Source organism: Aeromicrobium wangtongii, assembly GCF_024584515.1.
Classification (GTDB): Bacteria; Actinomycetota; Actinomycetes; order Propionibacteriales; family Nocardioidaceae; genus Aeromicrobium; species Aeromicrobium wangtongii.
The window spans coordinates 2,192,213-2,249,883 of record NZ_CP102173.1; the positions used below are offsets into that span (position 1 = coordinate 2,192,213).

The 57,671-nt window shown below is 64.6% G+C and carries 37 protein-coding genes and 3 pseudogenes (2 of these 40 running past the window's edge); 16 read left to right on the forward strand and 24 right to left on the reverse strand.

The features are described 5' to 3' along the window. The 4 genes and pseudogenes from NQV15_RS10840 to NQV15_RS10850 all read right to left on the reverse strand — a co-directional run. Positions 1-631 carry the start of a nuclease-related domain-containing DEAD/DEAH box helicase gene (locus tag NQV15_RS10840; RefSeq protein WP_232399871.1) on the reverse strand. 1,040 nt of this gene lie to the left of the window's left edge, so 631 of the gene's 1,671 nt are visible here — the first part of the coding sequence; it begins with the start codon at positions 629-631; the stop codon falls past the left edge of the window. Between the two features lie 13 nt (positions 632-644). Further along, positions 645-1,289, reverse strand: a complete 645-nt coding sequence (locus NQV15_RS10845; protein ID WP_404801333.1) for a T3SS (YopN, CesT) and YbjN peptide-binding chaperone 1 — start codon at positions 1,287-1,289, stop codon at positions 645-647. 256 nt (positions 1,290-1,545) lie between these two features. Next, a pseudogene (locus NQV15_RS18225) lies at positions 1,546-1,761 on the reverse strand (TY-Chap domain-containing protein); the annotation flags it as partial. An 84-nt stretch (positions 1,762-1,845) separates the two neighbouring features. Further along, positions 1,846-2,307, reverse strand: a complete 462-nt coding sequence (locus NQV15_RS10850; protein ID WP_232399873.1) for a helix-turn-helix domain-containing protein — start codon at positions 2,305-2,307, stop codon at positions 1,846-1,848. A gap of 74 nt (positions 2,308-2,381) precedes the next feature. On the opposite strand from NQV15_RS10850, the gene NQV15_RS10855 reads away from it, so the two are divergent. From NQV15_RS10855 to NQV15_RS10870, 4 genes are all read left to right on the forward strand, one after another. Continuing rightward, positions 2,382-3,668 (forward strand): vWA domain-containing protein, encoded by a 1,287-nt coding sequence (locus tag NQV15_RS10855; protein ID WP_232399874.1) that lies wholly within the window; start codon positions 2,382-2,384, stop codon positions 3,666-3,668. Beyond that, on the forward strand, positions 3,665-4,492 hold the full coding sequence (locus tag NQV15_RS10860) for an N-formylglutamate amidohydrolase (RefSeq protein ID WP_257125043.1): 828 nt from the start codon (positions 3,665-3,667) through the stop codon (positions 4,490-4,492). Before NQV15_RS10855 ends, NQV15_RS10860 begins: the two co-directional genes overlap by 4 nt. After that, a complete protein-coding gene (locus tag NQV15_RS10865) occupies positions 4,489-5,373 on the forward strand; it encodes an HNH endonuclease (protein WP_232399876.1) in 885 nt (294 codons plus the stop codon). The genes NQV15_RS10860 and NQV15_RS10865 overlap by 4 nt, the downstream gene beginning before the upstream one ends. A 162-nt stretch (positions 5,374-5,535) precedes the next feature. Beyond that, entirely contained in the window at positions 5,536-5,847 is a 312-nt protein-coding gene (locus NQV15_RS10870) for a hypothetical protein (RefSeq protein WP_232399877.1), read from the forward strand. 59 nt (positions 5,848-5,906) lie between these two features. On the opposite strand, the gene NQV15_RS10875 is transcribed toward NQV15_RS10870, so the two are convergent. The 7 genes from NQV15_RS10875 to NQV15_RS10905 all read right to left on the reverse strand — a co-directional run bounded on the left by NQV15_RS10875 (position 5,907) and on the right by NQV15_RS10905 (position 21,135). Continuing rightward, positions 5,907-8,972 carry a helicase-related protein gene (locus NQV15_RS10875; RefSeq protein ID WP_232399878.1) on the reverse strand — a complete coding sequence of 1,022 codons (3,066 nt, stop codon included), beginning with the start codon at positions 8,970-8,972 and terminating at the stop codon, positions 5,907-5,909. Between the two features lie 74 nt (positions 8,973-9,046). Next, complete coding sequence (locus NQV15_RS10880) at positions 9,047-10,816, reverse strand: phospholipase D family protein (RefSeq protein WP_232399879.1); 1,770 nt, start codon at positions 10,814-10,816, stop codon at positions 9,047-9,049. After that, complete coding sequence (locus NQV15_RS10885; protein WP_257125044.1) at positions 10,809-12,095, reverse strand: DUF6361 family protein; 1,287 nt, start codon at positions 12,093-12,095, stop codon at positions 10,809-10,811. Before NQV15_RS10885 ends, NQV15_RS10880 begins: the two co-directional genes overlap by 8 nt. Positions 12,096-12,281: 186 nt before the next feature. Continuing rightward, on the reverse strand, positions 12,282-14,888 hold the full coding sequence (locus tag NQV15_RS10890) for a DEAD/DEAH box helicase (RefSeq protein ID WP_232399881.1): 2,607 nt from the start codon (positions 14,886-14,888) through the stop codon (positions 12,282-12,284). After that, the gene (locus tag NQV15_RS10895; protein WP_232399882.1) at positions 14,885-17,032 is read right to left on the reverse strand and encodes a site-specific DNA-methyltransferase; all 2,148 of its coding nucleotides are present in this window, start codon (positions 17,030-17,032) and stop codon (positions 14,885-14,887) included. Before NQV15_RS10895 ends, NQV15_RS10890 begins: the two co-directional genes overlap by 4 nt. Before the next feature lie 10 nt (positions 17,033-17,042). Beyond that, complete coding sequence (locus tag NQV15_RS10900) at positions 17,043-18,551, reverse strand: AAA family ATPase (protein WP_232399883.1); 1,509 nt, start codon at positions 18,549-18,551, stop codon at positions 17,043-17,045. Then, complete coding sequence (locus NQV15_RS10905) at positions 18,538-21,135, reverse strand: hypothetical protein (protein ID WP_232399884.1); 2,598 nt, start codon at positions 21,133-21,135, stop codon at positions 18,538-18,540. Before NQV15_RS10905 ends, NQV15_RS10900 begins: the two co-directional genes overlap by 14 nt. Positions 21,136-21,553: 418 nt before the next feature. Here NQV15_RS10905 and NQV15_RS10910 point away from each other — a divergent pair, with 418 nt between their 5' ends. The 3 genes and pseudogenes from NQV15_RS10910 to NQV15_RS10920 all read left to right on the forward strand — a co-directional run. After that, positions 21,554-22,552 (forward strand): DUF3482 domain-containing protein, encoded by a 999-nt coding sequence (locus NQV15_RS10910; protein ID WP_232399885.1) that lies wholly within the window; start codon positions 21,554-21,556, stop codon positions 22,550-22,552. Beyond that, the gene (locus tag NQV15_RS10915; RefSeq protein ID WP_232399886.1) at positions 22,536-22,970 is read left to right on the forward strand and encodes a hypothetical protein; all 435 of its coding nucleotides are present in this window, start codon (positions 22,536-22,538) and stop codon (positions 22,968-22,970) included. Before NQV15_RS10910 ends, NQV15_RS10915 begins: the two co-directional genes overlap by 17 nt. A gap of 193 nt (positions 22,971-23,163) precedes the next feature. Continuing rightward, positions 23,164-23,543: pseudogene (locus tag NQV15_RS10920) on the forward strand (IS3 family transposase); the annotation flags it as partial. 191 nt (positions 23,544-23,734) lie between these two features. Here the strand turns inward: NQV15_RS10920 and NQV15_RS10925 are convergent. Continuing rightward, complete coding sequence (locus NQV15_RS10925; protein ID WP_232399887.1) at positions 23,735-23,992, reverse strand: hypothetical protein; 258 nt, start codon at positions 23,990-23,992, stop codon at positions 23,735-23,737. 171 nt (positions 23,993-24,163) lie between these two features. After that, positions 24,164-24,277 (reverse strand): annotated as a pseudogene (locus NQV15_RS18230) (DUF2510 domain-containing protein); the annotation flags it as partial. A 237-nt stretch (positions 24,278-24,514) separates the two neighbouring features. Between NQV15_RS18230 and NQV15_RS10930 the strand changes: the two are divergent. Then, entirely contained in the window at positions 24,515-27,547 is a 3,033-nt protein-coding gene (locus tag NQV15_RS10930) for a hypothetical protein (protein WP_232399888.1), read from the forward strand. Positions 27,548-27,575: 28 nt separating this feature from the next. After that, positions 27,576-32,738, forward strand: a complete 5,163-nt coding sequence (locus NQV15_RS10935) for a DEAD/DEAH box helicase (protein ID WP_232399889.1) — start codon at positions 27,576-27,578, stop codon at positions 32,736-32,738. Positions 32,739-32,817: 79 nt separating this feature from the next. Here NQV15_RS10935 and NQV15_RS10940 read toward each other — a convergent pair whose 3' ends face one another. Further along, positions 32,818-33,996 (reverse strand): hypothetical protein, encoded by a 1,179-nt coding sequence (locus tag NQV15_RS10940; protein ID WP_232399890.1) that lies wholly within the window; start codon positions 33,994-33,996, stop codon positions 32,818-32,820. A gap of 596 nt (positions 33,997-34,592) precedes the next feature. On the opposite strand from NQV15_RS10940, the gene NQV15_RS10945 reads away from it, so the two are divergent. Beyond that, complete coding sequence (locus tag NQV15_RS10945) at positions 34,593-34,976, forward strand: very short patch repair endonuclease (protein WP_232399987.1); 384 nt, start codon at positions 34,593-34,595, stop codon at positions 34,974-34,976. Here the strand turns inward: NQV15_RS10945 and NQV15_RS10950 are convergent. Together NQV15_RS10950 and NQV15_RS10955 are read right to left on the reverse strand one after the other, a co-directional pair. Next, the gene (locus NQV15_RS10950) at positions 34,957-36,279 is read right to left on the reverse strand and encodes a DNA cytosine methyltransferase (protein WP_232399891.1); all 1,323 of its coding nucleotides are present in this window, start codon (positions 36,277-36,279) and stop codon (positions 34,957-34,959) included. The genes NQV15_RS10945 and NQV15_RS10950 overlap by 20 nt on opposite strands. Before the next feature lie 188 nt (positions 36,280-36,467). Next, entirely contained in the window at positions 36,468-38,825 is a 2,358-nt protein-coding gene (locus tag NQV15_RS10955; RefSeq protein WP_232399892.1) for a UvrD-helicase domain-containing protein, read from the reverse strand. Between the two features lie 552 nt (positions 38,826-39,377). Here NQV15_RS10955 and NQV15_RS10960 point away from each other — a divergent pair. After that, complete coding sequence (locus NQV15_RS10960) at positions 39,378-39,941, forward strand: NERD domain-containing protein (protein ID WP_232399893.1); 564 nt, start codon at positions 39,378-39,380, stop codon at positions 39,939-39,941. A gap of 213 nt (positions 39,942-40,154) precedes the next feature. Here the strand turns inward: NQV15_RS10960 and NQV15_RS10965 are convergent, their stop codons facing one another. Beyond that, positions 40,155-41,135, reverse strand: a complete 981-nt coding sequence (locus NQV15_RS10965; RefSeq protein WP_232399894.1) for an LLM class flavin-dependent oxidoreductase — start codon at positions 41,133-41,135, stop codon at positions 40,155-40,157. 293 nt (positions 41,136-41,428) lie between these two features. On the opposite strand from NQV15_RS10965, the gene NQV15_RS10970 reads away from it, so the two are divergent. Then, positions 41,429-44,596 (forward strand): fibronectin type III domain-containing protein, encoded by a 3,168-nt coding sequence (locus NQV15_RS10970; RefSeq protein WP_232399895.1) that lies wholly within the window; start codon positions 41,429-41,431, stop codon positions 44,594-44,596. A 66-nt stretch (positions 44,597-44,662) separates the two neighbouring features. Then, positions 44,663-45,463 (forward strand): flavodoxin family protein, encoded by an 801-nt coding sequence (locus NQV15_RS10975; RefSeq protein WP_232399896.1) that lies wholly within the window; start codon positions 44,663-44,665, stop codon positions 45,461-45,463. Positions 45,464-45,481: 18 nt separating this feature from the next. Here NQV15_RS10975 and NQV15_RS10980 read toward each other — a convergent pair whose 3' ends face one another. From NQV15_RS10980 to nrdR, 5 genes are all read right to left on the reverse strand, one after another. After that, the gene (locus tag NQV15_RS10980) at positions 45,482-46,522 is read right to left on the reverse strand and encodes a hemolysin family protein (protein ID WP_232399897.1); all 1,041 of its coding nucleotides are present in this window, start codon (positions 46,520-46,522) and stop codon (positions 45,482-45,484) included. Further along, positions 46,519-47,874, reverse strand: coding sequence for a hemolysin family protein (locus NQV15_RS10985; RefSeq protein ID WP_232399898.1), 1,356 nt, complete (start codon positions 47,872-47,874; stop codon positions 46,519-46,521). The genes NQV15_RS10980 and NQV15_RS10985 overlap by 4 nt, the downstream gene beginning before the upstream one ends. A 124-nt stretch (positions 47,875-47,998) precedes the next feature. Further along, positions 47,999-48,346 (reverse strand): SdpI family protein, encoded by a 348-nt coding sequence (locus NQV15_RS10990; protein WP_232399899.1) that lies wholly within the window; start codon positions 48,344-48,346, stop codon positions 47,999-48,001. Positions 48,347-48,438: 92 nt separating this feature from the next. Continuing rightward, entirely contained in the window at positions 48,439-51,378 is a 2,940-nt protein-coding gene (locus tag NQV15_RS10995; RefSeq protein WP_232399900.1) for a vitamin B12-dependent ribonucleotide reductase, read from the reverse strand. 105 nt (positions 51,379-51,483) lie between these two features. After that, positions 51,484-51,996, reverse strand: coding sequence for a transcriptional regulator NrdR (gene nrdR / locus NQV15_RS11000; RefSeq protein ID WP_232399901.1), 513 nt, complete (start codon positions 51,994-51,996; stop codon positions 51,484-51,486). 369 nt (positions 51,997-52,365) lie between these two features. Between nrdR and NQV15_RS11005 the strand changes: the two genes are divergently transcribed. Both NQV15_RS11005 and NQV15_RS11010 read left to right on the forward strand, forming a co-directional pair. Beyond that, positions 52,366-52,974 (forward strand): hypothetical protein, encoded by a 609-nt coding sequence (locus NQV15_RS11005; RefSeq protein ID WP_232399902.1) that lies wholly within the window; start codon positions 52,366-52,368, stop codon positions 52,972-52,974. 103 nt (positions 52,975-53,077) lie between these two features. After that, entirely contained in the window at positions 53,078-56,224 is a 3,147-nt protein-coding gene (locus NQV15_RS11010) for a bifunctional diguanylate cyclase/phosphodiesterase (RefSeq protein ID WP_232399903.1), read from the forward strand. A 3-nt stretch (positions 56,225-56,227) separates the two neighbouring features. Here the strand turns inward: NQV15_RS11010 and NQV15_RS11015 are convergent, their stop codons facing one another. Together NQV15_RS11015 and NQV15_RS11020 are read right to left on the reverse strand one after the other, a co-directional pair. After that, positions 56,228-57,079 carry a hypothetical protein gene (locus NQV15_RS11015; RefSeq protein WP_232399904.1) on the reverse strand — a complete coding sequence of 284 codons (852 nt, stop codon included), beginning with the start codon at positions 57,077-57,079 and terminating at the stop codon, positions 56,228-56,230. Between the two features lie 135 nt (positions 57,080-57,214). Continuing rightward, the gene (locus tag NQV15_RS11020; RefSeq protein ID WP_232399905.1) at positions 57,215-57,472 is read right to left on the reverse strand and encodes a GlsB/YeaQ/YmgE family stress response membrane protein; all 258 of its coding nucleotides are present in this window, start codon (positions 57,470-57,472) and stop codon (positions 57,215-57,217) included. Between the two features lie 144 nt (positions 57,473-57,616). Here NQV15_RS11020 and NQV15_RS11025 point away from each other — a divergent pair, with 144 nt between their 5' ends. Next, on the forward strand, positions 57,617-57,671 hold the start of the coding sequence (locus NQV15_RS11025; RefSeq protein WP_232399906.1) for a Dps family protein. Its footprint extends 515 nt past the window's final position; 55 of the gene's 570 nt are visible here — the first part of the coding sequence; it begins with the start codon at positions 57,617-57,619; its stop codon lies beyond the right edge, outside the window.

Consider the following 57,671-nt stretch of genomic DNA (forward strand, 5'->3'; position numbering starts at 1 on the left):
CGTCGTGATCGGCGACCCGGTCCGCGACCTCGTCGGACGGCAGGATCGCCGAGATGCGCTGCGGGAGGAACCTGCCCTGAAGGGCCTCGTGGATCGCCACGATGTCCATCGCTTCGCACGGACGTGCCTCGCGCTCCTGCAGCACCAGCATGTTGCGCATGCGGCTCACCAGGTCACTCATGTCGTCCCGGTCGACGACCATCCAGCGGTGGCAGTCAGGCATGTCGAACTGGGGCTCGAGGCGGACGTTCGGCAGCACGATGCCGTGCGCCCACAGGATCGGCCGCTTGCCGGCCCAGGCCATCGAGTCCTCGACCCACTTCTTGAGGATGTGCTTGGCCGTCATCGCCTGCTCGACGGGATCGCGACGCTTCACGCCGTCGGGTAGCTCTTGGTACCAGGAGCCGTTCTCGACCCAGACCCTGCCGCCCTTGACCTCCAGCACGACCACACCGAGCCCGTGGAACACCACCGCGATGTCGAGCTCGTAATCGCGTTCGTGGTCGGTGAAACGCTGGTTGGCGATCAGCAGGTCGTCCTCACCAAGCTGGTCGCGCAGCGCCGTCCAGACCCGCTGCTCGGCGCCGCTGGCGAACTTGGGTTCTTCTGGCCAGAGCATGGGAGTCGGCATGTCTCGCATCTTGTCAGGCAACGGGGTCGCTCGCTCGGAAGTCGGTGAGAGTCTCGTCGTCCAGCACCTGCCCGAGCGCCGCCGCGACACTTCGCCAGGCGAGGTGCTGCTCGACCAAGGCGATCTGCGCCGGTCCGTGATCGGTCTGCGCCGCCTTCTTATGCGCGCGCTTGCTCGCCCTCAGCGCCTCATGCCGCCAACGACGCAGCACCGGCGGGTTGTCGTCGGTGAGGCTGCGGGCCAGGTCGATCACACCCTGCCGGTCGTGGTGCCGGCCGTAGAGCACGAGCAGCCCGGGTCTCAGGCCGTCCGGGGCGGCCTTCGGCTTCATGGCGGCGAGCTTGTCGCGCACGGCGGGCGCCTCGTCCTCCAGGTAGCTATAGGTCGACTCGATCGCACGGTCGAGGTGCTCGGGGCAGAACGGCTCGGCGTTCACGGTGGTGGACATGATCAGGCTGTCCCCTGCCAGCGAGAAGCAGTAGAAGTGGAACGAACCGTTCAGTGCGTCGAGCAGCTTGCGTCCCCTCCGTGCGTCGACGCCCTCGGCGACCACGGCCCACACCTCGATGATCGGTCGGGTGCTGCTCAGGCGGATGTCGACGTTGTGTCCTCGTCGGCACAACCCGACCGACCCGTCCTCGCGCTTCGGGGGAACGATCCCGAGGCGCCAGGGTGCGGTCGACCCACCAGACCAGCTCGTTGTGCGACGTCGCCGTCACCGCGTCGGGCAGCCCGTCCAGCGTCATCCCGGGAGCGTCGGATGCTTCCAGAACCAGATCGCCCTCGATTACCTCGACGAAGGACGGACGCGATGCGCCTGCGGCCTGCAACACCTGGCTCAGCGCCAAGACGTACTCGTCGATGTCGGCCCTGGGGATGCGACCGAAGTCATCGTGGGGGGCCCCATCGCGGTCGAGCCCGTCATCCCACTGCCACTCCGCAATCAGCTCGTCGTCTCCGCTCGCGATGATCACGACGTAGCCCGTCATCTCGCCCGCGCGATCGAGCAGTCCCAGGCACACGCCGTCACCATCCCTCATCGCTTCCAGGTGATCAGCGAGTCGTACGCGAAAGTCCAGCCAGCCGGCTTGGACTCCTTGCGCCACCACCAGTTCGTCATGACTGGTCATCAGGTCCCCTTCCGTCGTCCGTCGAGAACGACGCTACGGACGGGGACCGACATTTTTATGCAAACCGCATTGATCCAGCGGTGGTCAGCGGTCGCGCTGTTCCATCATGCGATGCATGGCGCGTTTCTGGACCTCTGCCAGGACGTCGAGCCGCTCGGAGGAATCGAACTCCTCGAGCAGGTCGATGATGTCACCGATCAGGTCCTCGCGTGAGCCGGGCGCACCCGACGACCCGTCTCCAGCAGAAGCCGCGAGGCGGGCACCGGTACGAGCGCTGAGCAACTGATCGGAAAAACGCTCTGCTTCCTGCACTTGGGAGCGGTCCTTGGTATCTCCCGGAATGGTCCGCTCGAGGTCCTCGACGCTGATGCCGAGCGCTCCGGCGATGGCGCGCGCTGCGTTGCGCGAGGGCTTGCGCAGCCCGGTCTCCAGCTGGGAGATGTACGGGTAGGAGAGCTCGGACGCCTCAGCCAGCTGGGAGCGCGACATGTGCAGGCGGTCGCGCTGCTCCTTGATCACTCGCGCGAACGGCGGAAGCGTGGTCATCGAATTTGCTCCTTGCATAATCTATGCTGGTTGCATTATGCTGCTTGCACAAGCCTAGCCGAAAGGAGCCGAGTATGGAACTCAACACTCGCCTCGACCGGGACCGCTACACGTGGATGTCCCCGGCACCCAGCGATCGTGCATCGATGCTGGTCGAGATCACCTCGCCCGAGCTCCCCCGGAGCGAACACCCCGTCCCGACCCACCTGGTCGTCGTCCTCGACCGCAGCGGATCGATGGATGGCGCGCCGCTCGATCACGCCAAGGACGCCCTCTGCGACGTGGTCGACCGACTGGCACCGACCGACACCTTCGGGCTGGTGACGTTCGACAACCAGGTCGACGTCATCGTTCCCGCTGGTCCCGTCACAGACCGCGGCCAGCTCAAGGCCAGGATCCGTGCCATCTCAGCCGGCGGATCGACCGACGTCGCAGCAGGGCTCGTCCGTGGTCTCAAGGAGGCCCGTCGGCTGGAGACGACCGAAGGCGCCCGGGTGCTGCTGGTCAGCGACGGTCACACCAACCACGGAGTCGTCGACGCTGCGGTGATCGCCCAGCGCGCCGGGCAGTTCCTCGAGCACCGCATCACCACGTCTGTCCTGGGCATGGGGCTCGGCTACGACGAGATGCTGCTGGAGTCGATCGCCAAGAGCGGGGCCGGCAACAACTACTTCGCGCAGGAGTCCGGCGACGCGGTGGAGGCGATCGCCGCCGAGTGCGGCGAGCTGCTCGCCCAGCGCTTCCTCTCCGTACGCCTCTCCGTCACGCTCGGCAACGGCGTCAAGGATCTGCGCGTGCTCGGCGACCTGAACGCCCGTCCCAACGAGGCCGGCGTCGTGGTCGAGCTCGGCAGCTTCACGGCCGACCAGATGCGCAGCGTCGTCATGCAGTTCACCCCCAAACAGGCCACGAAGCCGGGACGCCGCAAGGTCGCCACGGTCCGTGTGTCGTACGTGCTGGCCGACGACCTGCAGGACTACTCCGTCTCGCACACGGTGTGGGCCAACGTCGCCGGACCCAACGACCGCCCCGCCAAGGTTGATCGCGAGGTCATGGCCGAGGTCGTCTTCCAGGGAGTCCAGCTGCACAAGCGTCGTGCGACGGACGCCGTCCAGTCTGGCGATCTCGAGGCGGCCCGCCGCCGGTACGAGCGGGCCCTGAGGATGATCCGTCGCCACTGGGCCGAGATCCCCCTCGAGCGTCGCGCGGAGTTCGAACAGGATCGCGCCTTCATCGAGAAGTCGCTGCGACGCCTCGACGAGCCGACCGCGGACGACATGCGGTTCATCGGCAAGGCCATGACCGCCAACCTCTCGATGAGCATGCGCACCCGTGACCGGCGTCGCTCCCCCGGCGCGTGACCGTGCGCGAGCGGGCCCACCGCGTCATCCCCGGCGACGCAGAGTCGCACGTCATCATCCACGTCCCCCACTCCTCCCGCGTGATCCCGCGGGAGGTGCGATCGCACATCTTCCTCGACGACGCTGCTCTGGGTCGCGAGCTCGACGCGGTCACGGACGCCTTCACCGACGTGATCGCCGAGCACGCCGCGGCACGCGCGTCCGTCCGCCCATGGCTGTTCATCAACGACTTCTCGCGCCTGGTAGTCGACCCCGTGGGCGCGGGAGTCGTCCACACCCGCACGTCGGACGACTTCCTCCTGCGCGAGGTGTCGGACGACGAGATCTCGGGGCTCGTCGTCCGACACCTCGCGCCGTACGCAGCAGCGTTCACCGAGCTGGTCACCCAGCGTGTGGAGGCTACGGGTGAGGCGACGATCATCGACCTTCACTCCTACCCGCTGCACCCGCCGTCATACGGGCGGCACGGCGACGGACCGCGGGCCGAGGTCCGCTTCGGCACCGACGACTTCTACACGCCCCACTGGCTCGTCGCGAACGCTCAGAAGGCCTTCGGGCACTTCGAGGTTGACCTCCACTCCTTCGCCGGCTGCTACGTACCGCTCAAGCAGTACCGCAGCGAGGATCGGGTCAGCGCTCTCATGATCGAGCTGCGTCGCGACCTCTACATGGACGAGACGTTCGGACTGGTCGCACCGGCGCTCGAGCCGATCATCTTCGCTCTTGCCGGGTTGCTTGACACCGTCGAGCCGGATGATGGTTCGTGGACGACGAACAACCGCTCAGCCGGACCGAACAACGACCTAGCGCAGGAGAAGATGTGAGCCAGATCCCCGAGCCGAACGAGGCCGCCCCCATCGGCGAATTCGTGCGTCGTCATCTCCCGCAGATTCTGGAGTACTGCCGGCAGCACCCGGAGGAGTTGGTGAACCTCCAGGACAAGGCATACTCCCTCGCCACGTTTCGTCAGAGTCGCCCAGTCCTCGCCGTCGCTCCAACCGACCAGCGACTCAGCCGATACTGGGGTGACAAGTCATCTGAGCCCTTTGGCAGCAAGGGCTTCAGGGTCACCTCGGAGTGGGTGAAAGAGCTGCATACAGCACACTTCGTCGTCTACTTGCGGGAGAAGGGCATTACCCCGGTCGGCGTCAGCGAGGACTTCGTTGCGTGGGCCGAGGACACCGTCGCTGAGTTCGGCTCCTCCGGTTCGGCGCCTGGTGGTCCGCGCTACCGCTCTTACGCGCTCGGCGTGGCGCAGAACGCGTTGGTGCGGTATCTGCTCAGCAATGTCGGTTACGAGAGATTTAGTGAGGTGGACTGGCGCACCGTGAGAGATGAGGACTTCCACGGCGCGTGCGCGTACTGCGGACAGGCGGGCACAGTGACGCTCGATCACGCCGTTGCCATCAACCGCATCCACTTGGGCGAGCATCGACTCGGCAATCTGGTTCCCGCTTGCAGCAGATGCAACGAAGCGAAGAGCAATAAGGACTTTCGACACTTTCTCAGTACCAAGTTCGAGGACGATCCGGTTTACGCGTCAACTCGCATCGGACTCATCGAAGCTCACGCGTCGAAGCTCAACTACCGGCCGATCGGCACCAACGACGACGTCACAGCGTTGATCGAAGAAGCACGAGCCAAGCTCAAGGAGGTCGCCGACCACTACTTGGCGCTTATCAACAGCAGAGTCAACGGCCCCTGACGAGCTCGCGGGCCCTTGGAAGCAAGGAACCGCTGTCATCCAAGAAGGCACGCCTCGGACAACCAGGATGCACTTCACTCTTCCCGCGAAAACCTCTTGTCGCCGAGCGTTGTGGGGTCATCCCGCAAATTCCGGCATGCCGCCGCACGTACGATTGCCTGCATGACCGAGGGCCTATTTGATCTGGGTGACGAACCTGAGCCGCGTGACGAAAGCGTGCCGGCGCGGGCACGCGATGAACAGGTCCAGATCATCCGTAATGGGCTCGACGACGCTGGGCTCGTGTCGCAGGACGACCGTCGGGAGTTTGTCGAGTCCGTGATTCTCTCTGAGGTCAGCTCGTTGAGGGCTTTGACAGCCCTTCAGGCCCGTCGAGTAATCGATCGTCTCAAAACACAGCATGGGGCATCCAAGGACACAGATGGAAGCGCCTGGGACAACCGGGAACGCGACACCTGGATCGACAAAATGTGAGTGCGCAATCTCAACCACATCGGATCTTGACGCGACCTTGTTCGTTCGACCGCACTGCGTCAGTTGCCTGCCGCTTCGGCTCGGGGGCTCGTGGTTGCCGACCCCGTGACGTGATGGTCGGGCACGCGGGGTGAAAGGTCCATTGACATCGCTTCGCGCATCTTCGCCTGGTCATTCGGATCGAGTTGCGCGAGCACCTCGAGGATCTCGCTCTGCCGCGGCTGGCCCATCGTCATGCGATAGAGACTCGTCGCCTCCACAAGCCGGTCGAGCCTTCCCTGCTCGCGGCTCATAGGCAACATGGGCACGAGTCGCTGAATAGTCGATCTGCCCGGGAAGATCCACCACGGCGACAGCCCTCCATCGGATTCGCCAACGTGGGAAAAGGCTGAAGTCCACGGGTCGTTCGTCGGGTCGAAGGTCGGATCCGACAAGACCCAGTCTGCGACGTTCTTGCGCACGGCGTGATTCTTGTACCGATGAACCCTGCCTTCGCGTTGCTCGAGGTCGACCGGATTGTTCGGCAGGTTCCAGTGCACGATCGCGTGCGCGTAGTAGTGAAAGTCCAGACCTTCCTGGCCCACAGACGTTGAAACCAGGACGAACGGGCGGAACGGTGAGTTGAAAGCGTTTCGCACGTCGGTGGGGTTCTCCCCGTCGGCCGTGTCACCACGCGCCTGTCCATAACGCATCGCGAAGTGGGTGCGGATGGCATCCCGCGGCAGCTTCTGTGCCGGCTTGCCGTTGAACCGGTCCGCGTACGCCAGTCCGTCTGAAAGACGAAGCACGCGCGAAGCGTGCCCGGCAACGGCACTCAAGGATTTCAACCCACCGCCAGCAGATTGACGCCTGATGCGTTCCTGGTCCGGGAGTAAGTCGAACCACTCGTCGACCACCGCGTTGAGTCCGCCGTCGAGGCAGTGGTCGACCACGTCGTGCCAGTAGTCCTGTTGGCTGGCCCCTCCCCTGCTGATCAAGGAGTCCGCCTCGGGGCTGTTGAAGAGAGCACGGAACGACCATGCAACCCCAGCAGCCTGACGGAGTACCTGGGTGTGTTCGATCTGCCATTCGTGGCGAGCCACCAATCGCTCAAGCCCTCGCAGGACGCTGACGCCCGGGCCGGCCAGCGCCAGCTTCGTCAGGACGTCCACCAGGTCGTCGGGGGGACGTCCCCATGAGGCCGGATCATTCCTCCGTCGGCGTAGCTCATCTAGCAGCCGAGAAAGTTCCCGCGAGTCGATCTTGGCACCTTGGGTGAAGTCCGAGCTTGTGAGTTGCTTCAGATCTTGATCAAGGTGCAGCATCACGGCGGCATACCAGATAGTGCGTGCCGGCCCACCGTGGTCGGCCCTCTCAAGCAGTGGAGCAATCGCCTCGGCGATCATCGCGCTTACGTGACGTTCAGCAACGAGACGATCAACGGGCAACGACAAGCCCAGATCTGAAGCAATGGCGATCGGATCTCCCAGGCGAGCCAGGAATCGACTCGGAAGGTGAAGTGCCAGCGTCGTCGGCGTGTCCGCCACCAATCGGCCACTGAACTTCTTGCGTGCTTCGCGATACTTCACGTCAGGGCGGTGATGGCGTCGCTCGAACTCGAAACTGGTCATGGCAGCGACCGCCTTCGGCACGACCGTCCACCCGGAGAAGAGCAGTCGCTTGGTCATTCCCGAAGACCTGGCCTGGTGGAACTTCTTGCCGAGCGTCGTCTGAGGCATGGCCGGCGGGATCCACAGCAGGTCGAAAGCGTTATCACTCGCCAGGTCGTCGAGCAACCAACGAAGGCGTCCGTTGAGTGGGTCGATCTTCTTGTATCCCTCGAGTGCAGCGAGCGTGAGCGGCTGCCTGCCGCGCAATGCCGTCGCCAAAGACTGGTCGCCGTTCCGCAGCCGCTGCCGAATCACTGACTTGACGTTGTAGTCATCCATGAAGTTGAACAGGTACGGCGCCGACTTCCAGTACTCGACCATCGAGGGCACTCCACGCAGTGTGCTCGCTACGCCGTCGACGTCGATGAATGCCTCGACGTCGGCCTTCGTCACCTCGCAATTCACTCGTGCCGACTGGGTATTCAACATGCCACCACGGTCCTGCGTCGCGGCGAGCCGCTCGGTGCGCACCATGACGCTGCGTAGCAATGACTCGACCTCGCGAGAAGCGGCGCCCAGTCGGGCGGTGGATCTCCGCTGGAGCAACCCGGTCCGGATCTCTTCGAGACCACGTGTGAGCGTGGTGAGCTCCTCCTGGCGATCCGGACCGAGAAGGAAGCGGACCGTGCGCTCGAACCCCTCAAAGTGGCTTTCCTCGTCTGACGAGTTGGTCAACATCTTGTAAGGCGTGGCAGAAAGCAGAAGGACCCGGGCGTTGGAGCCTTGCAGCAGCAGGTTGGCCAGCTCGCCGTCCTCACCCTTCGCGTCGAGGACGTCAGTGAACTTCTGGAACTCGTCAAGGATGATGAGGTCCGGGGTCAGGAAGCCGATGCAGCACTTGGCCAGTTCCCGCCGCATGGCCGAGATCAGTGGCCGATACCTCGAGTCGTCCGGAATCCGCCGACCGTCGGTCGCATGATCGAGTCGCTCTAACAGGCCGGCGCTCCGAAGCTGCGCCACAAAAGACCGAACAAGGGCCTCTGGAATAGGTTTCGCCCGTAGGTGTTTCTCTGACCCCGCAAAGTTCTTGGTGCCGAGGCTGAAGAGATCCCAGGCACGTGCCCGCTTTGTGATCGATGGGACGCCGGCGCGATCGGACAGGATCCGATAGAGCATGGCACGCTCGCCAGCTTTGCCTCCGGCGTGACCGAAGGTGAGCGATGTGGACGGCGTGAAGGCGAGCACGTTGACTGCGCCGAGGTCGTTGAGCGCCGCAGGCAGCATCGTGATGCGGTCAACCAGATTCCGCGCGCTGCCCGGAAACACCATCAAATCTTCGACATTTTGGCGGGCGATCTGCTGGTTCGAGCAGATGTACACGATGTCGATCCGACCGACGTCAGGTTTGTCCCATAATCGCTTGACGGTCTCGGCGACGAGTGATCGTGCAATTTTGGTCTTGCCGAGGCCGACCTCGTCAGCAACCAAAAATCGACGCTGGTCCCGCTCAAACATCGCATCGACGACGGTCTCCACCGTGCGTTGCTGGAAAGGCTTGAGCCCGGAGACTGCCCGCTCAAGCTCAGCGGCGGGCAACTGTCCCCGCCCCCTCATCGTCTTCCCTTTCGTGCTGAACGCACCGCGTCCCAGAGCTGGCGAAACTCGGGCGGTGTGAGGCCAGCTAGCTCTGGGTTTGACTCCAGATGACGCAACGTCGATTCGAGAGACTCGAACCGCTCGGGCGCGCGGGAAGCCGTGGTGACGAGATCTTCGAGCAGCCGGTCCTCGGGTTTAGCCGACCCCCACCGCCCCCCGGACCGCTCGCCGTCTCCATCTCCACCCGCCAGGAAGGGCAGGTTCCAACCCAGCAGCGCACCGAGGTACCTGAGGAAGTCATCACGGGTCCGAATCGCTAGGGCGATGGTCGACTCCTTGCGGCCTTCGGGGTCGCCGGTCATCGTCGCCCGAACCAGGACGCTGTGAGACTTGGCGGCTAGTTCCACGCGAAGCACGACGAACGGTGTGATGTGGCGAGTTGTCAGGCCCCCCCATTTGGCACTGCCGCGAACCACCGCCTGCACGTCGTTTGGCAGCGACAAAATGTGCGCCGTGACCGTGGCGTCCTCAGGCAAGACATCCAGGACGGCGGTGAGTTCCACGTCAAAGGTTTCACCTAGGTCTGTCAGCACAAGGTGCACCTCGCTGGAAGCCAGCGCGTAGGCCAGGTGCTCAGCATCAGAGATCTCGACTTCCTCGCTTCCTGCGGAGGAGGGGTCCGGTGCGTACGCTTCGACGAAGCTTGCCAGGTTGTTCTTGGGAGCCTTGAGGTTCAGCAGACGATCAACGCCGACCTCAGCCCGAGGTCCCGTCAATTCCACCATCAACTCGTAGTTGGTCGTCATGGCGGCGTCGGTGAGGTTGGCCGACCCCATCCAGACTGTTGAGAAGCGTGCGTGATCTTGGATGAAGGCCTTGGCGTGCAGCCCTCGGTGCGCGGGACGTGCTGTCACATCCTCGGTAACGTCAACCAGCTCGTCGAGTGAGTCTTGGACGTCCACGACGACGTCGCGCAGTCGGAACGTCTTGTCGGCCGCTCTCAAACCGGAAGCAGCCGAATCCAGAGACGACCGCCTCGAGACGACTCCTGCCCAGGACTTCCCGGTGGTGAGAAACTCGCTGGTTGCGGGGGCCGTGAGGAACGGCGAGATCGCCAGTGCGCGGTCGCAACTCTTTGCGAAGAAGACGCTTTGCGGTCCGGGCTTCAGGGCCACAGTCCGGCCGGATGTGAACGGTGACGGCAAGCTGAGGCGAGCAACTTTTAGGCTCTCCAGCAGGCCGCGCAGCATGGCCCGCTGGGGGGCAGGCATCTTTCGTGCGCTGGCTCTGGGCAGTCCCCCGAGCAGACCTTCCAGTTCCGAGGTGTCGAGCCGCGGGCCGTCGGCGCCGTCCTCGTCGAATCGCGCCATCACGTCGAGCGCGCGGTCGAACGTGAGGTTCCGGCTGAGCACGATCACGCGGTGGGTGGTGTCGTCGCCCTTGCTGAAGCGCACGACCCAGACTTTGGGATGGAAGATTCCTCCGCCCGGCTTCTTGATCTCAACGACCGATCCTTCGATGAAGGTTAGAGCGGGTCGATAGGAGCTTGGGATCCCGATGGCCCCTGCCTGGCAGAACATGATCGTACGGTCTGCGTACCGACGGATCGTCTCGAGCACATCGGCAGGCTGATGTTGCTCCGCGGTCATGGTCGCCGAGACCGGAACAGCCAGCAGAGTCACGAGGTCAAGCGTGAAGGTCGTTCCGACCGCCACGTCGAGCTCGTAGCCTCGCGGCGGCCTGAGTGCGTCAAGCAGCAGCGCGGTGTCGTCGAGGTCAAGCATTGGCGGCAAGCCCTTCGCAGACGTCGCCGATGACTCGACGAGCGACGACCCAGTTGTAGTCAAAGTTCATTAGGCCCGACTCTCCGCCCCAGGTCCGCAGCAGCTCCGTGTTGTTGATCCGAGCACGACCGGGCTTCAGAAGCGCCTCGCGTTGGGTCACCAGCCGCGCGGCCGCGTCGCTACTCCGGAGGTCAATCGGCGACTCAGCCAGACGTTGCCAATCGCTGAGGAAACTATGCGCGCGGCGCAAGCGGTGAATGCTGGCGCCCGGGGCGCGTCGCCTCTCGAGCTCCGACCTGGCCCAATCATCCAGCGCACCTATGGTCTCCGGGGTCACCGGGTCAGAGCGAAACTCGGCCGCCCATGCCGTCAGCGACTCGTCATGCCGGTCGACGTATTCGTCCCGATCTGGCGCGTGGGCCGGCATGCCCGTTGCGCACAGGTAGTTGTACAGAATGCGGGCGCCGTAGGCGACGCGGTTGAGTTCGCTCCCCAGATAGACGACGTGCCTGGTCGCAGCCGGCATCGATTCAAGCGCCTCGTGCTCCCCCGGCCGGTGGGCGTCCCGCAACCGCTCGAGCGCACCAACAGGATCCGCCTGCGACTCGGTCAGGAGCCAGTGGATCAGCGAACGACGGTCTGGTTCCACGTGCCTTTCCGCATCGCGGAACCGTTGCGCCAGCCAGTCGGCCTCCTCGCGTGTGAAGGCGAAGCCGCGGTCGAGCGCAATCGGCGGCAATTCCCGCCATGCAGTGTTCGATTCGGTGTCGACGTCATCGTCAGATCGAAACCCCAATGCGCCTCGCGCTGCGGCCTTCGACTCGGCTACCTCCTCGAACAAGGCCCGCCGTGATGCAGCGCCAGGGCCGTGAACGATGTCTAGTCGCCGGAGCAAACCCCAATAGGCGTCGCTCGGGCGGCGCGTATCGGCTCCGCCGCGACGACCGATGATGCCCCGATCGCTATCCCCACTCTGATCGGCCCGGTAGAAGTCCAGAAGAGTCGAGATCAATCGCACTTCACGCCGTTCGGCCTCGGCGGCCACGCTGTCTGCAGAATCGCCACTGAGCGACTTGAAATCGTGCGGGATGAAGAGCAGATACTTCGCTCTGGTGTGAAGGACCGTGAGTCCGGGGTGCAAAGCTCCCGTGATGAGGTCACGAAAGACGCCCAAGCCCAACTCATCGATCGCTGACGTCTCGTTCAGCGCGGCCACGAGCAGCTGCGTCTGGCGCTGTTGGTCCGCGTCGAACGCCAGCCACGCCACGCGACTCGGCACGTTCTACTGCTTCTCTGCAGACTTCATGAATCGGCGCTCTCGGGCCGGCAGCCCCACCCGCGGCACCACGCCTCCCCTGCGTAGACGGCCTTTGCTGCAATCGCCGGCCCAGGAAGGTCGAGTCCGATCACGTACACGCGGTGGCGGTGCTCACTCATCCCAGGAACTCGATTCCTTGGTCCGATTTCATACTGCTTCCTCCGCGAAGTAGTTGGCGGCGAACTGGGAGTTGTAGAACCAGTCGACGGTCTGCCCGCCGACCTTCAATGCGCCGCGAACGTCGTCGTCCTTCATGTTCAGCACTTTCATCACGTTGCCGACCTTGCTAAGCGCTTCGATCCTGTGGAACGCATCGCCATGGTCCTCGGCGAAAGCGGCCAGCGCCTGGAGCTTCACGAGCGAGTCGTCCAGGTGGTGGCCGTGGGGGTCGACGATCGACGCCTTCACCTCTCCGGCCACTTCGTGGAAGAAGACGAAATCCGGATGCATCGACCGCCAGTTACCGGTCGCCTCGTCGCGGTACGCAATACCCAGCGAGTCGGCCGTCTGCCGAGGGGGGTTGCGGTACCAAGCGATGGACCCGTCACGGCCGATCTCATGCTTCACGACTTCGACCTCCCAGTCGTTCAGCTTCGTGACGGGCGCATCCCCGTTCTCGTCCGACATGAGGTGCAGTTTCACCAGTTCGGCTCGGGTCGTCTGGCCGCTCTCGTCGGTCTCGACGTAGTCCTCGATGCGCGTACGCGGGCGGCCCAGTCGGTCGACCTGAGGCGTCGCCGCGAGTGCGTTGATGTCGCGATACTCCTGCCGGCGGTCGTCAGGCAACGCCTCGATCGCTTCGGCGTGCTCGTCGAACAGGTCTTGAACTATCTGATCAGCCTTTTTGTCGACGGCTTCCCGAACTTCAGGCACGTAAGACAGGGCTGCAGTCCGCACATACGCCTCCCGCAGTGCCTCGTCGCCATCGTCACCCGCCGTCAAGTGGTCGACGTACGCGTTGGCGATGTCCGAGCCGAAAGCCTTCTTGGCGTCCTCGAACGCAAACCGGATTGCTCGGTCGTCCGCTTGTTCCACGATGTCGGTGTACTCGAGGCCTGAAGCGCCAAACTTGGCCGAGAGCTGCTGGAGCCGTACGGCCAGCACCTCCGCAGTGGCCGCCTTCACGCGCGTCTTGTACTGCGCGGCCGACTCATCGAGCACGCGATGCATCCGCATTGCGACCTCGGCGAGCGCTTCCTCGCGCACTAAGTCAGTCGACAGCGCGAGCGCGAGTGAGGTCAATCGCTTCACCGGCGACGTACCGCGTTGGGGAATCGTCATAGTCGGAAGGTCGTCCCACACCTTCCACACGGACTCGGGGAGCGTCTTGTTCGGAGTCATCACGCACTCCTCTTCGATCACCTTGCGTCCCGAGGAGTCGGGCACCCCATCGATCTGCGCGGTCAGCAGTTTCACGACACTTCCGGCCGTGGCCCGGTCGAAGAACGGCAAGAGGCAATCAACCGAGTTGAGCTCGTCATCACCGGGCACACGGCGCGCCAACGGCGTGCGGACCATTCGACCCAGCAGCTGCTGGATGTGGTCGTGGTCCTTTGCGGGCCGGAAGGACAGGAGTACCTCAGCACGCGGACAGTCCCAGCCCGTGGAAATGGCATCCTTGGCGATCAGGATGCGCACGTGCGACCGGTCCTGCACCACCTGCGGCTCGATCCAGTCGACCTGGTGCGACCCGAACGTCTGGAGCGAGTGCTCACCGAGCACATGACGCACGGCGTTGGAGCTCAGCTCGGGCATCACCTCGAAGATCACGTTCAGCGCTTCGCCGATCTTGTCGTGGTCCGGCGTGTTCGGCGCCTGCAGCACCAGCAGCGGCTTGACCACATCTGGGAGCGCCTGCGACTCGCAGTAGCTCTGCCATCGTTCAGTCGAGTGCTTCAACTTCGCAGCTGCGCGTCGGACCAACACCATGTCAATCGCCTGGGCCTCAGCAGGGATGTCCACCTTGACAATGTCTTTGACAAGACCCGATTCCTGGACCTGGAACCCGTCAACCTTCACGGCAGGAAGGTAGCGGCGGTCTCCGGACACGGCCGCTTCATCCATCGCCTGCGTGAAGTCGCCGATGGTTGCGCTGATGCCCCAGACGACCGGGACCGGCGGGTACCCAGAGTGTCCGTTCACCAGTCGCTGAACGATTGTCGACTTGTCTCGCGTCTGCTTCGTACCGAAACCGCGGTGTGCCTCATCGACAATCAGATACAGCGACAGATCAGGATCTTCAATCGTGTTGGCGATAGTCTGCCAGATCGTATACCCCTGCAGGTCGGGCTGGACGCTCGCGTGCGTACCCTCCAGAACGTCCGCCTCGTCGACGACCTCGTGTCCGCGTGTGAGCAGAGACGACTTCGACAGCTTTTGCGTGTTGAGGAAGTACACCTTTCCGGGCTCGAGCCTCGGCTTCGCAAACGGCGGCTCGATCGTCACGAGGTCGGTCGACATGACCTTGTCAGACGCCTCCATGATTCGAAAGCGCGTCTGCTCGTTGAGGTTCGGGTCGTCGGAGAACCACACGACGACGGCCCCGTCGTCGGGTTCAAACTCGTAGTCGTCGTTGCCGTAGAACAGCGACTCGATGACGGCCGACGCGATAACAGTCTTGCCGGCACCGGTGGTCGCAGACAGGGAAACCGACGTCGGTTTTGCGTCACGACGGTTGATTGTCGTTGCTTGGTCGAGTGCCGTCAGCATGTCCTCAAGGGCGGTCTGCTGGTACGGCTTGAGAGTGAACTTCATCGCGCGGCCCTCGCGGCTTCGATCTCGAAGTTTCGGAGGTACGAGGAGTACAGACGAACCGGCTCCACGTGCGCCGGCAGTTGCCGCACCATGGCCTCGAAGAGGCGGTCCTCCTCGGTGATGATGTATCCGTGGGTGAGGCCGTCTTGCGCCTCGACCGCCTTGATAAACGGCTCGCTCAGGTCCAGGTTTGCAATCACGCCGTAGGCCTCGGCTACGTCCCATCCGGTCGTGATGTCGCCGATGCGGCGACCCCTTGCCCCCGCTCGCAGCCACAGGAGCGGTGCGATCTTGGCGAACTCGCGGTGGCTGGCCACGCGCATTCCCGACTCGTACGTGAGTGTGAAGAACTCAACGTTCTCCTCGAACCCCTCGGCCATCGGGAACTCATCGGTGAATTTGTACGATCCGTTGAGCGATTGACCACTCGGCGTTCGCCCCTCCACCGCCGCCCGTAGACGAGGCTTGGTTATGAACTCGAATATGCCCTGGGATTCCCAGCCGGCATCGCCCGGCCGGACGCCGTTCCTTCGAAGTTCGGATTGATCCTTCGAAGGAACCTCATTGTTGGACACAGAAATAGAAGTGCGACGACCGCCGTCCTGGCGGTTAAGTCGCATCGTTGCATGCGTCGTCGTCCCGGATCCAGCGAAAAAATCGAGAACAATCGCCTCGGGCTTTCTCGAAACCAACAACCTGAGTGTGTCCTCCACGGCGTACAAACTCTTTGGGAACGGAAAGGTTCGGCCCGCTCCAAGCAACTCTCCAACCAGGTCAGTTCCATTCGCGCCAGCGTCGTGACTCGAGCGATGCCAAACTGTGCGCGCGCGACGTGAGGCAGCATCTACATAGACGACGTCAGCAACGCCTGTCTCTGGGTCTCGCCCGAGGATTTCCAGAAGATTGTCATCCATTTCCGCGCGAACGTTCTCCGACAGGTAGGAGACGCTCCAGGTGGATCGCTTTTTGTCATACCGTCCGCATGCCGCAAAGCCGTCCTGAATCAACCGGTTCAACGTGTCTGGGCCCACTCCCCATCGGCCAAGCGAACCGTCTTTCCGCACGGGCCACGCAACCACATTTCCGGCGTCGTCCTTGAGGTCAAAGTCCGGTTCGGTACCTAGCGGAAGAAACGGATCAGCCCGGATGAGCTTGCGCGCAGAGGGATCGATCCAAACCGCGTAGAACATTTGTTCACGATCCGCACGCTGTGAGTCGTCTCCCGACCTGAGTAGGCCCTTCCATCGTGGCCTGATCCGCCCATCCGCGGCCTGAACTGTCTCCTTGTGCGTCAGCAAGTCGTCAGGTGCGCTAGCCATCTGGAAACTGGGCCCGAAACAAAATAGGGCGTACTCTTCAACCCGCGAGAGGTAACCCTGCGTGACCCCTTTCGGATTGTTCACGAGCGTGGCCATCTGAACTGTGAAACCGTCCATTACCTGCTCCGCAAGCAGTGCGAGCCGATGAACTTCATGCTCGTCGATAGTCAAAACGATTGCGCCCTCAGGCGACAGGAGTTCCTTCGCTAGCTGCAAGCGACGTTCCATGAAGGCAAGCCACTTCGAATGGCGATAGTGATCCTCCTTCTCGACGTAGTCGTTGTTGTACTTCCAGTCTTTGGCGCCTGTGTTGTAAGGCGGGTCGATATAGATAGCGTCAATCTTGCCGCGGTGCGTGAACAGGAGCGCCTGGAGCGCGTGGTAGTTCTCGGCGTTAATGACGGTGTGAAACGGCTTGTCGCCGCCGCGCTCGACCTTTCCGGTGGTGACCAGGCCGGGGTAGATCGGGTCACGGAACTCGGCAACGACGACGAGATCGTCGATAGCGATTGAACGCTTCTCATTCGGGTCGTCCATGGCCTCGACCTCGGCCCAGCGGTCGCCCGCCTCGGTGTAAGCCTTCACGACCTTGAACAGACGTTCGTCCGACTTCTTAGGCATCTGGCCTCGTTCTGGCAGGATGCGAACCTTGTCGTTCTTACGCACCGGCCGGCCGGGCAGCTCGACCGTTTCCGGTGTGTGCCGCTCAAAGTTCAGCCCGAACGCGCGGCGATCGGCGAGGGCGTCAAACTCGCGCCGAAGATCGGCTGCGAGCCTGCCGTCTTGATGAGCTACCTGGCGGATCAGATCGTTGAGTCTCGACACGGAGTCAGTTCTACCCTTCGACGGTGACAGTTCCTCGCGCAAACGCGCCAAGGATACGTTGATGAGTTTGCCGGGGCAGGTGCCGGTTCCCCGGCTCACCGAACGGCGTGCCCGGACGCGCCGGAGCGTTGTTCAACAACTCGTCGAGTCCGGGGCGCGCCAGCATGAGGAGTCCGTGGGTGGCGCGGGTACACGTGACGGCGAGGCGCCCGAAATGCGAGTTGAACTCGTCGAGCTGGGCGGCACCGGTCAGCGGGTGGATCGCGAGCGTGATGCCGTTCGTCTGTCCCTGCCAGGAATCGACGGTCGACGCGATCAGGTCCTTCTCGGTCAGGCCGAACTCCTTCCGTAGCCGCTCGACGGCGTCCGCTGCGTCGTCGACGGTCTGGTTGCGCGTCGCGAGCAACGTGACCAGTGTGTCGTCAGGCTCGTCACCCGGCCCGGTTGACTCCCACTCCCCCGTCGGTGTGCCCGTGTCGTCGGTGCGGGCGCGGACCAGCGCGAACTGGGCGGAGAACAGATCTTCGAGCAACTGCTCGGCGAACTCGACAAGTGGCAGGTCGATGTCGGCGGCCTCAGCATCGGGCAACCCGTCGACCTCGAGCAAGGTCGGCACGCCGCTCGCGACTTGCGCCCACACGGCCGCCGCAAGACCCGAGATCGGGCCGAGATCGACCGACCGGTCACCCGGGGCAGCTACACAATTCAATGCTGCCCACTCGGGATAGAACGCACGCCACAGCGGCAGCTGCTCGGCGGTCGGTCGCCACACGGCAGGCAACTCGGTTTCGAACGTGTGCGCGTCGCCGTAGTAGTTGGTGGGCCACGCCCGGTACGGGTTGAAACCGGGGTCGCCGCGCCATGGGTTGGTGCCGATCTCGAGCGGTGGCAACTGACCGACGTCGCCGACGCCGACCGTGATGGGTGCTTTGCCCTGGATCGGGTCGAACAGGTGGTGCGGCAGCTGCCACGCTTCGTCGATGAACAGGACGTCGTACGGTGCCTGCCCGTTCGTGCCGGCACCGAGGTGCTTCAGAGTGTTGCCAAAGTCGAAACTCATCTTGTGCGAGGTCGAGATGACGACCTGAGTGTCCTGGGCGACGGCCTTGATCGACTCCACGACGGTGGCCGCCTCGACCACGTCGTCCGGAACAAGATCAGACTTGCCCTTGGCGACGAGCAGCGTCACTGCGCCCTTACCGAGGCGGTCACCGAGTGCCTTCGCGATCGGCCACAGCTGCCGGTTCTGGAAAGCCACGACCGCGACCCGCCGGCAGTCGACATGGTTGACGGCGTCCTCAACTAGCTTCTTGAGCACGTACGACTTGCCGGCACCCGCAGCTGCCTTGATCAGAATGCGCTCGATGTCGGTGTCCCCCGACAGTGCCGCGAGCAGCTGGCCGCTCGCCTTGTCGGCTACTGCGGCGTTTTCCGCAGCAGCGATCGCACGGTGCACAGCGTCAGCGGCCTCCGATGCTACGGGCGGGATGAACTCCACGAATTGGTCAGTCGATGTCATCGATGGTCAGCCCCTCTGGAACCGGTTCGGGGGTGGCCGCTCCGGGGTCGCCCTGCTCTGCGCCGGCCGGCGACACCTCAAATGAATCCGCATCGACGATCGGGGGCCACGCCTGCGGGTTGAGCTCGCCGTTCTTTCGCTTCTCGGCCAGTGCGTCGGACCACTCGGCTTCCATGTCCTCGTGAGGACGGCAGCACCACTGGTGGCCCGGCGGGTCGCTCGAGAAGCTGTCGACCTCACAGCTCTTCTGCGGAGCGCGGCTGGCGTCTACCTTGGGGAACTCGATCGCCAGGTGCGTGTTCCTCTTGAGATCACAAAACCAGGTGAAGTCTGCGATGACCAACTGGTCACCGACCTCGAGCTCAGGCTCCCGCGCCGGTTTCCAGTCGAACCGTCGCGGTGCTTCATGGTCTCCGACCGACAACGGGCCTATGGACAGGCCCATGACCTTCCCCTTGTCGATCGTCACGTCTTCGCCCTCGACACACGGCACTCCGTTGACGTGAAGCAGTACGATGCGCGACTCGTCTGCAACTTGACGCGACTGGACCTCCACAACCACCGGGTCGACGGCGACCACGCTGGCGAAGGTGACGTTTCGGTTGCCTGCGTCCTGCGCAGCGTCCAGTGCAACCTGCGGGTTGGCGATGATCGCCAGTTGCTTGGCGACCTTGTCGTCGCTCTCGACGACTGGGACCAACTCGCGGCGCCACGGTCGTGTCGTCCGTCCGAATCGCACCAGATCAGACGCGTGGAAGGTCAGGCGCCGATACCAGACGGCCTGAGCGTTCGCCTCGGCCCGGCGGTGCAGCTCGCCGACCGCCGACTGCGGGAATTCGTCGAGGACTTCTCGCGCATCGTCGAGCACCTGCTGCTTGTAGGCGAGCTCGTCGAGGATCAGCTGCTCGTACTTCGCCGGCTCGGCCGGTCGGTCCTCACCCCCGGCGTCCCCCATATAGGCACGATGGATCGCGTCAGACCGACGGCTGGTCAATCTGGCGCCAGGCGTATGGATCGACTCCTCGACCTCGTCCGCGATCGCTCGGTGGTCAAGCGGGTTGTCGGCTTCGGCCCTGGCCCAGACGACGAGGTAGTCGAGTCGGAACGCGCTGACAGCCGGCCCCCCGGGAACGACTAAGCGGGCGAGCGCAGCTCGTACGTCGACGATCGGACTGCGGACCTGGAGCGTTCGGGCCCGGTCCTCCTCGAGCAGGAAGGACACGGCCGTCCGCTGAAGCTCACGGAGGGCCGGCGGGACGATCGCGGGTTCGCCGTTGAACGTCAGCGGCGGCCGACCCATCTCTTTATCGCGCTGCCACCGGAGCCTGCTGATCTCAATGCCGGCGAGGTTGTCGGCAATCGACACCAGGATGTCGGCCGTCGCTCGCTCCGGCACCACGATGTGGACGGGGTCGTGCGACTCGGGATTAGTTGACCGCTGCTCGGCGATCGCGTCCGAGACCTCTCTTCCAAGCACCTTCATGATCGAGCGGCGCGTCTCGGGCCCGAGCGGGTTGCTGAACACCGTCGATGTCCAGTCGGTAGGTCCTTTCGCCGTGATGCGCTGGGTCGAGATGCCCAGCACGCCGAGCGCGGCGCTGTCGGACTTGGCGACGACTACGTTGATGGTTCCCGGACGCCCGACGGGATCGAGGCGCCGCTGGCCCGTTCGTTGCGCGATGCCTTCGCGCGACGCCACGATCATGGCCTCGAGCGAGCGTGGCACAGGCCCCACCTGCGAGTGGTCGTCGACCAGGCCCGCTGCGTGAGGACGGACGTCGGCAGCCACACCCAACTCCACCAACAAATCGGTGGGTCGGTCGGAGTGACGCAGCTCGTTGCGGCAGTAGGCGAACAATGTGCACGTCGTGCACCGAGCGGGGTCGAAAGTTGCTTCCAGGTGGGCCACGAAGTCCGCGATGTCGTCATCGACGCCGAGTGCGAGACCGTCGGATTCCTCGCGCCGCTCCGCGACGCGCATCTTTACCTCAGAACGATGATCGCTGATGTCCTCAACCAGCGCCTCAGGCTGGAGGAAAGCGTTGCGCGGCACGGCAAGCACGCCGTACTGATGGACGTCCATGCCCGCCGGCAGCTTGGACCAGCCGGCGGCCGACTCGGCGCCAAGTGCGACCTGGAGGAAGCCTTTCAACAAGCGCCCGTCGTCGATCTTCGACCGCACGCGCTCGTAATCCTTCGCGTCGCCCATGATCAACCAGCTGCCGGCGTCGCCGCCAACCTCCGACTTCCTCTTGCGCATGACCACCGCGAAGTCGGGAAGAACGGGGGTAGCACCCGCGTCCTCTTCGAACCCGACGAACGGAAGCCCAAGTTGGTAGATCATCGTGGCCGAACCGTGCGCGACAGCTCGCTCATGCGCGGCCGAAAGAACATCGGCAGTATCGGCCGGCCTGTTGTGTCCGCTCTTGATCACCACGGATTGGGGACGATCGAGGCCGAGTCGCCCCACGGTGGTGGTGGCCACCTCGCTCGCGAACTTGTCGTCGCGCACAAGTCGCTCGAACGTGGCGGCGCGCAGCCACCGCGCCTCAGGGATCTTGCCGAAGTCGTCGGCGAAACCCACATCCTTGGCGAGCTTTCGCCGCGATCGTCCAACGATGAGGGGGTCGGTCCCCCGGAATCTGTTGCAGGCTGCGTGAGCGGACGCCGCGACAGCACTCGACCCGCCGCCGATTGATTTGCTACTCATCCCACTCACTCCCGAGAATTCCCGTCCGAAGAACATCGTAGGGACGACCGGGTCAAAGGTCTGTTGAACGAGACGCCGTGGTCCGAAATGGCTCGAACGAACTGTGAGAACCATCTAGGACTGGCTGCCTGCCTCGAGGCATCGGGGCTTCGCCTTTCCGCAGCGCCTGTCGACTCGTCAGTGTCGGGCCCGGCCGAGCCATTTCCTCACGACCGGCCTGTAAATTCGCGGAACCTCGAACGTCCGCCGGCGAACCGTGTCAGGCTCAGGATCTTCGAAGGGGACATCACACATGCCAATTCCGCTGATAGCTGCGGCACTCATCGCCGCGGGCACGCTCTCGGGAGGGGGCGGTGTCGCCCTGGGCGGCAAGGGCGCCTACGACATCAAAAAGGCCCAGAACCGTCTGGCTGCCGCCAAAGAACACTACGAAAAGCGGCGCGCAGCTAGCGAAGAGTCACTGACCTCCACCAATGCGACCCTCGCCCGACTTGGTCGTCAGCAAGAGCAAGCCCTCAACGACGTGGTGCTGCGGATGGGTCAATTCCTACGTCGACACGAACGCCAGGTCAAGGAAAGTGAGCGTCTGCTGGTCAATGGCGTCGACGCATCACTAAGCCAGGTCCCGGGTCTGCGCGGGTTGGATATTGATGCAATCCGGTGGATGTCCGGCGTTCTCACGTCAAGCGCGACCGGCGCCGGCGTCGGGGCGGGATTGACGACGGCGGTCGGCTCCTTCGGCGCTGCGAGCACCGGGGCAGCAATCGCCGGCCTAAGTGGCGCAGCCGCAGAGAGCGCGACGCTCGCGTTCCTCGGCGGTGGCAGCCTCGCGTCCGGCGGTGGAGGGATGGCTTTAGGTGCCACAGCACTGAATTTTGTGACTATCGGGCCTGCCCTCCTCGTCGGAGGAATGGTGATCAAGGGTCAAGGAACCAAGGCCCTGACCCAGGCACGCAAGCTGGAGGCACAGGTCGCCGTTGGGATAGCCGAGCTGGACCTGACCGAAACAAATCTCGGGGCGATCTGCGCTCGCTGCAAGGAGCTGTCGGGCCTCCTGGCGAGACTATCTACGCGTGCCGTCGCCGCGATCGATCTCCTCGAGTCCGAGGCATTCGATCCTCAACAACACGCGGACCGCTTCCAGCAAGCCATGACGCTCGTGATGGCGGTACGAGACGTGGCCGCTTGTCCGGTGCTGGACAGCGACGGCGGCGTGAACGGCAGAACGGAGACTTTTACTGTGAAGTACAGGACTATGGCTAAGGAAGAGCAGGATGACGGAGCGAAGTAGGCCACTGATCGGCAAGGTTGTGACCGGCAAGGGCGGCGCGGCAGTCACGTCTTCAGACGCGTTGAACGCGTTGACCAACATCATCTCGACGGCTCGTGAATGCTTCGAGACCCATGACGAGCAGCTGACGGCCCGCGCAAAGCTGCAGGCGTATGAGACAACCGAGGTTCGCCGGATTAAGGCTGCACAGAAGTTGTTGTCCCAGTACTTCGATCAGGTTTTCGCCGAGCGACGCGCGATCTATCAAGGAATGTTCGCGCGACTCGATGCTGCTCTCGATCGTGGCGACGGGGAGACGATCCACGAGATCCTGCGCGGCATCGTCGACATCGCGAAGGAATCGCCGCTGGCACAACTGGGCGACCTGAGCCAGGTACGGGCACTGCTCGACGATCCTGATGCCGTTTGGGAGTTGTAGGTAACTAGCACCATTCGACTCACCAAACCCTGATGGAAGTGCGACTCGACAAGATCTGTTGATGGAGAGAAACACAGGTGGCACGCCGATCGAATCCAGCAGTTAGTCCCGCCCGGCCAAGGCAAGCAGGTTTGCGGCGGTGTCCAACATCAGACCTTGCAGGCGACGAAATCTCCCCAACAGGCAGGCGCCCTGCGCCCTCACCGATTCCGCTGACTCTTCCGGACACCCAACTACTACGAGGGCCAAGAGCCGACAGCCTTCTGCGCGTGCGGTCCGTGATGAGCCAATGCTGCCGGTGCAGCAACTGTGGGAGGACAACTACCTGGTCTATGGGGGCTCGAAAGATCTGGAAAGCAGCCCGGCGGGCCGGTCATGACATCGGTCGTGACCAGGTCGCTCACCTGATGCGGATTGCTGCATCGAAGGCGTGCGGCGGAGCAAACGAGTCAAGACGACCCGCCGAAGCAGGCGTGCCCCCCCCCCCCCCCCCCCCCCCCGAGCGGGTGGTAGTGACTTCACCGCGACCGCGCCGAACCAGTTGTGGTCACGGATCTGACTTATGTGCCGACCTGCGTACAACCGCGGTCCTCGTCATTACTGAGTAAGAGATCGATCTGTTGCAATGCCTAATTAGTCGAAGTTGAGCACAAAGAACCCGCCGGCACCCGCGGCAACCTCGAAAGACCTACGCGGAGTTCCGGGGGCCATCTCTTTTTCTAGAGACCAATGCGTGACTTCTTCCGGAGACGACGTAGAACTCGTCAGCCCACGTTCGCAGTGACAACCTGCTTGAGCCAGGCTTGCAGGCCGTAGAACGCATCGTTCGCTTTGTGCTTGAACACAACTGTTCGCAGGTCGCTTCCGCAAGCCGTGCCCGTGGGCACCACGAGCGGTTCACCATCAACCGCGATTGTGACAATGCCGCTGACCCACCTCGTAGCTGGCTCGAAGTGCACGGCCGTGACGGTAGTTAACGGCACCCGGAAATCTGGGATATCACGACTGTCGTGCTCGATCACGACGTCTCCGCCGTCAATAACGAGCGCCCCGTCGCGCCCCGAGTACCGCACCGCAACTGCGCGGGATGAGTGCGTCGCGTGCGCCGACGGTGACGGTCGTCGAGTTGATGGCCCCGATGGCTCTTGGTTCGATGGCCGGCGCGTGATCGCTGCATACTGCGCTTCACCAATCGTCCACTGGTGACCGTCCCAGTAACGGCGGGTACCGGTTCCGTCTGGATACCAGCCTGGTCCTGTGCTCTGCGTCATGCGGCATAGCGTGCCAGTTGTCACGGACCATGACATCCGAATTCACTCGAGATCTCGAAGCGACCAGACGATGTCTGACCAGCAGCGTTGGACCACCTAGGTCACGACCTTTCGGAGTTTGCCACTCCTGTACTGCCAGCCGGATCCTTTCGCACGTACTCGCGAGCAACCTCGTGCATCGGGCCATCCCTCTTGGCCGAGTTATTTACCAATCCGCCCATATTGGTCAGCGGACTTCTGTACGTTCCAGTGTGACCTGGGAGGTAGGAATTCGTGCCCGACGTGTGGAGTGAGTACGACCGCTGGAACGATGCGATCGCTGAGGTGATCTTCGCGCGCTCTGAGGAAGTACGACCCGTCTACCTCGATCTCGAGGATGACCTCCTCGATGAACTCGCTGCCACGCTCGACATCGCAAGTGTTAACGCCGTCGACGCGCTTTGCGATGTTGCAGGGGCAACGTTGAATCGCTCGGAAGGTCCCGCCCGCGTCTTCGCCCGCCACGACACCCGCCTCCGCGCCTGGATTCGCGGCGGCCGTATAACAGCTCCGCCGATCCTCGGCGTGCTTGCGTGCTTCTCTCTTGCGGCTGAGCAGATGGCCAGTGGCGACGGCATGGCGGCGAACAACTACTTTGGCCGTTTGCGGCAGGCACTCCGCTGGCGATCGAGCGACCCCTCGCTTGAGATGGCGTACCGGCGCGTAGCCGAGCGTTACTGGAGTGAGCTCAACCGTTGGCTTGTTCAAGAGGAGGGCGGGCGGGGGATCCCAACCGCGTACTCGTTGGCTCACCGGTATGTCGGCCTGTCCGTCTCTCAGGCACTGGTCCGAAGCAGCGATCGAGAAAGGTTGAAGGAGTTCTTTCAACTCTTTGGATTCGCCCCTGGCAGCCAAGTGGCACCGGCCGACTTGGTCCCTCTGCTCGACAACTGGATCAAGCAAGCCCACTGCCCCGTCACCGCGAGTCTCGCGCGTCTGTGGTCCAACGGACAGGCGCGGTCGCGGATCGCCGAGGCGGCCGCCGTCACGCTCTCTTCCTGGGATGGCTCCGTCACCGGCCGCGGCACGGGTCAATCCTCGGCATCGGGCCGGCTGCACCTCACGCTTGAACTCGGCAGCTTCCCGCGGAAGCGGTTTGCGATGTCGGCCCTCCTATACGTCCCTCAAGCCCAGATTGGCCGCACCATGCGGTTGCTCTCAGCAGAGCCCACTGCATCCATTGACCTCGTCCCAGACGCTCCAGGTGCGCTTGGCTTGTCACCTGGATCCTCCCTTCACCCAGACGACGTCCTGGCCGGCGTGCTGAGGGTGAGCGACGACTACTCCGGCATTACGCTGGAGCGTCGTCCTAGGCGGCTCGTCGCTTTCAGGGAGGACGAATTCTCCCGACGGTGGGTCGAAGTCCAGCAGATCATGCTTGGGGACGACCTGCGCCTTCTTGTGGAGGATGGCTTGGCGCCTCGGGTCGCCGAGATCCTCGCGGTTGTCGCCCGCCCGGGGTGGGAGTCGGCGACGCCGTACCCAGGGCAACCCGAGGGCTGGACCTTGTTCACGGGCGTAGAGGTCCTAAACCATCCAGGACCACTGATTCCAGCAAACAAGATGGACGACCTGGCCGCGCTCATTCCCCTAACCGCTTCGACGCTCAAAATCTCCAGTGGCTTTGTCATCCCAGGAAGTGTTCGTGGGAAGTGGCATACCGCCCGTCCTCCTGAGGTTCGCGCCGTCAGCGATGCGCCAGACGGCTTCACCGTTCGACTAGTCCTGATGGACCGCTCGTCCGAAGAGGTCGAGGAGCGACAGGTCGCTGAGTGGTCAGATCACGGCACAGGGGTCGTCATTGAGACCCTTCGCGGCCTCAAACTCCACGACGCGGATTACCGGGTGGAACTGGTTCTGAGCGGCCAAAGCGACCCGTCAAGTAGCGCGATGCTATATCTCCGATCAGGCGACACTCGAGACGAGCGTCAGTGGCACCTCGCCGAGTCGATCAGTTACGGGCCAGGAATCGGCGCTCTCGGTGTCGCCACCCAAACGGAGTCAATGTCGGTTCAAGGTCACGCGGTATTTGGCTTGGCGGACCAGTCCCCGGGTCCGGGTGACGCTCCCCCACAGCTCCCTTCGTGGTCCAAGGAGGTTGGCACGAGGCGGCGCGAAGCCGAGCCAATGCGCATCACCGTTCCGGACTCAGACTCGTGCATAAGAACCGGACGACACCGCGAAGAGATCGAGACCGTCCCACTCGACTCCAAAGGTCGTCCGACGACATCCTGGGTCCACGGGCGCTGCAAGACCTGCGGCCTCGTGAAGCGGTATCCGACGAGGGGAAGGACGCGGCGGCACGGAGCGGAGCCAGCAGAGTCACAACAAGTGCATCCCGTGCACGACCTCTCAGCTCTAACCCCGGCGACGACGAAGTCTGCGGACGATCGGGACTGGACCGTCGCAATCGACACGCTGCAGCACCTGGGCGGAGGATCATGGTCATCGTTGGAGAAGGTCGCGCTTCAGATCGAGCCAACAGGGCTGTTCGTCGACCACTTCTCGCGCACCTTGGAGACGCTGGGTCACATCTCAATTCGTCGAGACGATAGGACTCTCCGGCCGACAGCATGGGAAATCAGTCCCACCCAGTTGACAGGCTGCTCGAACGGCGAATTTGCGTTCAACGGCCACTGGCCGACTGGGCTCTATAACGAAATCGTTGACGCCATCCATGCGGACGGGGCGGGCGTCAAGGCTGACGGCAAGGAACCGCCGCAATCCTTCGCCTCACGCTTGGGGAGCAAGACGGAGTCAATCGCTGACGAATGCGAAATCGCTGTCATTCCCGACGCCTGGCGTGAGTTGGTTCAGACATTGCTGCCTATGAGCGAGGTATTGAAGCAACTTCCGCGGCAGAGCGCATCAGCCGACGGCGATATTTCGTGGTTCGACGTCGAGCACGCCTCGTGGAAGCTCGTCGACAACTACGAGGCACAAGGTGCTTACCGGATCCGCAAGTTCGCCACCCTAGATGTCGTCCGGTCCGAAGAGGACCTGCGCCAAGGAACGTATGCACGGTGCCCTGTTCAACTGAGCAAGCATGTCGCCGCACTGATGCGTGGCAGGCCTCTTGTGGCGTATGACCCCGGCCGGCAGTTGTTCATGGTCCCGATCGGCGCAGAACTACCCGGGCTCTACGGACGTGCTCTGACGGCAGCGTCGTGCCTGCCCCCCGCAGTCGCTCGCAGCGCGGGGGCAGTTGTGTATCAGAACGTCCCGGAAGACCTTGCAAGTCACGTCTTCGGTCTACTCACTCGATAGGACAACATCAGTGCCATCACGATCCGGCATGCCGGCACCTGCAAGCGTGGCCACCGCCATTGAGGAGGCCGTGCTCTCATACATCGACACGGCCTACTGGCTTCGTGACCGAGACCTGGCGGCAGAGCGTCGCGCGCTGCTCTCCGAACCTGGAATGCTCTTTCAGGACCCACTCATTGAGCCTGTACTGCCCTACCCAAACGTTCGTCCTGCACTCGATGTATGCCGTTCTGTCGGCCTTGACGAGGCTGAGACCGACATCCTGCTGAAGGGTGTCTTTGGCGACTGGGCCGGGCGTGACATGCTGCTCCGCGAGCATCAGGCGGATGCTCTGACCCTGTCCATGGCTGACAAGTATCCGGTCGTCACGTCGGGCACTGGATCCGGCAAGACAGAGAGTTTCATGCTCCCGGTGCTCGCGCGGCTAATGCTCGAGGCCCGCTCCTGGAACGGGGCGAGTCGGACGAACGCATGGTGGGACGCGCAGCCCGAACGCTGGTCACCGACCCGGATCGAAGAGCGCGACGCGGCTGTCCGCACGATCGTCCTCTATCCGATGAACGCCCTGGTCGAGGACCAGGTCTCCCGGCTTCGCAGGACATTGCGGCGGATCGTGAGTCTCGGCGGACCGAGTCTGTGGTTTGGTCGTTACACGGGCGCGACGCTGGGTGGCACTGCAATGCCCGTACACGGGCGGCATCGAGCTCTTGGCCACGTCGTGTCCGCGGTTCAAACGATGGTCTCCGAGATCGAAGACCTGAAGAACCTCGGTGAGGATCTGACGTCGCTGATGAGCGATCCGCGTGAGAATGAGCTCGTAACCCGGTGGGACATGATCCAGACGCCGCCGGACATCCTCATAACCAACTACTCGATGCTGAACGTCATGCTCATGCGCGACCTCGAGCAGCCGATCTTTTCGACGACCCGCGACTGGTTGCGCGCCGACCGAACCCGTTCCATCACTCTCGTCGTTGACGAGTTGCATCTCTACCGCGGGACGCAGGGCGCCGAAGTCTCGATGATCGTGCGGGCTCTATGCGATCGGCTCGGCCTCGAACCAGACTCGCGCCAGTTGAAGATCATCGCCACCAGTGCATCTCTTGACAACGATCGTGCCGAATACCTAGAGCGGTTCTTCGGAACTAGCCGGGATGCCTTCGTGACGGTGCCCGGCCACCCTCGCAGCGTCTCAGCAGACCTGCCCCTCAGTGCTAGCGACATCAAGGCGAAGCTCGAGAATGGCGACCTTACGTGCATCGACGAGGCGATCGCCGCTGCATGCCACGACGGCGACCCCACGGGTGGTTTTCGCGCCACACCCCTTCGCGAGGTTGCAAGTCGCTTGCTCGACGACGGCGACCAGGGTCTTCTCGCCCAAGTCCTTGACCGCCTGGGCTCCGCTCCCTCCGAGGGGCAGATCCCATTCCGCAGCCACATGATGGTTCGGACCATGCGCGGGCTGTGGGCGTGTGTTGATCCCCAATGTCCCCAAGCGTCTGGCGACAATCGTGCAGTCGGAAAACTCCACTCCAGGCCAGCCGGGTTCTGCGAATGCGGTGCCCGTGTGCTTGAACTGCTCTACTGCGACCACTGTGGCGACGTCAGCCTCGGCGGCTGGGTCGTCGGCGAGGAAGACGGGGGCACATTCATCGCATCTACTCCTAGCAGTGAAGGCATCGACAGCGACAAAGTCATATTTCGACGCCCGTCAAACAGGTACCTCTGGTACCGCCCAGGCGCCCTGCCAACATCCGCGACTTGGAATCATCGCGGGCCCGGTACCGAAGTCAAATTCAGTTTCGTCGGAGCGGAACTGAGCCCGAAGCTCGGGTACGTCCGGACCGCTCCCGCTGCCGAAGCCACGGGGGTGATGCTCGTGCACTCCGGCGCTGGAGACTGGTCGCCGCCTGCACTCCCATCTCGGTGCCCCTCGTGCGGCCACCACAATGTCCAGCAACGCTTTCGCCAAGGAGCCGTACGCTCACCAATCCGAGCGCATACCCAAGGCACCAATCAGGCTGCCCAACTGCTTGTCTCGGAGACCACACGAGCAGTCGCATCAGACGGTCGCCCGGAGAAGACAATCGTCTTCACTGATAGCCGCGACGATGCGGCCGAGGCTGCCGTCGGACTCGCGCAGAACGGCTTCGCTGATCTGTTGAGACAACTCGTCCAGAAGAGTTTCAATGCCGAGAACGACATCGTGCGAATCCTTCGAGACGGACCTAAGCCGGGAGCCCTCACCTCAAGCGACCTCGTCCGCTGGAGCGCGTTGGGACAAGAGTTTCCCGATGCGATGCGCGCGTACATGCTCTCAGCAGCAGGTGCAGCAGACGATGCTGCAAGGGTCATCATCGGCTCTTTCGAAGCTGAGAACACCGCCCTCCGCCGTGTTTCGCTGCCAGACCTCATCGCCAGTCTGACCGGGGAGCTCGTTGCGCTAGGTGTGCCACCCGGCGGTCAGCGCGCTGCGCTGATGAAACTCGATGACGGCGAGCCTTGGTATCGCGCGTTTGATCCCCCGCTCCCTGGCGAGTGGACACCACTTCCGCCTGGACCAACACGCGACCAGTACCAACTGCGATTCCGCCGATACTTGACCATGGCGCTCGGTGATGCGCTTCTAGGTGGCCGAGGTCGCGACATCGAGAGCACTCTCGTGGCACACGTTGCTCCCCGCCCGACCGGTGACGACCTGTTCGACGCCGTGTTGGCATCGACCATTCGGCTGTACGGACGTGCGAACCGGTGGACTCCAGGTCATTCCTCCGATGCAGCAAGCATGCCCCGGCGGGTCACCGACTTCCTGCGTCGTGCTGCCGGGGCGAACTCCCTTGACCATGACGAATTGGTTGCGCGAGTCACCTCACATCTTCTTCCCGCGATGGACGGATGCTCGCTCGGCCTCGAGAAGGGAGACCTTCCCGTCATCCTTCGTCGACATGGGAGCCATGTGTGGGTCTGCTCAACCTGCTCCACTCGCCACCTGCACGAGTCGGCTAGCACGTGCATCCGGGAGTCGTGCGAGGGGAAACTCGAGCTCGTCGAACATGACGTCCTTGCCGAGTCGGACTACTACGTTCGGCTAAGTCACCTCGAACCAAACCGATTGGCCGTAGCCGAGCTGACGGGGCAGACGAGTCCCGCATCCGAGGCTCGGGCCCGACAACGACGGTTCCGCGGCGCCCTGCTTCCAAACCCACGGGAGAACGGGCGCACTACTCCATTGGATGTCCTCAGCGTGACGACCACCATGGAGGTCGGAATCGACATTGGCAGTCTGAACTCGACGGTGATGGCCAACATGCCCCCGCAACGATTCAACTATCAGCAGCGGGTTGGGCGCGCCGGACGCTCGAACCAGCCCTTCTCCTACGCGCTGACCCTGTGTCGAGACCGGTCCCACGACGACTACTACTTCGTTGAGTCGCAGCGGATGACCGGAGACGTTCCGCCACAGCCCTTCCTGGACACCAGTCGCCCGCTCATTCTACGCCGGGTGGCGACGGCAGAGGTGCTTCGGCGGGCTTTCGGAGCGTTGACATCTCCCCCGACTGGACGCTCCTCCGTTCACGGGTCCTTCGGCCACGTTCATGACTGGACGAGGAACCGAGATGAGGTGGCGTCGTATCTCGCAACGTCACCAGTTGTCGCAACCGTAGTTAGAAGGTTGGCTGCCTATACGGGAGTGTCGGCACAGGATGTCATCGCGATCAGCGACTGGATCAGGACCAAGCTCGTCACCGAGATCGACGCTGCCTACGGCGATCCGCTGCTGACGCAGGCTGATCTCTCCGAGCGGCTCGCGAACGCGGGGCTACTCCCGATGTTCGGGTTCCCGACACGCGTTCGGACTCTCCATTACGTTCCCGGCGCCGGCCGAGGCTCGGAGCAGATCTCGGACCGTTCACTCGGACAAGCCGTGTCGCTTTTTTCGCCCGGATCGCGTGTGACAAAGGACGGTTGGGTCTACACCGCCAACGGGTTCGCTTCCTACTCGCGCAACGGCCCGAGCGCCGCCAATCCCCTAGGTCCATCTACGTTCATTCGGCGATGCCAGCAATGCACCTACTCAGTGGCCGGTTCTGACGTCGGGCCTACCTCCATTTGCCCCGTCTGCGGCGCAGTGCTCGAGCAAACCACCATGCACCAGCCTCTTGGCTTTCGCACGGAAGCGCAGCGGGACGATCGACGAGCCGACGATGAGGTGTCGAGCACCGCCTCTCGGCCGGTACTCGGCTGGGCGGAAGAGCCCGCCTCGCCTAGACCGATAGCCGCGATGGACACGTGGGTACTGGACCAGGGCAAGTTGCTGACTATCAACACCAACGGTGGTCGCCTCTTCCAGACTGAGCGCCAGCCTGACGGCAGCCACGTCGTCCGAGACGATCCAACCCAAACGGGTGGCTTCGGCATCGGCGACATACGCGTGACTGATGCGCTGATGATCGTCCCAGCACGTCTCGACCTTGAGGACGGCGTAGTGCCGATCCTCGAGCGGCAGTCGACCAGCGGACGCGCGGCGCTCTACTCGTTCGCTGAGGCTCTGCGTCGGGGAGTGCAAGCAGAACTTGATGTCGACCCTAGCGAACTCACCGTCGGACTTCAGCCACGCCGAGCGGGTGGTGTGGTCACTGCGGGCATCTACGTGGCTGACCTCCTCGAGAATGGGGCGGGCTACGCCTCGGAACTGGGCCGGGGCGATCGCCTTGAGCGAGTCATCGCTCGTATCGCAGACGATCTCGGTTCCATCTGGTCCGCCGCGTCCCACGACGGGTGCGATTCGTCATGCCCCGATTGCCTTCGTTCATATGACAATCGCCATCTACATCCTATGTTGGACTGGCGACTTGCCCTGGACATCGCGGAACTCGCTCTCGGCCGCCGAGCGACTACTGACCGTTGGGCTCCAGTCGGTCGCCGCGCAGTTGAGCGATTCGCTGGTGCATTCAGTGACGCGCTGGGGCCCATCGAAGTCGGCGAGGAAGCAGGAGTGCCGTTCGTAGCTCATGGCCAACGGGTAGTCGGCCTTGGATACCCTCTGTGGCGACCAGACACGGTGTCTGCCACGACGCCTCGGGGGGTGTTCGTGGCTTCAATGACCAGTCACGGGCGGATCGCCAATGTCGTGGATTGCCGCATAGCAGCGGCATTCCCAGAGCGGGTTTTCCGGGAACTGCGGGCTTGAGGGGCTGACGGCGCCGGGATTTAGCCGCGGCGACGTGTCGGACGTGTGCATGGCGAACTGAGTCTTGCGACCACAGGCGCTAGGCGCAGGCGGGCACTTCGATCGACCTGGTATATATCAGAAAGTTGTCGATGTCCTTCTTCCTGATCATGACCTTGCCATTGCGAGACTTGCCGTCTGGCTGCTTGAAGTCCTTCTGGAAGTCCCCGAGGACAACGGGGGCGTTCGCTTGATTCACCTCCAGGATCTTCACGCGAACGAATCGCACGGCCTCCTTGAACCGCCCCGCGTACGAGAGCGGGTCATACGTCGGACTGCGTCCGACATGCCCGACCGACCTCCGCCAGTCGTTCCAAGCGATCGTCGACACGTTGTCGTTATCGCGTCCGTGCCACGTCTCGTGCTCATAAATCACGTACCAGAAGCGGCCCGTCTCCGCGAGACACCGGAAGAAGTCGGTCGCGTCATTTCCAGGCGAGTCGTTTACGGCAATGTTAGAAGCCTTGAGGTCGCCGTAGTGCTGCATCACGCCGTGGTCGAGGAAGCGAAGATCGTAATCGAAATCGCCTTGCCGCTTCTTTTTCTGAACCTCGACGAGGTGGCCGAGGCGGTTGTGCTCGAGGTACCGGCTCAAACGGAACTCTACGTAGAAGCCCGCCCATTCGTTCTGGAACTTGTCTGGCCAGTTGGCAGCGTGCATTTCTTGCACGGCAGTCAGGCCGTCGATCCTCGCCCCATCCAGGAACGCGCGGCTAAAGCGATCGAATACTTCGATGTGGGGGTTCTTCTCCTTATAGCCGTGAGTCAGGTAGGCCTCGAACTGGTCGGCCCTCACGCTGGTCAGGCGATTGCCGTTCTTGTCCTTGCGGGAGAACTGTCCGAGTGTCTGACCCTGGAAGAGGTCATTCGTCGCGACATGGGCGGCCGAGTTGTTGGCCTTGCGCTTGACGTAGGTGGACGGGTCGAAATCCACGAAGATCGTCGTTTCGGCGTAGTTGTAGACGCCAATGAACCGGACAGTTAGGCCGTCTGCACGCCCCCGCTCCTCGATGTCGAGCCAGTAACGCGGGATCTGAATTCGCTTCTTGAATGCCTCCCACGGCCGGCCGAGATGTGTGACCTGCTTCACCAGGATGACCTGGTCCTGGAAGCGCACGACCGAGCGACCGGCATACGGCTCGATCCGGGCGGCAGGCAAGGCGCCAAACAGCAACTCGCGCTTGCGACTTGGTGTCAGGGTCGTGTCGATGTCCTGCATCAGAGTGCCATCAGGCCCAATTTGGTCGACGCTCTCGGATCCCATGGCCTCTATTAGTATCAGGGCCGGGGCCAGCACTTGGCAGCGATCGGCTCAGGTGCCCGCGGAGGGTGGAACCCGCGACGAAGAGCGCTGAACGTTTGTTCGAGACTGAGCGCAGAAACAACTCGCTCACGCACCGGCCGACGACTAGATGTGCTCGGCCATCCCGCGCCAGCCGACTGAATAGTGGGAATCCTCCGAGCGCGCTGTGGGTGCGACCAATGCTGTAGTGCTTGATCCAGGGCGCAAGGGTCCGGCATTGCCCTAAGCGCGAGCCGAGAACACGTAGCACTAGAACCAACCACCGTGCCTACCTTTCAAAGAGCGCTACTGGACTACTTTTTTGAAGAGCGACAACAATGGCACACCTCAGGCGCAAGGCCGATTCAACAAGCGAATGTCGACAACTTCTCGTGTACTCGTCCGCCCTTGCAACAGAGCGCAATGAGGGGCCCCGGATGGTCATACGCCTGGCAGGATAGTCGGAGGGAACGAGTGCGACCATGAACCTCGAGCCAGAGCGCGTCAGTCCTGGGGGGCACCTCACTGCCAAGATGTCTACGCTGGCGCGCCAAGACACTCGGCCCGAGCTCGCACTGCGGTCAGAACTTCATAGTCGGGGCATGCGCTACCGCGTTCAGGTCGTCGTGCCAGGAAACAAAAGGCGCCGAATGGACATCGCTTTCACCAAAGTGGAGGTCGCCGTGTTCGTCGACGGCTGCTTCTGGCACGGATGCCCCGCCCATGGGACCCGCCCAGCGACCAATCGGGAGTGGTGGGACTGGAAGATCCAACGGAACAAGGACAGAGACGAAGACACGAACCGGCTGCTGGCCGAACACGGCTGGCAAGTTGTTCGCGTGTGGGAGCACGAGCCGGCCGAAGAAGCGGCCGTCCGGATCCAGCAGGTTGTCGAGGCTAGACGACGGCCTTCGTGATCTCCTGCAGTGCCTCGTCTGCGTTGACGGGAGTGGACGCTGCGAGCGCCTCCCAGCGCTCCCCGGAGCGGGCCATCTGCGAGCGCAGCACGTGGTATGCCACGCCGACGTTGACACCGTTGCCCATCTGCTTGTAGGTCAGCGCGTCGGGCTGTCCCGGGAACTCATAGGAGTCGGGAAGACCCTGAAGGCGGGCGGCTTCACGCGGGGTCAGTCGACGTAGAGGCGAGCCCAAAATGGTGGTCTGCGTGATCGCAACGAGCGCAGGCACGTAGGTCGGACGCTTCACACGAATCCCCGACGGGCGGAAGTGCATGATGCACTCCTCGAGCGACTGCGCGTCCTGAGCCTGCCACTCAAACTTCCGGCGCGAAGGCGGCATGTCTGCGAGCCCATTGAACTCGTCGAGCCACGGGTCCAGGACAGCCCGGTACTGCGTGTAGAACTCGGAGTTCTTGCGGAGGAAGTTGGCCTTCCACCCCGGTGTGCCCTCGGGGATGAAGAGATCGTCCTCGTGCACGAACTCGTCTACCCAGATCGGGAAACCCGGAAGCTTCGGCACGCCCAGTTCGCGCAGTCGCCGAACAAATTCAGACCACACGCGCACCCAATGCTGCTCAGTCTCGGTGAGCTCGTAATTGGCGCGTTCGACAATCTCGTCCTCGCGCTCCAAGATCTCGTCCTTGAGCGACCACTGCTGCGGGTCCCAACCCGCCAGCGGCCGGTTGGTCACGATGGGCTCGACCTCGTCGTACGCGGTCTCGTCCCCGACGTATGTGCCGACGATGAAGACGCGCTCGCGGATCTGCGGACGGCCCCCCATGTCAGGCGGAAGCAAGTGCGGCGAAAAAACAGCCGGGGTCGATGACACCTGGTAGCCAAGCTCGCGCAGGCTCCGGATGATCACCTCCCACTCGTGCGCGTGACGAGGACCGGCGATGTTACGGACGTTCTCCAGCAAGACCAACGAAGGTCGGTGCTCCTCGAGGATCTTGCAGATGTTGTAGAACAGGGTGCCGCGCGCCTCGTCCATCCCCCGCTGGAAACCAGACTTGGAGAACGGCTGGCACGGGAAGCCAGCCGCCAACACGTCGTGCTTCGGCACCTTCACAACTGGATCGGTCTCCGGCACAATGTCGCCGTGCACTTCCATGTTCCAGTTGTGCTGGTAGATCTTGGCGGCCGCCTCGTCAATCTCTGACGCATAGACGCACTTGCCTCCAAGCGCGCTGAGCGCAGCGTGGAAGCCTCCGATGCCCGCAAAGAGGTCGATAAAGGTGAAGGATGGTTCTTTCGAGCTCATGTTCGAACCTTATTCCTCGCCTCGGACAGCCTCGCGGATTGACCGAATGTGTTGTGCAATGACTCGCGTCTCAGTGCCTGCTGAACGCTTCGACGAGTCTAGGCGAGCATCCGTGCGCCTTGCGCCAAACACGTGCCGCGCGAGAAAAGTGCCTGGAATGCCGCGTGCTGCAAGCGATGTGGGCATGGTCACCTGGGGCCATCCGCGAGAGCGGCCGTATGACGGCACCGCGGAAACTCGGTGCACCCGAGGAACCGGCCGTGCGGCCCAGAGCGACCAACCATCGTGCCCTTGCCGCAGCGCGGGCAAACGACTGGTGGGCGGTACCCGTTGGGATTGACGGTCACGAGGTCGTCGGCGAGAAGCTCGGTGAGGAACGGCGACTCCGCCCCGGGCACACCGATCAGCACCACCTGCCGCCGCGCACGGGTCAAGGCGACGTAGAACAGTCGTCGTTCCTCCGCGTGCTCGTACTGGTCCGGCCCCCCCATGGCCAGGCCAAGGATCGGGTCATCGGCGATCTGGCTCGGGAAGCCGTATCTGCCGCGTCCCAGGTTGGGCACGATGACGTAATCGGCCTCCAACCCCTTTGACCCGTGAACCGTCCGGAAAGTCACGGTGATGCTCGCATGAGACCACTTCGGCATGAGGTCGGTGTCGAACCAGTAGCGGCCGAGGACGTAGACCGTGACAGGGTCGCCGCTCACCTCGCCCGAGGACATCCGACGGGCCAGCGATTGGAGCCATGTCTCGATCGCCGCGCCCACTCCACTCTCCGACGAGGCATAGGTCAAAAGAACCGGGTCACCTCCCCCGTGTACTGACACGACGCGCTTTGCGATCTGCCGAGGATTCTTCGACACGAAGGCGCTGGACACATCGCATATTCGCTGCGTGCATCTGAATGTCGTCTGTAGACGCAAGGTGTGTCCTCGTCCGAACCATCGCTCGAATTCCGTCATCACCGAGATGTCTGCACCGGCGAACCGGTTGATTGCCTGCCAGTCGTCGCCGACGGCCAGCAGGTACCGGCCGGCCGGCTTCACGACTCCCGCGACAAGACGAGCTCGAGCTTGGCTGGCATCCTGGAACTCGTCGACGAGAACGAGGTCGAACGATGGCGAGGTGTCGCCGCGTTCAATGTGCTGCGCTGCCGCCACCAGCATGTCCTCGAAGTCCACCGAGCCGTCCTGCAGCAGGCGGTCTTGCCACTCGTCGTGAATGGCCCAGTAGATGTCCAGAAACAAGTGGGTCCGGTGGCTTTGGACGTGCTTCGGTTCGCCCCTGAGGCGCTCCTGGATTCCGTCTCGATCGAGCGAGTTCGACTTCACGTGCGCCATGAACGTCCGCATGAGTCGCGCGAGTTCTTCGTGCCTGACCGGCTGCTCGCCGGGAATGGGCCGATCAGGATTCCAGTCGAGGGTCAGCCCGACGGACTTGAGCCGAGCGGCCAACGAATCGAACCCCTTCAGGGAAATGATGTCGGCCCACGTCGTCTCGATGAGGGTGCTGCCATTCGCGGCGTGCAGGCTCTTCTTCCACCTCATCGACTCCTCGTAGCCTTCGAAATCGGCCGGGGGTTTGCCGTCGAATCCGATGGCCCAGTGCTCGTGCCACGCGCCTACATCGGGGTAGTAGAAGTCTGGTCTGTACTCGGAGTAGTCCGCCGTTGCCACATCGCGTTCGTACGGTCGTTCGTACTGGTAGTTGATGCCGTTCAGATAGAGCCAGTCCGCAATGAGGCGCTCCCCCTGCGACTTGACCACTTCGCCATTGAACGTCCGCAGCCCCGTACGTCGCTCGGTCTTGTCCCACGCGTCCGGCTCGACCTCGTGCTCCGGATCGACGTCCACGCGGGCATAAAGAAGCCGGAAGACGTCCCACTTGAACCGAAAGTCCCAGGAGCGGTCTCGCAGCTCATCGACGATCGTCATGATCATGCGGGTGTCCTCTCCCGCATCCAACCAGGAGGCCAGTCTCGGCTTGCGGCCTGTGGCGGCGCCGATCACGGTGAGACCGAACGAATGGAAGGTCGCCGCTTTGACACCCTCCGCCGGGATGCCTGACGCGCCGAGCCTCGTGGTGACCCGCTCCTGCAGCTCTTTGGCAGCCGCCTTGTTGAAGGCCAGCAGCAAGATCCGTTCGGGCTGCACGAATCCCCGCTCGATGGCGTAGGCAGCCCGAGCCACCATGACCGAGGTCTTGCCCGAGCCTGCTGCCGCGACCACGTTGACGCGATTGTCGAAGCAGATCACGGCTCGGGCCTGCTCCTCGGTCAATGGCGACGATTCGATGGAGTCGAAGAAGTCGCGCCGAAGCACCAGCTCGTTAGCGACGATCTGCTCGTTGCACAGGCGGATCCACTCGCGGAAATCTGTCCCCAGAAGATCCACCGCGTCGCGCTCTACGTCCGACAGCACAGCGAGGACAGGATCACTACGAAGCAAGGCCCCGGTGGCTTTATCAATCGCAGGGCCTTCGCTCATTAGAGAGCTGATGGTCTCTTCGGAGATCCACCGACCCGCGTCAAGTGCCTGCTCGACCACGTGGTGCACTCGCTGGGACCAACGCACAAGCACCGCCAGGACCTGAGCGACCTTTAATCGAGTCTCGTGCTCGCGAATTGCCGCACTCAGGGAAATCGCCACGGCCCGCGGGACGCCGGGCAGACGCACCGGCGTCCCGTGGTGCGGTAGCTCTAGGACTCGCCGAAACCAGCGGCGGCGCACTGAGATAGCGAGGGCGTCGCGACCTACGAGCATCACTTGGTTGCCGGCCCAGGAAGCTCCGAATCTGTCTTCGTAGCGAGCGAGCTGCCATGCCGAGTCGCTTCGAGTCTTCGAGCCGGTCCACACCTGCACTGGTACATCCGTCATGCTCTGGGCCCTCTTGCAATCGGTGGTTCGCGCCGTGCGGGCACACCGCACAGGCTAGAGCGACGCGCCCCGGCGCACTGCAAGTTCAGCGATAATAACGCCGTGGGAACCCCAACAGGTCACCGACTGCTAGTTCGCGAACGCGGCTGATGCCTCAATGTGCCGCGGCCGCACCGCCCGACTGCCTGAATGAGCCCGCCAATTCGGCGGAAGGAGTGCCGGGTGGCGAAGTATCAGCCGTATTCACGGCGCGTGCTGCGTGCCTTGTTTCGACGATGGGCAGCACACCACCGCAAGTTTTTGGCGGCCGTGTGCGTCGTAACCGTCGTCGTGTTGGTGGCGGAAACTGACATATTCACCGCGTTCTGGCATTTACCCGAGAGGGCCTACCTCCTCGGCCTCATTCGTGCGGGCCTCATTGCGAGCATCGCGCACCTCGTGCACACATCATTTGTGGCGAGCAATCGTGAGGCCATCTGGCACCTGCGGAGGGCTTGGGGCGAGGAGAACACTCGAGGCGAGCTACAACGTGCCAAGCGCAAAGGCCTGGTGTGGGGGTCGATCGACAGCGTGAACATCGGCACCGGCGATATCGACCACTTGATCGTGACGCGTGATGGTGGCCTCGTCGTGTTGGACTCGAAATGGCGGACTGAATCGGTGACCGACCCGTCAGGCATGGTCCGCTCTGCGGAGAAGGTCAAGATGCGAGCAGAAGCAGTGGCGCGGACGTTGCTTGGAAACGAACGTGGCAGCCATCGGGCAGCCGTAACGCCGTGCCCGTGACCCCTGGCGTTGTCCTGTGGGGACCTTCTCAACTAGACCTGCCGGACAACGCGACCAGCAGAGACATCGGCTTCGTTGACGGAAAGCGGCTCGTTGAGTGGATCGCTCAGAGACAAGGCGATCCAGTGGACAAAGCCGCGGCGACCGACTTGCTGCGCCAACTGAAGGAGTTTCGAGCGCCGTCCTGGGACGCCAACGCCATCAGCTGAGGGGTCAGCCGATAAACGCGTCAGCGAACAGCTCAGCCGACTTCAGCCGCTGTTCGGCCCGCGGGCTCTGGTGGGCGACGATGAGCTCGTCGATACCGGTCTGCTCGACGAACGCCGTGACCTCCTTGAGCACGGTGTCGGGCGTGCCGGCCGAGCTGTAGGTCATCATGCCGCGCAGGTGCGCGCCCTGGGGCGAGGCGAGGATCTGGTCGGCCTGTTCGTCGGTGTACTTGGTGCCGGGACGCACGAGCAGGGCCACGCGGGTGCGCATGACCTCGAGCTGCTGGCGCTCGGCGTCGGCCTGGTCGTCGGCGGCGATGACGTTGAACGCGGCCATCAGGTGGGGCTTGTCGAGCTGCTCGGACGGCTTGAACTCGCGGCGGTACAGCGCGATCGCGTCGTGCAGGGCGGCCGGGGCGAAGTGCGACGCGAAGGCGTACGGCAGGCCGAGGGCAGCGGCCAGGCCCGCGCCGTACAGCGAGGAGCCGAGGATGTAGAGCGGGACGTTGGTGCCGGTGCCGGGGTAGGCGGCGACGTCCGGGATGCGCGACTCGCCGCGCAGGTACGCCTGCAGCTCCAGGACGTCCTCCGGGAAGGTGTCCGACGACGTGGCGTTGCGGCGCAGCGCGTGCATCGTGTTCTGGTCGGTGCCGGGCGCACGGCCCAGGCCGAGATCGATGCGTCCGGGGTGCAGGGTCTCCAGGGTGCCGAACTGCTCGGCGATCTGCAGCGGCGAGTGGTTGGGCAGCATCACTCCCCCGGCGCCGAGCCGGATGCTGCTGGTGTGCGCGGCCACGTGGGCGATCAGCACCGACGTCGCCGACGACGCGATCGCGGCCATGTTGTGGTGCTCGGCGTACCAGACCCGCTGGTAACCGGTCTGCTCCGCGGTCTGCGCCAGGGCGACGGTTCCAGCCAGCGCTTCGGCGACCGACTGGTCGCGCGCGACGGTTGCAAGGTCGAGGATCGAAACCGGCACAGACATGAAACACCCTTCGTGGACACAGCGACGCCGGTCGGCGTCGTCATCTATCAGTAACAACCGATCGGGGCGCGATTCCCATCCCGGGTCAGCGTCGGCAACCTCTCATCGCCCTGGCCCTGGTCATCGGCCCTCATGTCCGATTCCGCAGACGAGGAGCCCAAGGGCATGAAACGATGGGCGACGCTTTCGGGCACGCGTCTGACGCCGATCCGGCATGCATAGGCAATGAACGTGTAGGGCGCGCACGGTATCGAGCACCTCTACTGACGAGTCCCGGAAGGATTCCCACCGTCGTGCTCTCCCCCAAGACCCGAGTGCTGCTCTGCCTCGTCCTGCCCACCCTGCTGCTGGCGCCGGTGCTGACGATCACGCCGGCGTCCGCGGACGACCTGGACCACGTCAGCACAGCCACCGGGACGCCCGAGCTCGTCACCGTGAACGAGCCCTCACTGCCGCCAGGTGTCAGCCTGGACGACCCGACGGACACCACGTCCCTGCTGAAGAAAGCAGGCGTAGACGGCGAACCGGTCACCAAGGACGGGACCCCCAAGCGCTCCCTGGCCCGGGCAGCGGCCACCTACTTCCCCGCCGGCGCGTCGGTCATCCCGGGCTACGGTGGCCATGTGGCTCCGGCGTGCGCTGGGGACGGAACCGACGGCCGACGCGTGCGCGTCATGTACGTCCGCGAGACGAGCGACCCTTCGCGCCTGACGGCCCTGCGTGGTTCGTTCCTCAACGAGCTCGCGCAGGTCGACGACCTGTTCGCGTACGCGTCGAGCGCGCCCGGCGAGAGCCGTCGAGTCCGCTGGTACAGCGACCCGAACTGCCAGCCAACCATTGACGAGGTCGTCGTCGCCGTTGGTGTGCTGTCCGTCGGCGGATCGGCAGGACACACGGCCCTGACCAACGCGCTGAACAAGGCCGGCTACACCAACAACATGCACAAGTACATCGTGTTCGCAGAGGGCAACCGCATCGGCGGCAGCACGTGTGGGCTCGGGAACTTCTACCAAGACGTGCGTCCCGGAGCAGAGAATTACAACAATGGCGGCGGTAACACCAGCCCCACGGTCGCTCGCATCGACACCGTCTGCTGGTTCAGCAACGCGTCGTCGGCCACCACCACGCACGAGCTCATGCACACGCTTGGTGGTGTGCTGCAGTCCGCCCCGGACGCCACCTTGTACGGGCACTGCCACGACGCGCGCGACCCGATGTGTTACGACGACGGGTCGGGGATGCCGATGCGTTCGGTGTGCACGCAGACCGGCGCCGCGCTGCAGCTCGACTGCAACAAGGACGACTACTTCAACATTGCGCCCGCTTCCGGCACGTACCTGGCGAACAACTGGAACGTGGCTAACTCGCTGTTCCTGACCAAGGTCGCCTTCGGTACAGACCCGTGGTCTTCCGCGGCGCTGACAGTGGACCCTCCGGTGGTGACCACCGGCCAGGACGCAACACTCCTGGTTGCTGGGACGCCCGCTGGGACCACCGCAGCCTTCTCTGTCAGCAACGACAAGTGCACCGTGGTGCCGGCAGGTTCGTCCGCGGACGGTATCCGCGGCACCCTGAACTGCTCTGCCCGGGCGGTTCCCGGCAATCCGGACACCACGACCGTGGTGGTCACCGCCGCTCTGTCTCACCCGGACTACCCCACCAGTTCCCGCTCGCTGAACGTCACTGTGAAGCGGGCTGCACCGCCGATGGTGGCTGTGGCGGGCGGCCCGGAGGTGCGGACGAACGTCCCCTACACGATCCGTGCCACGTCGGCGGCGACCGGTCTCAGCTGGGGCTGGACGGCATCCGACTCCCGGTGCCAGCTGGACGGCGCAGCTACCCCCGTGCTGACGATTACGTGCCCTGACGCGTCCGCAGGCCGTTTGCTCGAACTGTCGGTGACAGCGACCGCCCCGGACGGTCAGTCCTACACGGCGTACGCCGACGTTGACGTCATCGCCCAGTACTCCTCACCCGAGCTCGACCTTTTGGGCCCGAGGGACGTCAAGACGGGCAACGAGTACATCTACACGGCGGACCTCACCTCCGCCGACCCTGCCGACCCGGTGACGTACTCCTGGAAAGACGAACACATCGAGGCCGGTCGCGAGTACGAGTCGACCATCGTCGGTCCCACCGACCAGCGCACAGTGAAGCTGAAGCCGATCCAGAATGGTGAGCGACGTCTGACCGTGACTGTGACCGTAGGGTCGCATACCTTGAGTTCGCAGCTGTTCTACCTGGCAACCACCGACTACGTCGTGACCGTCACGTCCAGCCACAACACTGCGATGTCTGGGACTCCGGTGGTGTTCGACGCGACCGCAACGGACACGTTCCGCACCAACTTCTCCTGGTCTCTCAACCCAAAGGCAGAGAGCGGAGGGTGCAGGATCTCGTCGGAGATGACCCCCGAGGACCCACACCACAGCGCGGTGTCTGTCACGTGCCCGGCAGGCTTCTCAGGTCCCGTCACCGCCACTGTGACAGGCACAGGCAAGAGCGGGCAGGTGGAGGCTTCCGGGTCCAGCACTGTCCAGTTCGCGGCCGTCCCGTTCAGCGTCGCCTTCCTGCAGACGCCGACTGGCAAGGTTGGCAACGGCAAGGCGGGGACATTCACCGTCACGTCCACGGTGCCCGCACAGTTCCACTGGGTGCCCACCCGACCCGAGTGCACTGTTGGAAACCCCGGCTCGTTGTCTGAGACCCAGATGACTGCCACGGTCACCTGCCCGGTTACCGTCCACGGGAATGTGGGCCTGACCGTCGTAGCAACCGAGATCGACCCCGTCGCGGGTGATGGCAAGGGCCGGACGCGTACCGCTACGGCGTCGATGGAAGTGGACAAGGCGCCACCACCACCCGCGGCTGTCACTGGCGTGGAGGTTGTGGCCTACGACCCGACGACGATCTCGCTGAGGTGGAACCCGTCTGCGGGCGCCGAATCCTACGTTGTCCGGTACAGCACCCGCAGTGACGGCAGCTATTACATGACCACGACCGTCGCCGGTGGCGCCAGCACCACGCTCACTGGGCTGTCGCCTGGCATTACCCACTACGTCAGCATCGTCGCCATTCGCGGGGGTGTCGCCTCGGACCCCACAGGTTGGTGGCCGGTCACGACTCCCCTTGTCATGACTCCGCTCCCGCCGCGTCGGACACCTTCCACCCCTGCTCCTTTCGTGGCCAAGCCGTCAGGCGTGAAGATGAAGGCGCACACGAAGACGACCATCACCCCGAAGTGGTCGCGGCCGGCCGGTGCGAAGAAGTTCATCGTCTACTACGGCACGAAGGCGAACGGAAAGGGCGCGAAGTCCAAGACCGTTGGCAACAAGGCGGCGGTCAAGCTGACGCGTCTGAAGAAGAACACCCGGTACTACGTGCGGGTGATCGCCGTGTCAGCTGCTGGGAAGAAGTCGGCGTACTCCAAACAGGTCAGCATGAAGACCAAGGCGAAGTGAATCTGCTGAGGTAGGCACTTCGACAAGCTCAACGGGCGTGAGCCGTAGATCATATAGATTTGGCGCATGGGTTTGCGGGTAGGTGTTGTGCTGGCCAGTGATCACGGCTATTCGGGGACCACCGGTCAGCTCGTGACGGAGCTGCTCGATCGGCTGCAGGCCGGCACCACGGTGGAGGTCGACACGGTGCTGACGACCGATCTGGAGCTCGGGTCCAGCTGCCCCGCGTGCCTGCGCTGCATGACCGACGGCGAGCAGGCGTGCCCCAACTTCGACCGCGCCGCCGCGGCCCGCCGCGTGATGGACGACGCCGACCTGGTCATCTTCGCGACGCCGGTGCACTCCTTCCAGGTCTCGGCCAGCATGAAGCGGTTCATCGACCACTTCGCCTACCTCATCCACCGCCCCGCCTACGTCGGGCGGCCGGCCGTCCTGATCTCGTCAGCCGCCGGCGGCGGACACGACGCGGCCCTGGAGTACCTGCGCAGCGCGGTGCGGCGCTGGGGATTCCACACCGTCGGCCAGCTGGGCGCCAACGGCCCCGGCCTGGCTCGCCCCGGCTACCGGGCCAAGGTCGACGCCGCGCTGGACGAGCTCGCGCCCCTCGCCCTGGCCGCACCGAACCAGCCGGAACCGAAGCCGACGACAGCAGACCTGATCGGCTTCCGGGTCGCCAAGATCCTGGTCGACTCCGGACGCGAGGACGGCCCCGTCGACGCGAAGTACTGGGACGAGCGCGGCTGGTTCGACGCCGAATGGTGGACCGACCAGAAACCGCCGTTCGTCGCCAACCGCATCGCCGGCCTGGTCGAGAAGAAGATCCGCAAGGGCATCAATGAGGGCTCGGCCGACCCCTACCGCGGCTGACCTCACTCCCCCGCGCCGTCACATGCTGGCGGCGTCCTGCACCTCCCCCACGAGTTCCTCGATGATGTCCTCGAGAAACAGCACGCCCGTCGTGACACCGTCCTGGTCCAGCGACCTGGCCACGTGACCCCCGGTGCGCCGCATCAGGTGCAGCGCATCCTCGAGGTCGGCCTCGCGGAACGTCGAGGTCAGGCGGCGGATGCGCTTGGCCGGCACCGGGGCCGTGAAGGCGTCCCCCTCGGTCAGGTCCATGACGTCCTTGAGGTGCAGGTAGCCGACCGGCGCCTGGTCGGCACCGGCGACGACGTAGCGGGAGAACCCGTGCTCCGCGACCGCGTGCTGGACGTCAGCGGGGGTCGCCCCGAACGGCAGGACGACCATGTCGGCCATCGGCACCTCGACGTCACAGACCTTCTTGGCGCTGAACTCGAAGGCGGCCGTCAGGGTGCCGGACGTGTCGTCCAGGACGCCCTCCCGGGTGGACTGCTCGACGATGTTGGCGACCTCGTCGAGGGTGAACGTGCTGCTGGCCTCGTCCTTGGGCTCGACCTTGAACAGGCGCAGCACGGCGTTCGCCACACCGTTCAGCGACCAGATGACCGGCTTGAAGAACCTCGAGACCATGACCAGCGGCGGCGCCAGGATCAGCGCGGCGCGGTCCGGGACCGAGAACGACAGGTTCTTGGGCACCATCTCGCCGAACACGACATGCAGGAACGTCACCAGCGCGAGCGCCACGATGAACGCGATGACGCCGATCGCCTCGGCGGACAGCGACGTGACGCCCAGCGGGATCTCCAGCAGGTGGTGGATGGCCGGCTCGGAGACGTTCAGGATCAGCAGCGAGCACACCGTGATGCCCAGCTGGCTGGTGGCCAGCATCAAGGTGGCGTGCTCCATCGCCCACAGCGTGGTCTTGGCCGCCTTGCTGCCGGCCTCCGCCTTGGGCTCGATCTGCGAGCGACGGGCGGAGATGACGGCGAACTCGGCGCCGACGAAGAAGGCATTGCCCGCCAGCAGGACGACGAGCCAGATGACTCCGGGAAGGTACTCACTCATGACAGGTCCTCACGCAGCTGATCGACGATCCGGTCGTGTGTCCCGGCCAGCGCCAGATCGGCGTCGGCCGGGATGAACCGGATCCGCTCGATGCGGCCGCCGTGGACCCGCTCGACCCGCAGGACTCCGTCCTGGGTGCTGACCTCGTCGCCCAGCTCGGCGACCCGGTCCAACACGTCGGTGACGAAACCACCAGCGGTGTCGTAGCCATCTCCCTCGGGGACCCGGACGCCGGCGCGGTCGAGCACCTCGTCGGGCCGCAGCGCCGCGTCGAAGACGACCGAGCGGCCGCTCCGGCGCACCTCGCTGCGCAGACGGTCGTGCTCGTCCTCGAGCTCGCCGACGAGCTCCTCGACCAGGTCCTCGAGCGTGACGACGCCCTCGGTGCCGCCGAACTCGTCCAGCACGATCGCGATCTGGTAGCTCTGGGAGCGCAGCACGCCCAGCAGCGACTCGACGCCCATCGACTGCGGCACCAGCAGCGCCTCGGTCAGCAGCTCGCTGACCGGCACGGTGGCCTGGTCGGCCAGCGGAACGGCAAAGGCCTGCTTGACGTGGACGATGCCCCGGACGTCATCGGAGTCCTTGCCGATCACCGGGAACCGGGAGTACCCGCTGCTGCCCGCCAGCGCGATGACGTCGGCGGCGGTGGCGTCGACGTCCACGCTGACCATCCGCACCCGCGGGGTCAGGACGTCGGCGGCGGACAGGTGGGAGAACCGCAGCGTGCGGCCCAGGAGGGTCGCGTGGTCGTCGTCCAGCACCCCGGCCATCGCCGAGCGGCGCACCAGTGAGCTGAGCTCCTCGGCCGTGCGGGCGCCGGACAGCTCCTCCTTCGGCTCCACGCCCAACGACCTGATGACGGCGTTGGCGGTGTTGTTGAACAGCAGGATCAGTGGCTTGAGCACCGTCGTGAACACGATCTGGAACGGCACCACGATCTTGGCCGTGGCCAGCGGAACGGCCAGCGCGAAGTTCTTGGGGACGAGCTCGCCGATGATCATCGAGAACAGGGTCGCCAGCAGGACGCCGACGACCGCACCGACTCCGGTGACCGCGCCGTCCGGGAGGCCGGCGGCGCCCAGCGGCTCGCGCAGCAGCGAGCTGACGGCGGGCTCGAAGGTGTAACCGGTGAGCAGCGTCGTCAGCGTGATGCCGAGCTGCGCGCTCGACAGGTGCGTCGAGGTGATCTTCAGCGCGCTGATGGTCGGGCCGAGTCGCTTCTCGCCGCGCTCCTGGCGGGCCTCGAGCTCATTGCGGTCCAGGTTGACCAGCGCGAACTCCGAGGCGACGAACAGGCCGGTTCCCACGGTCAGGGCCAAGCCGATGCCCAGCATGATCCACTCGTTCATGGGCACTCACCTCCCCTCTTCAGGCGCAGGCACGATGGCAGAGGTGAGCAGGTTCTGGCAGGGGGAGGGTCATCCATGATGCTGGGAGTTTACTGACCCACATCAACCTGCATGGCCCCACCGTTCAAACGGCCCGCGCGGCCCGCCCGGCACGGATGGCAGCGAGCGTCATCAGACCCAGCAATGCCGCGTAACCGGCGATGACCACCACGACCGCGAGGCGGGTGCCGACGATTGCCAGCACACCGGCAACCAGTCCCGCCGCTGCGCAGATCCACGCCGCTGCGCGGACAGCCGACACCGCGGCGCGATGCCCGGCATACCAGGCCTCGTCGGACGCCATGGTCGCCTTGGTGCGGATGCCGATGAGGGCGTTGCGGTCGAGCCCGTCACGGGCCGATGCCTGCGCCAGCCATCCGAGCAGAAGGCTCACCGCCACCAGGGATGCCGCCGGCAGGATGAGCGTCTCCATGACCGCGAGGCTATCGCGACAGCCCGTAACGGCCCCGGCCCGAGCTCTCCGCGAAGGAGAACCCGGGCCGGGATCGTTGTACGGCTACTGGATCAGCTGCAGCCGCTGGTGCTTCCGCAGCCCTCGCACACGTGGCAAGAGCCGGCGGGACGCATCTTGGTGCCGCACGTCATGCACAGCGGCGAGTCGACCGCCGAGCCGGTGATCTGCTCGAACAGCTCGGCGCTGGTGTGCGCCTGCGACGGAGCCGGCTTGGCGGCGGCCGCCGTGTGGGCGTCACCGGAGACCGAGGCCGTCGTTTCGACAGGCTCCGTTTCGACAAGCTCAACGGGCGTCTTCGCCGTTTCGACCTTCGCCGTTTCGACAGGCTCAACGGGCGCCGACTCGATCAGCTCGGCGGCGGTGGTGCCGGCGTTGTCGACGGGCTCGTAGGAGCCGGTGTCGAGGTAACGCTGACGCTCGTCGGAGGAGAAGATGCCCAGCGCCGACCGGGTGTCGAAGTCCAGGTAGTCCAGGGCCAGGCGACGGAACGTGTAGTCCATGATCGACTGGCTCATGCGGACGTCCGGGTCGTCGGTCAGACCGGCGGGCTCGAACTTCATGTTCGTGAACTTGCTGACGAAGGTCTCCAGCGGCACGCCGTACTGCAGCGAGATGCTGATCGCGATGCTGAAGGCGTCCATCATGCCCGCCAGGGTCGAGCCCTGCTTGCCCAGCTTGAGGAAGATCTCGCCGAGCGAGCCGTCCTCGTGCGCACCGGAGGTCATGTAGCCCTCGGCGCCACCGACGGAGAACGACGTCGTGATGGCCTGGCGCGACTTCGGCAGGCGACGACGGATCGGCTTCTCGACGATGACTTCCTTGATGACTTCCTTGACCTCGACCGAGCCCGAGGACTTGGCCTCCTTGCCGTCGGACAGCGGCTGGCCGACCTTGCAGTTGTCGCGGTAGACCGCCAGCGCCTTCAGGCCCAGCTTCCAGCCCTGGAAGTAGACGTCCTTGATCTCCTCGACCGTGGCCGTCTCCGGCAGGTTGACCGTCTTGGAGATGGCACCGGACAGGAACGGCTGGCAGGCAGCCATCATCAGCACGTGGCCCATGGGAGCGATCGAGCGCTTGCCCATCGCGGTGTCGAAGACCTCGTAGTGCTCGGTCTTGAGACCCGGCGCGTCGACGACGTGACCGTTCTCGGCGATGTACTCCACGATCGCCTCGATCGTCTCGTTCGCGTAGCCGAGCTTCTTCAGCGCAGCCGGGATCGTCTGGTTGACGATCTGCATCGAGCCGCCGCCGACGAGCTTCTTGAACTTGACGAGCGAGAAGTCCGGCTCGATGCCGGTCGTGTCGCAGTCCATCATGAAGCCGATGGTGCCGGTCGGGGCCAGCACGGACGCCTGGCTGTTGCGCCAGCCGTTCTTGGCACCGATCTTCAGGTTGTCGGCCCACTGCTTGGCGGCCTCACGGTGCACGTCGATGTCGATCGAGTGCATCGTGCGGATCTGGTCGTTGGCGGCCTGGTGCTTGCGCATGACGCGCTCGTGGCCCGAGGCGTTCTGGGCGAAGCCGTCGTACGGGCCGACGACGCCGGCCAGCTCGGCCGAGCGGCGGTAGGACGTGCCGGTCATCAGCGAGGTGATCGCGCCGGCGAGGGCACGGCCGCCGTCGGAGTCGTACGCCAGGCCGGACGCCATGAGCAGCGCGCCGAGGTTGGCGAAGCCGATGCCGAGCTGACGGTAGGCACGCGTCGTCTCGCCGATCGCCTCGGTCGGGAAGTCGGCGAAGCAGATGCTGATGTCCATCGCGGTGATGATGAACTCGACGGCCTTGACGAAGGTCTTGGTGTCGAACGAACCGTCGTCCTTGAGGAACTTCAGCAGGTTCAGCGAGGCCAGGTTGCAGCTGGAGTTGTCCAGGTGCATGTACTCCGAGCACGGGTTGGACGCCGTGATGCGTCCGGCCTCGGGCGAGGTGTGCCAGTCGTTGATCGTGCCGTCGTACTGGATGCCGGGATCGGCGCAGGCCCAGGCGGCCTTGGCGATGTCGTCCCACAGCTTGCGGGCGTCGACGGTCTCGATGACCTCGCCGGTCGTGCGGGCGCGCAGACCGAACTCCTTGCCCTCCTCGACCGCGCGCATGAACTCGTCGTTGACGCGGATGGAGTTGTTGGCGTTCTGGTACTGCACCGAGGTGATGTCGGCGCCACCGAGGTCCATGTCGTAGCCGGCGTCGCGGAGGACGCGGATCTTGTCCTCCTCCTTGGCCTTGGTCTCGACGAACTCGGCGATGTCGGGGTGATCGACGTCCAGCACGACCATCTTGGCCGCACGACGCGTGGCGCCACCGGACTTGATGGTGCCGGCGGACGCATCCGCACCGCGCATGAACGAGACCGGGCCGGAGGCCGTGCCACCCGAGGAGCGGAGCAGCTCCTTGGACGAACGGATGCGGCTCAGGTTCAGGCCGGCACCGGAGCCGCCCTTGAAGATCAGGCCCTCCTCCTTGTACCAGTTCAGGATCGAGTCCATCGAGTCATCCACCGCGAGGATGAAGCAGGCGCTGACCTGCTGCGGGCTGGACGTGCCGACGTTGAACCACACCGGGCTGTTGAAGCTGAAGACCTGGTGCAGGAGCATGTGCGTCAGCTCGTGCTCGAAGATCGTGGCCTGCTCCTCGTTGGCGAAGTAGCCGTTGTCGCGGCCGGCCTGCGTGTAGGTCAGGACGACGCGGTCCAACAGCTGCTTGAGGCTGGTCTCACGCTCCGGCGAGCCGACGGCGCCGCGGAAGTACTTGGTCGTGACGATCGTGGAGGCGTTGACGCTCCAGAACTCGGGGAACTCCACGCCGCGCTGCTCGAAGACGTTCTCGCCGGTCTTCCAGTTGGTCTGGACGACATCGCGACGCTCCCACGTGACGGCGTCGTACGGGTGCACGCCCTCGGTCGTGTAGACGCGCTCGACCGTGAGGCCCGCGCCTGCCTTGGCCTTGGCTGCCTTGCGCGGGGACCCCGTGGGGCCGCTGACCGTCTCCGTCATGTGGTTGCTCCTGTGTATGCGGTGAATGAATGGTGGTGCTGGTGTTTCGGGAAGTTCTGGGCGCGGGTCGTGCAGTACAACAACCCCGCCGGGGTGGATGTTTCGTCAGCTGCCGTCGGTGGCGCTGCGGTCGCGCGACGGGTCGCGGGTCTGCTCGGCCAGCTCGCCGTCGGCCGCGGCGACCATCAGCGTCGCGATCTCGGCGGCGAAGTCATCGGCGCACTCGAACGACTTGTAGACGCTGGCGAAGCGCAGGTACGCGACCTCGTCCAGGGCCTTGAGCGGCTCGAGGATGGCCATGCCGACCTCGTGCGCCGGGATCTCGGCCGCGCCGCGGTCACGCAGCGCGTCCTCGACCTGCTGGCCCAGACGCGCCAGGTCGTCGGTCGAGACCGGACGTCCCTTGCACGCCTTGGCGACACCGGCGATGGCCTTGTCGCGGATGAACGGCTCGGTGGCACCGGACCGCTTGGCGATCATGAGCTGCATCTGCTCGATCGTGGTGAAGCGCTTGCCGCACTCCGAGCAGGCCCGGCGACGACGAATGGCGCCGCCCTCGTCGGCCACCCGGCTGTCGAGCACCTTCGTATCGGTGTTCTTGCAGAACGGGCAGTGCATGGCGCGCTCCTTCCGGGGGCTGACGAGGATGTGCTGACGACGTTCTTGGGGATGAACCTGTGGATCACGCTGTGCACTCGAGCTCTGGCCTGTGCATCAGCGGCGACATCCTGTGGACCCACATGTGGAGAACTACAACCGTGTAAGTACTAGATGTAGTGGTAACCATACGCCGCTGACATAGCCACGGCAACCAGATTCGCGGACTGCACCGACATTTTTTGCAGACGTCCCGGCATCGCCGCAAAAGGGCAGGTCAGGGGTAGTGCGAGTCACACCAGCCCCATCCGTCCCGGCGGTTCGACACCCGGAGACCGGCACCCCGAAGCACCTGTTTACAGGTCGGCCGCCGCCCCCTACCGTGACGAGATGAACCGCACCCGGATCCGCTCAGCCGTCGCGATCCTGGTCGCGCTCGGCCTGGTCCTGACCGCCTCACCCTCGGTCGCCGACTCGCGCACCTTCAAGGACCCGACCGGCGACACCCGCGCCGCCGGCCTGCTCGACATCGGTCGGGTCACGGTCAAGAACACCAAGAAGTACGTCAGCGTGAAGTTCGCCTTCCCCGCGAACAACTTCGTCCCCGGACCCGACGGGTACCTCGAGGTGCTGCTGGACACCGACGCCAAGGCGCGCGGGCCGGAGCTGTCCTGGTCGGCCCCGCTGTTCAGCGAGTTCTCCATCGTGCCCGTCCGCCGCGGCAAGAAGCTGTTCAAGAAGGAGTGGCTGCGGATGGACGGCACCCAGACCCGGTGTGGGAGGACCGTCCGCATCGACTGGAACCCCCCGAAGGGCTACGGGCGGCTCAAGCTGTTCAAGAAGGCCGGCTGCGTGGGCAGTCCGTCCCGCGTCCGGGTCCAGGTGCGGACCGTCGTCACCGGTGAGCGTCCCACCTACGGCAGCCCCGTGCGGTACTCCCGCCCCGAGCGCGACTTCTTCCCCAGCGCGTCGCGGTACTCCGCGTGGGTGCGTCGCTGATCCGTCTGCCTGCCTCGAACAAGCCCCGCGGTGACCCCGGCTCCACTACCGTGGTCCCACCCCCGCCAAGAACGAATCCACCCCGGAACGGAGCACTCGCGCGATGCACGCACCATCGGTCGCGCCTCTCGTCACCACGACGCCAGACGGCGTGATCGTGGCGGCCGACAGCCGCTTCGTCGCCCTCATGCAGCGGCCTGCCGATCAGCTGGTCGGGCAGCGGCTCCACTGCTTCGCCAGTGCCCCGGAGGACAGCAGCATCATGTCCGAGTGCCTGCAGCTCGTCGCCGGCGGTGCTGGTGCCGGCCAGGTCAGGGTCCGGCTGAGCACCGGCGACGGGCACGACGTGCGCGTCAACCTCATCGTGACCCTGTGCGGCGACGACATGCTGAACGTCATCGTCATCGACGAGACGGCCCGGGTCGACGCCGAGCTGGAACTCGCCCGGTCGGAGCGCCGGTGGTTGTCACTGCTGCGCAACTCCGCCGACATCATCTTCACCGTCGACGAGCACGGGTCGTTGACATCGGTCACCTCGGCGCTGGCCGAGAGGCTGGGCTGGGCGACCGACGACGCCCTGGGCGTGACCGGGCTCGACTTCGTGCACCCGGACGATCGCAGCCGGGTGTACGGGGCCTACTTCGACGTCCAGAGCGGTCGCACGTCACAGACCCAGCTAGAGATGCGTCTGGTGCACCGCGACGGGAACGTCACGTGGGCGCGCGCCATGCTCACCGACCTGCGCGACGACCCCGACGTCCAGGCCGTGATCGGCAATGTCACCGACATCACCGAGCAGAAGCAGCACGAGGAGCAGCGCCGGGTCGAGGAGGGACGCTTCCGCGCCCGCTTCAACCAGTCGAAGCTCCCCCAGGTCCTGCACGCCCGCGACGGGACGTACGCGGCCGTCAACGAGGCCATGTGCGCGCTGCTGGGCCGCAGCTCCGACGAGCTCCTGGGGGTGCCCGCCGGGTCGCTGATCCACGCCGACGACCCGGGCGACATCGATACGATCTTCCTGCGCCTGCTGCGCGGTGAGGTCGAGTCGGGCCAGGTCGAGGCCGTGCTCAAGGGCGCCGACGGCGGGCCCATCCCGGTCCGCGTCGACCTGACCCTGCTGCGCGGCGCGGACGGCAGACCCGACGGGTGCGCCACCTCGGTGCAGGACCAACGAGCGCTCCGCGACAGCGAGCGGGCGCGCGCGGACCTGCAGAACACGTTCGACCTGGTCGCCAGCCGCTCCCGGGACTTCATGTCCTTGCACGATGCCGAGAGCCGCACGGTGTACGCGTCCCCTGCCGGGCAGGACATCTTCGGCCCCGTGGACACCATGTCCACCGACGTCCAGCGCCAGATGGTCCATCCCGACGATTTCGACGAGGCCAAGCGCAACTGGCAGCTGATGCTGTCCCGGAAGGGATCACACACCTGGCGCTTCCGGGGCCGCACTGCTGAGGGGTCGCGGGTCTGGCTGGAGCAGACGTCCACCAACCTGCTCGACACCGAGGCCGCGGTCGTCGTGACCAACGTGCGCGACGTGACCCGCGAGGTCGAGGCGGTCGAGGCGTTGCGCATCTCGGAGGGCCGCTATCGCGCGATCGCCGAGACGGCCGAGGAGGGCATCTTGGTCATCGCTCCCGACGGCATCGTGACCTACGCCAACCAGCGGCTCGCCCAGATCACCGGTCTGCCGATGGAGAAGATCCTCGGTTTCTCGGCCTGGTCGGTGCTGGACGTCGTCCATGCCGCGGAGGTCGAGGCCAAGCTCCGGGACCGGCATCTTCGCGGCTCGGAGAAGTACGAGCTGCCGTACCGCCACCCCGACGGCTCGATGCGGGCACTGTGGGTGGCGGCCTCCCCCATGCCGGACGTCCACGGAGTGCCCCAGGGCTCGCTGGCGATGATCTCCGACATCACCGAGCAGCGCCGGGGTGAGCTGGAGCTGCGCCACGCCGCCCAGCACGACGAGCTGACCGGCCTGCTCAACCGCGCGATGCTGATGGAGCACCTCGGCAAGCCTGCCGAGGAGGGCACGGCGGTGCTGTTCATCGACCTGGACCACTTCAAGGACGTCAACGACGGCCGCGGACACACCACGGGCGACAGCATCTTGATCCAGGTGGCCCGCCGGCTGCGCTCGGCGGTACGCATCGTCGACCTGGTGAGCCGATTCGGCGGCGACGAGTTCGTCGTCGTGCTGCACGACGTCGACGAGCAGGCCGCCATGGCCATCGCGAACTCGTTGCTCGACATGCTCTCCCAGCCGTACCGGATCGGTCACCACACCATCCGCATCGGGGCCACGATCGGCGTCGCGATGTCGCCCTCCACCACCGCCGAGGACCTGCTGCGCTTCGCCGACACAGCGATGTACGCCGCCAAGGCGAGCGGACGTGGGCGGGCCAGACTGTTCGACGCGGCCCTGGCCGAGCAGGCCGAGGAGCGCTACACCCTCGGTGCCGAGCTGCTCGCCGCGCTCGCCGACGACAGCCTGGAGATGCACTACCAACCGGTCATCGATCTGGCCACCGGCGAGGTCGGCGCGGTCGAGGCACTGGCCCGCTGGCACCACCCGACCCGGGGGATGATCTCGCCGACCCGGTTCGTCGCCCTGGCCGAGCTCAGTGCCAGTGCTGCCGACCTCGATCGCTGGGTCATCCGCCGAACCATGCGGGACGTGGCCGAGCTCAAGGCCGACTGGACCATGCCGGAGTCCACGGTCCTGGCGATCAACCTGTCCGGCCAGAGCCTGGCCGAAGGACTCGACGCCTTCATCATCGACGCCGCCCAGCAGGCCGGGCTGGCGCCCGCGCTGGTCACCCTGGAGATCACCGAGAGCGCGATCATGGCCGACACCACCGTCGCGGTCGCCGTGCTCCAGCGCCTGCGCGACCACGGATTCGGCATCGCGATCGACGACTTCGGCACCGGCTACAGCTCGATGGCCTACCTGCGCGACCTGCCGATCACGGTGCTCAAGATCGACCGCGGATTCGTCGAGGGCATCCCGGACGACGCCCACTCGCTGGCCATCGTGACGTCGCTGGTCGAGCTGGCACGCTCGCTGGACCTGTCCATCGTCGCCGAAGGGGTCGAGACGCCGGCCCAGGTGGACGCGCTGCGCTCACGCGGATGCCACTACGCGCAGGGCTGGCTGTGGAGCGCCGCCCAGTCGCCGGCCGAGCTGCGCGACAGCGAGATCTTCGCGGCGCGCTTCGACGTCGACGGGACGTCGGCCGGCCCGATGTGAGGCCTACTGGTCCTTGGCCCAGCGCAGGAACGCGGCCGCGTGGTGCAGATCGGTGAAGCCGTCGCCGAGCAGCTCGAGCAGCAGGTCGTTGCTCCACACCGCCAGCCGGCCCAGGGTCAGCGATGTCTCGTCGACGACCGGCAGCTCCAGGCCGTAGACGGCCAGCGTCAGCGCCTTCTTCTCCTGGAAGGTCACGATCGGCAGGAACCGGTCAGGATCGGCGATCGAAAGCGTCTTGGTCAGCAGTGCCTCGCCCCAGCCCGGCATCGCCATCGCGAACGTCCCGTCGGCCAGCTCGGTGAGCCGGTCCGCCAGCTCCCCCGGGCCGCGCAGCAGGTGGTTGGTGACGGCCCGGATGCGCCGGGCGCACTCGAGCTCGCCCAGCAGCAGCCACCCCTTGTCGAAGGCGGTGGGGTCGCCGGTGGCCGCCCCGATCGGGTTGTCGGCGAAGTACTTCAAGTCGGCGGTCGCGACCTTCTCGAGGCCGTCGGCCGAGAACACCCAGCGGTACTTCATCCAGTGCCGGGCGACCAGCTGGTCGGGCTCGTAGGGCACCGTCGCGAGGAAGGTCGCCTTGAGCAGCTCGGCCTGCTGGCGGGCGTCGAGCTCGACGTCCTCGACGGTCGGGAAGCGGCGGGCGACCACCGTGATCGGCGCGACCGTGGGCTTGGAGACCTTGGGGGCAGCCTTGCGCTTGCGCGGCGGCGCGGCGGCCGGCTTCTCCTCGCGCGGCGAGCCGTAGACGAAGGTGAAGTCGCAGTCGTCGCAGCGAGCTTCCTTGCGACCGTCCGGGAGGGTGCGGACCAGGTGGATGTCGTCCTCGCGAACGCACAGAGGACAGACGATCAATGCCATGACTCAAATCTACGTCCCGGGCCGAAGGCATCCGTGCGCGACCACGACACCGGGCGGCGAGCTCTTCGTGGTAGTTCGTCCCGGACGCAGCGACGCCCCTCGGCCGGGGCCGAGGGGCGTCGCTGGGGATCGGGCTCAGACGCGCGAGCGTCCGCCGACCTGACGCCACACCAGCAGCGCGATGATCGCACCGATGATCGAGCCGATGATGCCCGAAGCGGTCAGGTCAGCCGGGCCGTCCTGGATCAGCGATCCCAGGAATCCGCCGATGAACGAACCGACGATGCCCAGGATGATCGTCGCGATGACGCCCATGTGGTCCTTGCCCGGCACGACGGCGCGAGCGATGAAACCGGCGATCAGGCCGACGATGATGAATCCGATGATGCCCATGTGGGGGTCCTCCCTAGGTGCGTAGCCGCCGCGGATGCGCTGGGTGAGCGCGCGACGGCGACCCACGACGTTAGCGGTCCCGCGGGCGGCATGCATCTTTTGCCCCGGGTGCATGAAATGCAACGGCCGGGGTACTGACCTGCCATGGCTACTTCACCGAAATTCACGATTCCCGGCCTGGAGCCCGCTGAGGGCGAGA

What these genes read in the sequence shown, in the direction of transcription:
- NQV15_RS10980 (WP_232399897.1), bottom strand. Translation starts at nt 46,522, where the DNA reads ATGAGTGAGTACCTTCCCGGAGTCATCTGGCTCGTCGTCCTGCTGGCG.
- NQV15_RS10945 (WP_232399987.1), top strand. Translation starts at nt 34,593, where the DNA reads ATGTCTACGCTGGCGCGCCAAGACACTCGGCCCGAGCTCGCACTGCGG.
- NQV15_RS10915 (WP_232399886.1), top strand. Translation starts at nt 22,536, where the DNA reads ATGACGGAGCGAAGTAGGCCACTGATCGGCAAGGTTGTGACCGGCAAG.
- NQV15_RS10850 (WP_232399873.1), bottom strand. Translation starts at nt 2,307, where the DNA reads ATGACCACGCTTCCGCCGTTCGCGCGAGTGATCAAGGAGCAGCGCGAC.
- NQV15_RS10880 (WP_232399879.1), bottom strand. Translation starts at nt 10,816, where the DNA reads ATGCTTGACCTCGACGACACCGCGCTGCTGCTTGACGCACTCAGGCCG.
- NQV15_RS11010 (WP_232399903.1), top strand. Translation starts at nt 53,078, where the DNA reads ATGCACGCACCATCGGTCGCGCCTCTCGTCACCACGACGCCAGACGGC.
- NQV15_RS10965 (WP_232399894.1), bottom strand. Translation starts at nt 41,135, where the DNA reads ATGTCTGTGCCGGTTTCGATCCTCGACCTTGCAACCGTCGCGCGCGAC.
- NQV15_RS10910 (WP_232399885.1), top strand. Translation starts at nt 21,554, where the DNA reads ATGCCAATTCCGCTGATAGCTGCGGCACTCATCGCCGCGGGCACGCTC.
- NQV15_RS11015 (WP_232399904.1), bottom strand. Translation starts at nt 57,079, where the DNA reads ATGGCATTGATCGTCTGTCCTCTGTGCGTTCGCGAGGACGACATCCAC.
- NQV15_RS10940 (WP_232399890.1), bottom strand. Translation starts at nt 33,996, where the DNA reads ATGCAGGACATCGACACGACCCTGACACCAAGTCGCAAGCGCGAGTTG.
- NQV15_RS10975 (WP_232399896.1), top strand. Translation starts at nt 44,663, where the DNA reads ATGGGTTTGCGGGTAGGTGTTGTGCTGGCCAGTGATCACGGCTATTCG.
- NQV15_RS10990 (WP_232399899.1), bottom strand. Translation starts at nt 48,346, where the DNA reads ATGGAGACGCTCATCCTGCCGGCGGCATCCCTGGTGGCGGTGAGCCTT.
- NQV15_RS10890 (WP_232399881.1), bottom strand. Translation starts at nt 14,888, where the DNA reads ATGAAGTTCACTCTCAAGCCGTACCAGCAGACCGCCCTTGAGGACATG.
- NQV15_RS11020 (WP_232399905.1), bottom strand. Translation starts at nt 57,472, where the DNA reads ATGGGCATCATCGGATTCATCATCGTCGGCCTGATCGCCGGTTTCATC.
- NQV15_RS10870 (WP_232399877.1), top strand. Translation starts at nt 5,536, where the DNA reads ATGACCGAGGGCCTATTTGATCTGGGTGACGAACCTGAGCCGCGTGAC.
- NQV15_RS10950 (WP_232399891.1), bottom strand. Translation starts at nt 36,279, where the DNA reads ATGAGCTCGAAAGAACCATCCTTCACCTTTATCGACCTCTTTGCGGGC.
- NQV15_RS10995 (WP_232399900.1), bottom strand. Translation starts at nt 51,378, where the DNA reads ATGACGGAGACGGTCAGCGGCCCCACGGGGTCCCCGCGCAAGGCAGCC.
- nrdR (WP_232399901.1), bottom strand. Translation starts at nt 51,996, where the DNA reads ATGCACTGCCCGTTCTGCAAGAACACCGATACGAAGGTGCTCGACAGC.
- NQV15_RS10855 (WP_232399874.1), top strand. Translation starts at nt 2,382, where the DNA reads ATGGAACTCAACACTCGCCTCGACCGGGACCGCTACACGTGGATGTCC.
- NQV15_RS10935 (WP_232399889.1), top strand. Translation starts at nt 27,576, where the DNA reads ATGCCGGCACCTGCAAGCGTGGCCACCGCCATTGAGGAGGCCGTGCTC.
- NQV15_RS10985 (WP_232399898.1), bottom strand. Translation starts at nt 47,874, where the DNA reads ATGAACGAGTGGATCATGCTGGGCATCGGCTTGGCCCTGACCGTGGGA.
- NQV15_RS11005 (WP_232399902.1), top strand. Translation starts at nt 52,366, where the DNA reads ATGAACCGCACCCGGATCCGCTCAGCCGTCGCGATCCTGGTCGCGCTC.
- NQV15_RS10900 (WP_232399883.1), bottom strand. Translation starts at nt 18,551, where the DNA reads ATGACATCGACTGACCAATTCGTGGAGTTCATCCCGCCCGTAGCATCG.